Below are 50,769 nucleotides of genomic sequence, written 5' to 3'. Positions count from 1 at the left end.
GGATTATATTATGACTTTGCTTTTTGGGTTATTAAGGGTAAATTTAATGTGATTTATAAAAGAGAAAAGCCCTAAAATAGGGCTTATTTTTACATTTTGTCTTTTGTGACGATTAGAAGCATTTTGAATTTGTCTTTCACTTTTAGGCCGTGTGGGATCTTGCCTGGAAGCACGATACTATCGCCTTTTACTAGATGAAAACTCTCATCAGCTATCTTTAAATCAAGCTCGCCATCAAGCGCGATAAGTAGCGCATCGCCTGGTGCTGCGTGGGTTGAGAGCTCTTGGTCTTTGTCAAAACTAAGCAGCGACATCGAGCCATTTTCGTTTTTGACAAGCGTTTTGCTAACTATCTTGCCACTCTCGTAACTAACGGCATCTGCGAGGCTAAAAACACTCGCTTTGTCTAAATGATCTATCATAACATTCTCCTTAAAATCTATTAGTAAATATTTTGTTTTCTTTGTAAATTTGAGCTTTCGCCAAGTTTTTGCCTCGATAAGGCAGGCTTCGTCGCGTCCAAGCCTCATTTGCTTTTCGCCATACTCAAGCTGCGCTTCGCCGTCAATGACGAAGGCAAGGCTGTCTATAAAAAGCATCTCGTGATCAAGCTCCTCGCCCTCGTCAAACGCGTATATATCGATGCTTGCGTTTTTGTTTTGAAAGAGCCTTTTGCTAACGACGCTTTTTTCAACTATCTTTGTGTCTTTATCGAGATTATAAATTTGACTCATTTTTTATCCTTTTTTTGTGAAGGATTATAATGCAAGTTTTGATAACAGTTCTTAACATATGTTAAGGAATTTGACTATTTTAGTCCTTTTTTTAGCTTTCTTATCAAAAATCTAGCAGGATGAAGCTCATGAAATAGTGATCTTTCTATGCAAAGTGGGCGAGCAAGCACAAGATCTATTATCAAATTTGCTCCAAGTACCGCCGTGCCAAGGCCACGTGATCCGTGAGCAAAATTTACAAAGAGATTTTTTTCGTAGCTTGCTTTTGGATTGTTATCTTTATTTTTGCTCCAAAATAGCCCCTTGTAGTTTTGCTTATAAAACGCCTCATCGTGCAAGGCGCCAATTATCGGAAACCTATCTCCGCTATAACTTCTATATCCCACACGTGAGCCGATGATGGTTGCTTCTCTGGTGTCAAAAAACTCGCTCACGTCGCTTAAATTTTTAGCATTATCCTCAGCTTTAGGCGTATCGCAAATTTCATTTCTAGCGTAGGTTGCGCCGATGACTTGCACGCCTTTTACGGCTGGGCAGATGTAGCCTTTTGCGCTTAGTGGTAGCTCATTTTTTAGCACTGGTTTTAGGTGCGTGACTTGACCTCTGACGCTACTTATTTGCATGTCGTAGCCTTTAAAAATTTCACTACTCTTGCTGCCTGTGCAAAAGATCAAGATATCAGCCTCAAAGCTTTTTTTATTTTTAAATTTAACGCTTATTTTGCCATTTTTCAGGTGCGCCCTGCTCTCGTACTCGTGGTTAAATAAAATTTCAAATTTGCTTGAGAGAAATTTGCAAATTTCTCTTGGCCTAGCGTATGCTGCCTCTTTTATAAATATCCCAGGATATGGCTTTAAACTCTCATCAAATTTAAAAATATCCTCCGCATTTTTATCTTGCCATGAGGCATATCGCTTGACAAGCTCATCATCAAACGCATAGTCGATGCAGCCATTAAATTTGATGAGGCTTTTTGGCAAATTTGCCTTGTAAAATTTCACTGCTTGCAAAAAGGCATTTATATGCATGCGGCCTAAATTTACCCCAGGCTTCGTAACTAGCGGCATCAAGGCGCCGCAGTGGTTGCCTGAGCCATTTGTCGCAACCTCGCTCTTTGCCTCGGCGATCACCACTTTAAAGCCACTTTTGGCTAGCTCGCTGGCTGTTGCAAGCCCAGCCACTCCTGCTCCTATCACAAGCGCAGTTTTGCCATTTACACTGCCAACAGGCTCGCATCTAGCAAACCAAGCGTCCTTTAAATTTTCATCCTTTTTCTCTAGCACGGCGCTACTCATCTGGCGTTTTCTAGCGTAGCCCTCTTTTAGGCTCAGCAAAAAGCCAGCATTTTTTAGCCCATCTTTTACTATTTTTGCGCACGAGTAGGTTCTAGCTATCGTGCCAACCCTGCTTAGCCTTGCTATCTGCTTAAAGAGCTCCTCGCTCCAGATCGAGCCATTTTTGCTTGGGGCAAAGCCGTCTAAAAACCAGATATCAGCGCTAAAATCAAGCTCAGACAAAATTTGCTCTGCCTCGCCGTAGCAAAGATCAAGGATGACATTTGGGGTGAAATTTATGCGGTGTATGCCTGAGATTAACGGCGGATAGAGTGAAACTAGCTTTTTAGCATAAGTTTTAAAAATGCCTAAATTTTCATAAATTTTTAAAAGATCTTCTTTTTTAATAGGACTTTTTTCGATGCTAACAAAGTGAAGCTTTTTGAGGCTAGCTTTAAATTTCTTACAAAGTGTAAAGAAATTTAGCCCAGCGCCAAAGCCGGTCTCAGCGACTATAAAGCTATCTTTGCTCTGCCAAATTTCATCAAGTGCGCTCGCAAAGACAAATTCGCTCTCAAGCCAGGGTTTTTCGGTATTAAAATAGATATCGCCAAACTCTTCGTTAAATGGAATTTGCCCTTTAAAGCTTAAATTTGCATTTTTCATCTATTTTTTGCAAAATATCCATCTATGCCGTTTGCGATGCCGTTTGCAAGGGCTTTTTGATAGGCCTCGTTAAATAGTTTTTCGCCCTCGACTGGATGTGTGATGTAGCCGATTTCTACAAGAACCGCTGGCATAAGAGCGCCCACGAGTACCCAAAATGGCGCCTCTCTCACGCTGCCGTCGCTGGCTGCATAAACCTTTCTAGCGCTTGCTAAAATGTCCTTTTGGATGTCGATACCAAGCTTGTTTGAAGCGATGATCTTCTCGCGGTTTAGCACGTTTAGAAACGTTTGCTGCGAAAAGTAGTTCATCTCTTCGATGTCTGATTTATTTTCAAGCGCGGCTGCGTTTTTGCTGCGCTCGCTTCTTGCAGGCGATAAGAAAAATGTCTCGATGCCGTGCATGCTCTTTGCTTTGGCAGCGTTTGGAGCGGCGTTTGCGTGGATGGAGACGAAAAGATCAGCCATCTTGTCGTTTGCAAATTTAGTTCTTGATCTTAAATTTATAAAAACGTCAGTTGATCTAGTGAAATATACCTTGTAGCCGCGAGCTTTTAGTATCTCGCCAAGCTTTTTGGCTACACCCAAAACGGCTGTTTTTTCTTGCAGTTTGCCATCTACCGCGCCTGGGTCTGTGCCACCATGACCTGGGTCGATGACGATCGTTTTGTTGCGTGAAAATTTACCCGCCGCAACTGGAGGCAAAGGCTCTTCTACTGGCTCGCTTTGTGCTGGCTCAGACTTTAAATTTGGCTCTACCTCGCTTTGTGCTGGCTTTTCATTTTTATTTTTAAGCTTATGAAGTGGCGCTCTTACATTTTCATTTGAGATGAAATTTTGAGCGCTTATTATTAGCAAGTCCCCAGTTGCATTTGCCTTTATCGTCTTTTGCACCTTGTCAGAAAAGATGATCCTAACGGTGTTTTTATCATACTGCGAGATGTGGATGTAGTCTGAGATGAAATTTTTATAAGTTAGTGGGTTGCCATTTAGCCTGCCGTCAATGTCCATGATATTTTTGTAGGCATTTTGCTGTTTGGCAAACGATGTTTTTAGCCTTGCGGTATCTAGCTTTGTGTTAAATTTAAGCACCAAGGTGTCATTTACTTTTGTGGCACTTAGTAGCGTTAAAGCTGGCGAAACCGCTGGCGCGCTAGCACCTTTTACGCCATTTATCGCATTTAGATCTCTTATATATGCGCTTGAGTCAAAGCCAAGCGCCTTTGAGCTTGTTATTAGCCTAGTAAGTGCTTGTTTTTTGGTGTTTTTATCGTTTTTAATGATCGCATCTACGTAGATATTTTTTATATCGTTGTGAAGCTTTATCTTAACACTTCTATTTAGGCCCATAAAATTTCTATCAAATTTGGCAAATGTCTCCGAATTTGTCGCCGCAAAAAGAAAACTAAATGCTAGAAAAAGAGAGATTAAAACCCGTTTCATTCACCATGTACCAGCTTATGCATTAGCTCTTTTACGCTTATTAGCTCTTTTAGTTTGTAGCCATTTGCTCCAGTGAAAAATAGCCCGCTCTCTTTTTTGCCGCTATATGCGTCAAATAGCCTATCCGCGATGCAATACCCAACTTGCTTTGCCTCTTTGCCTCTTTGGCAAGGGCTCACGCAGTTGCTTATGCACTGGATCTTTGGACCCATTCTTTTATCGACTAAATTTATCAAATTTGTTCTTATTCCGCGAGCTGGATAGCCAACTGGGCTCTTTATAAGCTCGATGTCTTTCTCTTCAGCCGCTAGCAAAACCTCTTTAAAGCCGATGTCTGCATCGCACTCGTGAGTACCGATGAAGCGTGTGCCCATCTGAACGCCGTCTGCGCCTAGCGATATCGCCTTTTCGATGTCGTTTTTATCCCAAATTCCACCAGCTGCGATGAGCGGAAAGTCACCCCACTCTTTGATCTCGGCTTTTACCTGCGGAATGAGGTTAAATAGTGAAAACTCAGGATCAAGGCACTGCTCGTATGTAAAGCCTTGATGTCCGCCACTTAGCGGTCCTTCAAGCACGACAGCATCCGGCAAGCGCTCATATCTTTGTAGCCAGCGCTTACAGATGATCTTTAGTGCTTTTGCGCTCGAGACGATCGGCACAAGTGCTATCTCTTTAAAATTTTGTGTAAATTCGGGTAAATTTGTAGGCAGACCTGCACCTGAGACGATGATGTTTATACCAGCCTCGCAAGCGTCTTTAACCACCCTTGCGTAGTCGTTTGCAGCATACATTATATTTACGCCAAGTGGCAAGTCGCCACAAATTTTACGTGCATTTTCTATGACAGCTCGAAGGCCTCTTGTAGAGTAGAAATTTTCACTTCCAAAAGGCTTTGCATTTAGCTCTTTATCTATAAATTTGCGGTTTTCATAGTAGCCTGTGCCAACTGAGCTAATTATGCCAAGACCGCCTTCTAAGCTCACATTGCCAGCTAGTTTGTCCCAGCTTATGCCAAGCCCCATACCGCCTTGAAATATCGGGTATTTTATCTCGTATTTACCTATTTTTAACGGCTTTAACTCCATTTATTCAACCTTTATCTTCGCAAATTTACGCTTTCCAACCTGCAAGATATACTCGCCTGCTCCTAATTTTAACTGCTCATCACTAATTTTTTCTTGATTGATGCTAACTGCGTTTGCTTTTATATCTCGCCTTGCTTGAGAATTTGACTCACTTAGCCCACACTGAGATAAGGCTTCAACTATCCAAATCGGTGCCTTTAAGCTAAATTCTTTCATATCAGTTGGGAGCTGATTTTGAGAGTGCACGCTGTTAAATTCAGCCATAGCAGCCTTTGCCGCCTCCTCGCCGTGATACCTCGCTGTTATCTCATAAGCAAGATCCTCTTTTGCCTTTTTTGGATGATATTTGCCACTATTTACATCATTCATCAGCTCTTCTATCTCGCCAAGATTTTTTGTGCTTAGTAGCTCATACCAGCGCCACATAAGCTCATCACTTATGCTAAGCGTTTTTGCAAACATATCATTTGCATTTTCAGTTACGCCGATGTAGTTGCCAAGGCTCTTGCTCATCTTATTTACGCCATCAAGCCCCTCAAGAAGTGGCATCATGATGACGGCTTGCTCTTTGCCGATATTATATGTTCGCTGCAAGGTTCTGCCCATTAGAAGGTTAAATTTCTGATCCGTACCGCCCATTTCGATGTCACACTTCATAGCAACGCTATCATATCCTTGAAGAAGCGGATACATAAACTCAGAGATTGATATAGGATTGCCTGCTTTTATCCTCTTTTCAAAGTCATCTCGCTCTAGCATTCTAGCCACTGAAAATGTGCTAGTTAGCTCAATTATCCCAGCAGCGCCAAGCTCATTTGACCATTTTGAGTTAAACATTATCACAGTTTTTTTAGGATCTAAAATTTTAAAAACTTGTTCTTCATAGGTTTTGGCATTTTTTAAAACGGTCTCTTGATCTAGTTTTTTTCTAGTGGCTGACTTGCCTGTTGGATCGCCTATTTGAGCGGTAAAATCTCCTATCAAAAACTGCACTATCGCACCGTGCTTTTGAAGCAAAGCCATCTTGTTTAAAACGACTGTGTGACCTAGGTGAAGGTCTGGAGCTGTTGGGTCAAAGCCTGCTTTTACGTAGAAATTTTCGCCTTTTTCATAATAATTTTTAACCAAATTTTCAACTCTCTCAGCATCGATCATCTCGGCAACGCCGCGGTTTATCTCTTGTAAAATATCGTCTATATCTTGAACCATTTTTCTCTCCTAATTATGATATGGGTCGCTTTGCGAAACAAAATCAATAATCTTATATCTATCTTTGATCTTCTCTTTGATCTCGTTTGCATCGATGTTTTCTGCTATTTCGACGCTTATTTCAAACGTATCTCCGCTAAGATCATTTGCTTCGTTTAGCGAGATTGTAGCTAAATTTATATCAAGTCTAGCAAGATATGTTAAAAATTCAGCCAACGCACCTTTTCTGTTTTCTAAATTTAATAAAATTTTATACCTATGTGGGGCATTTCTCGTCCATTTGACAAAGATGATCTCATCGCCTTTATCCATTAGCTTGCCAGCGCGCTCACAAAGCTTGTGATGCACTGTCACAGTGTGACCATTTTTAAAGCCCACTATGCTATCGCCCCTTTTTGGATTGCAACAATAATCAAACTCAACATTTGAAATTTTGTGATTTGAGTAGATCACTATGTTTTCAAATTTCTGCTTTTTGATCTGGTATTTGTCGCCCAAAGAGATCATAAAAGGGCGCTCTTTTCTGATGTATTTTTTAAGCATATTTGCCACTTCTTGCAGATACTCACTATCAGTTGCCGCGCGAAATACCTTTTTGCCTAAATTTTCGCTCTCTACCCACTCTAAAATTCTATCTTTTGAGACGTTAAATACTGATTTTAAGATATCTATCGCCATTTTGTAGTTTATATCTCTTATCTTTTGCTTACAAAATGACCTTATCGTCGCCTTTGCCTTGCCTGTTCGCACGCTATTTATCCACGAACAGCGAAATTTAGCCTCTTCGCCAGTTACTATCCTAACGATGTCGCCATTTTTTAGCTCCGTTAGAAGCGGCATCCTAACGCGGTTTATATAAGCTTCTTTTGCGTAAAGTCCGATCTCCGAGTGAATCTCATAAGCATAATCAAGCGCCGTAGCACCACGTGGCAGAGTAAAGACCTCGCCCTTTGGAGAATAAACTGCGATATCTTCGATATAAAGGCTATCTTTTGCGTATTCATATAGCTCTTCAACGTTGCTCTCGTTCTCGCTATTTTGCATGCTGATGTCATTTAGCCAGTCAAGCTTTGGATTTAAGAGGCTGCCCTCGCCATTTTTATATTTCCAGTGAGCAGCGACACCGTATTCAGCGGTTTTGTGCATATCATAAGTGCGAACTTGCGCCTCAAATATGCTTTTGTTATCAAAAATGGTTGTGTGTATCGTTTGATAGCCATTTTGCTTTGGAAGCGCGATATAGTCTTTAAATCTTGAAATAAGGGGGTTAAAATTTATATGCAAATTTCCAAGTGCAAGGTAGCAATCAAGCGGCTTTTGCACGATGATCCTAATGGCAAGCAAGTCAAGCACCTCTTCGATAGAAATGCCCTTTCTTTGCATCTTTAGATAGATCGAGTAGTAGTGTTTTATACGTTTTTGTATCTCAAAAGTGCCCTCGATAAAGCCATTTTCAAGCAAAATTTGACTTACCTTTTCGTGAAAAGCATTTAGTTTTAGGCTAAGTTGCTGCTTGTTTTTGTTTAGGTAGCTATCGATCTTTGCGTATTCTTCTGGCATCGCATACTTAAAGCTTAAATCTTCAAGTATGTTTTTGATCGATGAAATTCCCAGTCTATGAGCGATCGGAGCATAGACCATAAGTGTCTCTTCGGCTATGCGTTTTTGCTTTTCAGGCCTTAGCGCTTCAAGGGTTAGCATGTTGTGAAGTCTGTCACAAAGCTTTACGACAAGGACTCTGACATCTTCTATGGAGATTAAGAGCATCTTTCTAAAAGTTAGCGCCGAGCTTGCAAGTTTTTCATTGCTATCTGAGCTTGCGAGCTTATTTTCTCTAATGGCAACTATCTTTGTAAGCCCCTCAACCAGCTTTGCAACCTCATCGCCAAATTCAGCCTGAAGCTCACCTAGCGTTACGTCGGTATCTTCGACCACGTCATGAAGAAGTGCAGCTATGACCATGCTCTCATCGCCGCCCATATTTGCTACGATAGAGGCTACTAAGATGGGGTGGATGGCGTATGGTTCGCCACTTTTGCGGTATTGTCCAGCGTGAGATGTGACGCAGCTATCTACGGCTTTGTCTAAAATTTCACTTCTCTCACAAAGAGAAAAGAGCAGTTTTATCGCTTCTGAAACGTTTTTGCAAGCTAAAATTTGCTCTATCAACTGCTCTAAAAAAAGACTATTTTCCTTCAACTATTGCCTCTAAGCCTATTTTGCCCTCAGCCACTTCAAGTAGTGCGATGTCGGCAAATTTCATCTTTGAAGTATCAGCATCAACTAAAGCTATGGCGCCATTTGCTAGCGCTTCTGCACGCTTTGCAACGATAAGTGAAAGCTTATATCTATCATCTCCTACTTGTTTTAGCGCTCTTGCTGTGATTTGTTCTGTTCTCATTTTTATCCTTTTTGAAATTTATTTTACAACTGAGTATAGGGCTGCTTCTTCTTCATTTATTATTTTTAATAAATTTCCAGCCTTAAACATATTACAAACTAAGATCGGCAGTGCGTTATCTTTTGCTAAAGCTATGGCAGTGTCGTCCATAACCTTGATATCATCGCTCATCGCCTTTTCGTAGTTTAGTGATTTTAGAAGTTTTGCATCTTTGAATTTTTTAGGATCTTTGTCATAAACGCCATCAACTTTTGTCGCTTTTATGATCATATCTGAGCCGATCTCGATAGCTCTTAGCGTGGCTGCGGTGTCTGTTGTGAAGAATGGATTGCCCGTGCCTGCTGCAAAGATAACAACTCTGCCCTTTTCTAAATGGCGCTGCGCACGTCCCACGATAAATGTCTCACAGATCGCTTCCATCTTGATCGCGCTTTGCACTCTTACTTCAAGCCCGCTTCGCTCTAAAGCTTCACGCATCGCGATCGAGTTGATGACAGTTGCTAGCATGCCCATGTGATCGCCACTTGTTCGCTTGATGATACCATCTTTTGCAGCGCTCACACCGCGCACTATGTTGCCACCGCCAATTACGATGCCAACTTCTATCCCATTGTCGATGAGCTCTTTTATCTCGCTTGCTATAAATTTAAGCACAGCTGTGTCTATACCAAAACCATTTTCTCCAGCCAAGGCCTCGCCTGAAAATTTGACCAATACGCGTTTTCTCTTACTCATTGTCATGCTCCTTGAAATTCACGCATTTTAGCCAAAAAGGCTTTAAATTTAGCTAATAACGCTTACAAAGTGACTATTTTGAGATCATTTCAAGCGGGTCGATATGGTAGTTTCTTTGCGTTACCTCAAAGGTTAGATCGTTTCTAACTCGGCCTATGACATAGCCTTTTTGCACGACTGAGCCTACTTTTACAGTTGGCGCGATCTGGCTTAGGTGGGCGTAGATCGTGTGGATGCCGTTTTCGTTTTCGATGATGACGACATTTTCAAGCATCGGAGTTGCTTTTGCAAAGACGACCTTGCCGTTTAAAACGCTTTTAACCTTCGCATCTGGCGTGCTTGAGCGAAGTATGACTGACTCGTTGAAAATTTTGATGTTATATATTGGATCGACGTAATTGCCAAATTTTTGCTTTACAGAGTAGCTATCAAGCGGAGCGATCGTCCTTGCACCTGAGTATCTCTTAACAGAGCTTGTCTGATAGCCTCCGCCCATTGGCTGGCTCTTTTCGCCCTTTTTGCCACCTTTGCTAGCTGCTCTTTCTTGCTTTTCTCTGGCAGCTCTAGCTGCTTCATCCTCTTGCTTTTGCATGATGGCAAGCTGCTCAAGCGTCTTTCTTAGCTCGTCTTGTTGGGCTTGAAGCTTGGCTAGCTTTTTGCTGTAAATTTCTTTATCACGTTTTAGCCCGTTTATTGTATTTTTCTGAGTGCTCTCTAGGCTTTGTAGATCATTTTGCTTGCGTCTATAGTTTTTTATGCTTGAGTTTATCTCATTTATCTTGCTTGATTTATTTTTTATCTTTTCTATCGTATCTTCGTAGTTCTGGCTAAGCCTTTTAAAGTCCTCTTTAGCTATGGCATTTAGCTTGGTTAAAATTTGCGACGAGATGATGCTCTCTTCGCTTTGTTTGCCCTCACTTGCTGACATCATGAGATCAAATGAAAGGTCTTCTGCGATGATCCTTATCATATTTTGCTCTAGCTCTTTTTGGGTGCGCTCTAGCTCTTTGTTTTGCTTTGTTAGATCATCAAGCTCAAGAAGCGCTTTTGAAGCATTTGTCTCAAGAACTGAAATTTGACCTTTTAAATTTGTGATATCGCCGCTTATGCCGCGAAGTTTTTTCTCGCCATTTACGATATCGCCAGCCAAGTCATCAAGCTTTTTACTAAGCTGCTCGCTCATCGCCTGCGTCGATCTTAGCGAGTTTTTGGAGTCTTTTATCTTCTCTTTAGTATTTGATGCAAAAGCTAGACTAAATGCTAGCAAAAGTGTAAAAATTCCTTTTTTCATATCGTGCTTTTTCTAGCCTTGCTCATCACTAAACTAACGGCAAAAATGCTTAAAACCACAGCCACGCCAAATAAGATAAAAATATCTCTTGAAAGATCAAGGCTAGGCAAGACTACATCGATGCTTGCGGCATTTTCTCTAAAAATTTCAATGCTAGGCAAGAAAAAGAAAAACGCGCCAACAACAATGGTCGCAACTATGCTATCAACCATGGCTGATTTATAGAGCATGGCTGATTTTAACCAAAATGGCGCGCCAAAAAGCGTCATGATCTCGATGCGCTCTCTGTGCTCAAATAGCCAAATTTTAGTCTGTTTAAGCATAAGCATAAGCCCAACGACGCAAAGTATCGCCATAAATGCATAAGATATGCTTTTGGCTAAATTTAGCATCTTAAAGACCTTGTCATGGGTCTTTGAAAATGTCTCAACCTTGCTTATACCATCAAATTTCAAAAGCTTTTGCTTTATCTCCTCCATATACTCTGGCGATGGAAATTCGCTTAGTCTTAGCGAGTAAAATTTAGGTAAAGCGTTTTGAAGGATGGATAAATTTTTAGCCGAGATGTCGTTTGATAGGCGGTCGATGATCTTTTGTGGGCTTAGTGGCTCGACACTTGCCAGCGTGCTAACCACTGGCTTTAGCACAGGCTCGCTTAGCTCTTTGTTTGAGACCACCACGATGTTGTAGTCATTTCCCATAAGCCTCTCATACTCTCTTACGATCTTGTCCGCTGTAAGGCTAAACTGCACTGAAAATAAAAGCGCGATTAATGGCAGGATAAATCCAAGGTGGTTTTTAAGCGATCTCATGCACGCCTCCATTTTCTATGACGAAGTGGCGGTATGGGATGCGAAGCGTTGAGGGGATGTGATGCGTCACCACGACGACGCTTGTGCCTAGAAATTCTCTGGCTGATTTTAGAAGTGACCAGATGACGTCGCTTGAGTATTCGTCTAAATTTCCTGTTGGCTCGTCGCATAAGAGCAAATTTGGATTGTGCGCGAGTGCTCTTGCCATGGCAACTCTTTGCTGTTCGCCGCCACTTAGCTCGCGAGGGTATTTATCGGCTTTGTGAAGCATATTTACATGTTTTAAAAGTTTAGCCACCTGCTTTTTGCTCACATTTTGATTGACGCCTTTGATGATGAGTGGCAGCATGACGTTTTTTTCGACATTCCACTCATTTATCAAGCGGTAGTTTTGAAATATAATGCCAACTCGCTGCCTAAGCTCGCAAAGTCTTTTGTCATCGATATCGTCCATTTGCGTCATGCAGACATTTAGCTCGCCAGCTAGAGGCGAAATTTCTCCGTAAAATGACTTTAAAAGCGTGCTCTTTCCGCTTCCACTCTTGCCTGTGATAAAGACAAAGTCATTTGCGTAGATGTCTAAATTTACGCTATTGATCACAACCTCGTTGCGCTCATAAGCTAGGCTTAAATTTCTTGCGCTAATTATCTCTTGCATCAGCCAAATACTCCTTCAAAAGCTCGTGTGCTGCTAAATTTTCACGTATTAAGATCGGTTTTTTTATAAAATATTCGCTTTTCTCATCGCTTATTTTGATGAAACACTGCTCTGGTTTGTTAAACGCTCCAAAGGCGACTTTTAGCAAAATTTCACCCTCATTTATGGTGTAAATTTCTTCAAAATGTAAAAAATAATCCTCTTTTTTTATGATGAAATTTTTGAAATTTTTAATGATATTTTTTACGCTTGTTTTTTCTTTAAAGCTAAAATCCCCAGCCAAAACGCTCTCGCCACTTTCAACCTCACAAGTATAAATAACATCGTAAATGTCCTTATCTTGGCGTCTCCAGCGGTCTTCATACTTGCTTGTTACTTCTAAATTTCTATTTTTAAAAGCTTCTATCTTTGAGTTTGCGGGCTCTAAAAATTTACTCAAACTAAAGTCGCAATACTCCTTGCTATCAGTCCTTAGCTCAAATTTACCGCCAAGCTTTAGTATCCTCTCGCACTCAAGCGCAAACGCCGATGAGACCACGCGTCTATGCTCAGCCTTGTCCCAAGGTACTGGAAAGTGTAAAAATACTCTATCAACCAAATTTGATCCAACTAGCGAGAGCAAAAGCCTTGCGTCGGTATTTATTAGACGCACGTTTTCTAGGGCATTTGCCTTAGCTAGCTTTGCTACTTGCTCAATGCTTGGCTTATAGACCTCTATACCGATAACTAGGGCATTTGGGTTGTTTTTAGCCTGATAGAGCAAGTGTCTGCCAGAGCCAAAGCCGATCTCGATAAAAATCTCTTTAAATTTATCTTTTAGCTCGCAAAATGCTGGCGCAAACTCCTCAAGACTTAAAATTTCACTCACTTTTTTGGTCAAATTTGTCTTTTTTACAGCAAATGCTTGGCTGATGATGCCGTTACAACTTTGCACTTTAAAAAGCTCAAGTGCTTCTTGCAAAAGACCTACTTTAGCAGGCTTTGTAAGCTTTTCTCCTTTTACGACAACGCCGTTTTTGCCGCCTTTTACGACTAGAAAAAAGCTCTCTTCTTCATTTTTTGTATAGATGAGCCTCTCGTTTCGGCCATTTGCTTGCCAAAGAAATTTGATCTTGTCGTTACCAAATGGAAACGAGAGCTCTTTTAAGGACGAAGCGATGAAATTTGGCATTATTTTATGCTAACTTCTGCTTTTGATGACTTATCAGAGGCGATGCCGTACTCATCAACTGCTACGACGCTGTAAGAGTAGCTAGCTCCTTTTTGGACGCTGTCATCTCTAAGCCCAGTATCACTTATACCGCTAAAGACTTTCTCGCTAGCACCGCTTCGATAAACTGTGTATGAGCTAGCTCTATCAACTGCGTTCCAGCTTACATTTACGCCGCTACCATCGTAGCTAGCGCTTATGCTTGGAGTTTTTGGCGCGCCAAGTGTGCTACCAACGATCGGCTCTTCTTGCTTCAAGCTCTCAAGACCGTCTTTATCGACCGCTGTCACTCTATAGTACCTTGTCGCAGCATTTGTGTTTATGAGGTCTTCGTAGGTGTTGCTAGTCGTTTTTGCTAGATATGTGTAAGGCAAAATTTTACTTGTCGTTCTATAAACCTTAAAATAAGCAAAATCCTCAGCCGGCGCGTAATCCCACGTTAAGATGATCTTTTTTGGTGCATTTTTGGTCGCTTGGACATTCGTTACTGATTTAGGGTAACTCCTTTGTTGTGGCGCTTATGTTTTGACTTGGTTTTGAGATGACGCCAGAAGAAGTTTTAACTAAGATCCTATACTCATAAGACCTGCCAGGTTTTACCTCAGTGTCGATATACTCGGCATTTAGTCTGCCATTTACCTCTGCGATCTGGCTAAATTTATTAGCTCCTGCATCGCTTCTTTGGATGATATAGCTTGCTACTGTGCTATCAGGATGTGGTCTCCAGATCACTTTTACGCGGCCTGGAAGTCCTGTGATAGCTTGCGCAAATGGCACAGAGTCAAGTAGTGGCTTAGTTGTCGCAGTTGCGATTGCACCTGGTTGAGAGATGGCGTTGCTTGAGTAGGTTCTCATTTGGTATGAATAAGTCGTCTCTGGGGCTAGGTCGCGATCCACGTAGTGCGTAGCAAAGCGGTCTTTTATGTTTGCAACTAGTTGCATTTTTGAGTTTGCATCGTTTGGATTTGAGCGGTAAAGGTAGTAGCCAACGACGCTCTCATCGGTCACTGGGTTCCACTCGAAGCCAACCTCTGTCATGTCTGAAATAGTTTTTAAGCTTGTAATAGTTGGTAGTGACGTGCTTTGCTGAGTCGGTACGCTAGAGCCGCATCCCGCTAAGAAAGCTACTAAAAATGGTGTCAATATGCGTAGGGCAAATTTTTTCATCAAAAATCTCCTTGGGAATTTTTTTGTAAATTATTTGGTTAAAGTCATCATACGTTTTTGCGGTAAATTCTACCCTTTTGCCAGTTCGCGGATGGATAAAATAGAGCATATAAGCGTGAAGCATAACCCTGCTTATTTTATCGCCTTGGCTCTTAAATCCGTATAAATCATCGCCTAAAATGTGGCGATTTATGCTAGCAAGATGCACTCTTATCTGGTGCGTCCTGCCTGTAAAAAGCTTTGCCGCTATCAAATTTACTCCGCCTTCGCTTAGCAAATTTACGAAGGCACTTTTTGCAAATTTAGCGTCCGCGACGATCGCTTTTTTTAGGCGGTTGTTTGGATTTCTGCCGATTGGCTTGTCGATGATGACGTCCTCTTTTAGCGGTAGGTCGGTGAGCGCTAGATAAATTCGTCCCATGCTCTTATCGCTTAGCTGCTCGCTTAGTTTTGCGTGAGCGAAGTTGTTTTTAGCAACGACGATAGCGCCGCTAGTACCCTTATCTAGGCGGTGGACGATGCCAGCTCTTACGTCGCCGTTTAAATTTGAAAGCATAAAGCCCTTTTTGTTTAGCCACTCAACAAGTGTCGCCTCTTTGACGCTTGGGGCTTGGTGAACGACGATTTGCGGGGGCTTGTTTAGCACTATGAGATCGTCGTCCTCGTAGATGATCGGGATGTCAAAATTTACTTCGTACTCGTTTTGCACCTCTTTTTTTGGGGCAAAATTTACGCAAATTTCATCGTTTTCGCTCAGTAAAAAGCTAGGTTTTGAGACTGGTTTTAAATTTACGCTTACAAGGGAGTCTTTTATCAAATTTAAAGCTTGATTACGTGAAATTTGAAGCTCATGTGCTACTGCAACGTCGAGTCTTGAGCTATTTAAAACATTAAATTTAACCAAAATCAAAGCCTTGTTTGTGATATAATCTAGCCCAAAAATTAAGGTTTGCTTCTTGATAAAACTAGATCGGCGTATTTTAACACATTTTGATTTTATTCAGCCGTTTTTGATCATCCCAATCATAGCCATCTCATACATCCTAGTCTCCGAAGCAAACGACATTTTGGCAAACAAACAGCTTGTGTATTTTGGCATCGGATTTGTCTCATTTTGCATCGCATTTTTACTACCTATTAGACGCATCGACTGGATCATCCCGATGTTTTACTGGGTCTGCATCGTGCTGCTTTTAAGCGTTGATATCTTTGGCGTTAGCAAGCTTGGAGCTAGGCGCTGGCTGGAGATCCCATTCGTTCACTTCACGCTTCAGCCCTCAGAGCTCATGAAGCCAGCCTTTTTGCTGATGCTGGCCTATCTAGTTAAGCAGCGCCCGCCAGAGGTAGATGGATACGGACTAAAAGACTTTTTAAGGCTTAGTTTTTACATACTTTTGCCATTTGCGCTCATCATGAAAGAGCCTGATCTTGGCACCGCGCTCATACTTTTGATAGTTGGCTACACCATCCTTTTTGTCATCGGTGTAAATAAGAAAATTTGGATCTGCATCATCCTTGCCATAGGATTTTCGGCGCCGGTTTTATATGAAAATTTGCATGATTATCAAAAAAAGAGGATCCACGACTTCATCGCAGAAGAGCCAAGCTACCACGTCAAGCAAAGTATCATCGCCATAGGTAGTGGCGGACTAAAGGGCAAGCCAAAGGACGAGGCGACGCAAACGCACTTTAAATTTTTGCCAATCGCCACAAGCGACTTCATCTTTGCCTATAATATCGAGCGTTTTGGCTTTTACGGAGCTCTGCTTTTGCTAGGGCTTTATGGAGCGCTTATAACGCACTTACTTAGCCTAAACTACGGGCTTAAGAATGATTATTTCACGCAGGTGACCGCCACTGGCATAGCCGCACTCATCTTTGTCTACGTGGGGGTAAATGTCTCGATGACGATCGGCTTTGCGCCGGTTGTGGGCGTGCCACTGCCGTTTTTTAGCTACGGTGGAAGCAGCTTTGTCACCTTTATGGTACTTTTTGGGATACTGCAAAATCTGCTAACATTTAGGTTTGATCAGACCTACCGCTCGGTGAAATTTAAATTTTAAAATTTGCGACCACGAACTAAAAATATTTAATTTTTTTACAAAAATATTCAAACGAATTTTAAAATTAGAGCTGGCATATCACGGCTCTAAATTTAGTGGTGAGCTTTGCGAGACCTAAATTTAGTAGTCTGCTAAGGCAAGTGAGTAAGATTTTAAAATTTGTAAAATTGCTTCATCTGATATTGCAAATATCAAACAAATTTTAAAATTTCATGAACGAGTAATTTCGGCTCTAAAATTTGAGTTAAGCTGTAAGCGAAGCCAAATTTTAGTAGTCAATTCTTGCGAGTGAGTGGAATTTTAAAATTTGCAAAGACAGCTTGACTAAATTTGTAAATTTCTTTTTATTCAAAAAAGGGAGACAAGGGGGACTTGAATTACAGTCTGCTTGCAGTTGCGAGCTTGCGAAGCAAAAGAGCTCCCTTCCCCCTTAACAATCCCCTGTCTGCCCGCAGCTACGAGACAAAGTCGAAGTAAAGCCACCGACAACGTTAGAGGTGGCATGCGTCAGTGCTAAAGCACTGCATACATTTAGTTCTAAAAAATTTTATAACAAATTTTAAAATTTGCAAAAGCCGAAATTTACAAAATCAATCCTATTTCTCCCCCTTAAATAAAGAAGCAAAATACTCATCGATATTAACGCCATCTTTTTTCATATCTTTTAGCCTTGCCCTTACGTCGGCGTCTTGCCAAAGAAGTGGTGGTAGCGCAAACATCACCTTATCAAGGCTAAAATTTCTCACATCATCGCGCCAGCCATCCCAGCGGTAAAGCTCGTAAAATTTAGATATATCACCACTTAGCACCCAGTATAAAAACTGCGAGTAGCCAAGCTGTGTATCTTCCCATTTGCCGCTGTCTGGTGCGTAGTAAAAGACGTTGCCAGCTTTACCACCAAAGGCGCCGCCATTTACCGAGAAAAATCCGCCCAAAACATCGTCTGCCACGAGCAAATAGCCAGGCATCTGTCCTGCTTCGCTAAAGCTTTTGCCAAGGTTAAAGCTGTAAATTCCCCGCTTCATCTGCTCGCATCCTGAGCCAAGCAGGCGCAACCAACCGTCATCTATCACTATGCCGCCGCATCCATAAACAAGCGCTCCCATCGGCGAGCGAGTGGTGACTTGAAGCCCTAAAAGCTCACTTTGCGCCATGCTCTCATCACGAGGCAAAATTTCAAAGTCGTTTTTAGCCTCTTTTAGCCACTCTTCGATCAGCGCCCAGCCTGGCTCATTTGTGTCTATAAGCTCATCTAAAGCTCTCATTTTCTGTCCTTTTTATCAAATTTGGTGAAATTTAAAAGAAGAATTTGGCGAGTCGCCCCGCCAAATTTATATCAGTATGTTATTTTGCGTCCCAAGCTAGGATAGTGTTGCCCTCGGCATCGGTAGCCACGTCGCCCATGCCCATGATGTTGTAGCCGCAGTCTACGTAATGAACCTCGCCTGTTACGCCGCTAGCTAGGTCGCTAAGCAGGTACATAGCGCTGTTGCCGACATCTTCAGTGGTGACGTTGCGTTTTAGCGGGCTATTTACTTCATTGTAGCGCAAGATCATTCTAAAATCGCCTATTCCGCTTGCAGCAAGCGTTTTAATTGGGCCTGCGCTGATCGCATTTACGCGGATGTTTTTAGCGCCAAGGTCGTGTGCTAGGTAGCGAACTGAGCTTTCAAGTGCTGCTTTGGCAACGCCCATGACGTTGTAGTGTGGCACAAATTTTGGTCCGCCAAGGTATGTAAGAGTTAGCACCGAGCCGCCCTCTTTTAGCACCGGTAGGACCGCGCGAGTAAGGCTTAGTAGCGAATAAACGCTAGTGCCCATCGCTATGTCAAATGCCTCTTTTGTGGTATTTACAAACTCGCCCTCAAGCGCCTCTTTTGGCGCATACGCCACAGCGTGCACGACAAAATCGATCTCGCCAAGGTCTTTTTTGATTTGGCTAGCAAGCCCATCTAAATGTGCTTGGTTATTTACATCAAGCTCATAGACAAATTTGCTACCAAACTCCTCAGCGATCGGCTCTACGCGCTTTTTAAGAGCGTCGTTTAGGTATGTAAATGCCATCTGCGCACCTTGGTCGTGACAAGCTTTTGCGATGCCGTAAGCTATTGACTTAGCGTTGGCAACGCCTACGATTAGACCTTTTTTACCTTTTAGTATCATCATTTCTCCTTTTATTTTGTTTGACTTTTAAGCGATATTTAAATTTTAAACACAAACCAACAAGCGGATATATCGCTAGGTAAATTTAAATGTTTCGCAGTAAATTTCATCCCAAGACTAGGCAAATAGCCTGTCGCAGGGTGAAATTTGCAAGATCGTTTAAATTTATCAGCGAGATGCCGCGCCAATAAGCCCTAGAAAATTATTCGCATCCCAGCTGGCTGTGCCTACCAAAACCCCATCGCAGCTTTTGATACCTGCGATATCAGCGATATTTGCTGCATTGACGCTTCCGCCGTAAAGTAGCGGCACATTTGCCTTTGTCTTTAAAAAACTTAGCACCTCATCTATCTGCTCTATGCTGGCGCTCCTGCCAGTTCCTATCGCCCAGATCGGCTCATAGGCGATGACTAAATTTTTATAATCTAGGTCTATATTTTCAAGCTGGCGGCTTAGAAATTCTTTGGTCGCTCCGCTTTCATTTGTGCTTAAATTTTCGCCGATACAGTAGATGACGTTCCAGCCATTTTTTGCAGCAAAGTCAAATTTTGCTCGCAAAAAATCCTCGCTCTCTTTTAAAATTTCACGCCTCTCAGAGTGACCGATCAGCACGTCTTTGATATCAAATTCATCAAGCATAGCCTTGCCGATCTCGCCTGTAAATGCCCCACTCTCGCACGGGTAAAAATTCTGCGCTCCAAGCCTAAAAATATGCCTTTTCTCATCAAAGGCACTAGCTGGGGCAAAGACACTCACGTCGTCGTTTGCGCTTAAATTTTCGTCTAAAATTTTCGCGTACTCTCTAAAGCTCTCTCTTGTGTGGTTGCACTTTAAATTCGCTAGAAATTTCAAGACCTACTCCTCTTTTCTAAGCGGCTTTATGCCAGGTAGCTCTTTGCCTTCAATGAGCTCCAAGCTAGCACCGCCGCCAGTTGAGATAAATGTCATCTCATCGGCGTCGCCTGCGCGCTCGACCACGTCAGCCGTATCGCCACCGCCAACAACAGTAGTTGCGTGAGTGTCGATGATAGCGTGGCTCATTTTGATGCTACCTTTGCTAAATTTATCCATCTCAAAAACGCCCATAGGTCCGTTCCACCAGATGGTTTGCGCATCGGCGATAACCTCTTTAAATAGCCTAATCGACGCTGGCCCGATGTCAAGCCCCATCCAGCCATTTGGGATCTCTTGGGCAGGGACGTATTTTACGGCACTTTCAGCTGAAAATGTCTGAGCAGCGACGACATCTACTGGTAGGTAAATTTTCACTCCTAGCTCTTTGCCTTTTTGTAAAATTTGCCTTGCATCTTCGATGAGCTCTTCTTCAAGGAGCGAATTTCCAATGTTTTCGCCAAGTGATTTTAAAAATGTAAATGCCATACCGCCGCCAATTATGAGCTTATCTACGCGTGGCAGAAGGTTATGCAATGCTTGAAGCTTGCCACTTACCTTTGAGCCACCCACGACTGCGACAAATGGACGTGATGGATGTTTTATCAAATTTTGAGCGAAATTTATCTCTTTTTGTAGTAAAAATCCCGCTGCTTTGTGCTTTTCATCATAAAATTTAGTGATCGCCTCAACCGATGCGTGAGCCCTGTGGCAAACGCCAAATGCGTCGTTTATGTAAAATTCGCCAAATTCTGAAAGCTCTTTTGCTAAATTTTCATCATTTTTTGTCTCGCCCTTTTCAAAGCGCAAATTTTCTATCATCAAAATTTCACCAGCTTTTAGAGCCTCAGCCTTTGTCTTAGCGTCATTTCCGATCACATCTTCAGCAAATATCACCTCTCTATCAAGCAGTCTTGATAGCCTTTTTGCTACGCCGCGAAGTGAAAATTTCTCTTCATAGCCGTTTTTTGGACGACCCAAGTGACTAGCCAAAACCACGCTGCAGCCGTTATCTAGGCAGTAGCGGATAGTTGGTATCGCTGAGCGGATCCTACGGTCATCAGTGATGTTTAAAAACTCATCCATAGGCACGTTAAAATCGCACCTTATAAAGACTTTTGCACCATTAAGCTCAAGGTCGTTGATCGATAAAATATCACTCATTTTTCACCCTTTAAATTTACTTTGTAGCCACGATCTTAGCAAGATCGACAAGCCTTGTTGAGTAGCCCCACTCGTTGTCGTACCACGCAAAGACCTTCACCATATCATCAGCGATAACCTGCGTAGTGTCGCTCGCTACGATGCTGCTAAAGGTGCTTGTGCAAAAGTCGCTGCTAACTCTGTAGTCATCATCAACAAATAAAATTCCCTTTAAATTTGACTCCGCAGCCGCTCTAAACGCCTCGTTTATCTCCTCTTTGCTAGCTGGTCTTTTTAAAACCGCCGTTAGATCGACCATTGAAACGTTTGCCACTGGCACGCGCACTGCTTGGCCGTGTAGCTTGCCGCTTAGCTCCGGAAGCACTTTAGCGATCGCTTTTGCAGCTCCGGTGGTCGTAGGTCCGATATTTAGCGCTGCAGCGCGTGAGCGGCGAAAATCTTTTGCCTTTACATCAACTAGGCTCTGACCATTTGTATATGCGTGGATCGTAGTCATTAGCCCCTTTACGATGCCAAATTTATCGTTTAGCACCTTTGCTACTGGAGCTAGTCCGTTTGTGGTGCAGCTTGCGTTTGAGACGATCGCCTCGCCTGCGTATTTATCGTCATTTACGCCAACTACAAATGTCGCCGTGTCGTCTTTTGCTGGAGCGCTCATGACGACTTTTTTGACGCCGCGAGCAAGATATGGCTCACATTTTTCAGTGGTTAAAAACTTACCAGTGCACTCTAAAACCACGTCTACGCCGTAGTCTGCGTAGCTAAGCTCGTTTAGATCTCTTGTAGAAAAAACTCTTATCTTTTTGCCATTTACTTCTATAAAATCGTCGCTTATCACCTTAACGTCTTGCTTAAATTCGCCATGAACACTGTCGTATTTGAGCAAATACCTCGTCATATCCCTTGTTGCGGTGTCGTTAATAGCGACAAGCTCAACATCATCACGCTCTAAAATAATACGAGCAGCACACCTACCGATACGCCCAAAGCCGTTTATTGCTACTTTAACTGACATCTTAGCTCCTTTTGATATAATTACGCCTAATTCTACAAAAAAGAATTTTAAAACAAATATAAACAAGGCACTTTAATAGATGAAGTTAGCACTTTTTGGCGGGAGCTTTGATCCGGTTCATTTAGGACACGATAGCATTGTGAAAATGGCACTAAGCGGCCTTGATATCGACAAGCTCATCATCATGCCAACTTTTATAAGTCCCTTTAAGAGCGAATTTTCAGCTCCACCAGAGCTTCGCCTAAAGTGGATAAGAGAAATTTGGGGCGGCCTAGAGAAGGTCGAGATCTCAGACTATGAGATAAATTTAGCTCGCCCGGTGCCTACCATAGAGACGGTTAAGTATTTGTATGAGAAATTCAAAATAGAGAAATTTTATCTCATAATAGGCGCGGACCACCTAGCCACGCTTGATAAGTGGCACGGCTACGAGGAGCTAAAAAATTTAGTGCAGTTTGTGATCGCCAAGCGCAATCACATAGAAATTCCACAAAATTTACAAAAAATGGACGTGCATGTGGATGTTAGCTCGTCGCAGATCAGGCACCAAAAGGGGCTTGATGAGCTACCTAGCGAGATAAAAGATGAGATTATAAATTTTTACCAAGGATTAAAGATGCAGGAAAGATCGATGCAAGAGCGCACCGAAAGTATAGTTAAGGTTTTAGACGCAAAAAAGGCTGAAGAGATACAAGTGTTTGATATGAGCGGGGATGATTATTTCGTAAAGGCCGTAGTTATCGCTACTACGCTTGGCGAGAGGCACGCTTACTCGCTGGCTGAGGATCTAAAAGAGGAGCTTAAGCCTCTTGGGGAGAAATTTATAGGCACTGAGAGCTCGCCTGATTGGATCGTGATGGACCTTGGCGACATTTTGATACATCTTTTAAGCCCAGCCTACAGGGCAAAATACAACATCGAAGAGTTTTTGCAAAAGCTAAAAACTAGCAAAGAGTCTTAACAAAGACGAGCGATGAGCAAATAAGCCATAAAAATATAAAAAATGCTAGCAAAAATGGCTTTTTGCCCGTCGCTTTAAATATACTCCTATCTATCCCAAAACCCAAAGCACACATCGCCACGCAAAGGCAGATGCTAGCTGCTAACTTTAAAATTTGGACCAAATTTTCAGGGAAAAATGGCAAAGACCTAACGCAGATCGCCACTAAGAAAAATAGTGCAAACCATGGTATGCTCTTTAGCTTCGAGCCACCACTATTTTGGCTTAAATTTAAGAAATTTAACAAAAACAAAAATGGTACTAGCATGATGACGCGAAGCATTTTTATGATGAGGGCGGTGCTGCTTGTTGCGCTGTCAAACGCTGCTGAGGCTGCGACGACGTGGGCAACTTCGTGAAGCGAGCCACCGATAAAAAAGCCAGTTTGCTGCGGCGTAAGAGCTAGAAATTTAGCGATAAATGGGTAGATAAACATGCCAATAGTCCCAAATAGCACCACCGTGCAAATGGCGATAGCAAGCTTGTTTGCGTCCGCTTTTATCTCATTTTGAGTAGCCATAACAGCAGCTGCGCCACATATGCTTGCCCCTGAGCCAATGAGCACGGCACTATCCTTGCTAACCCCCAAAGCCTTAGCGGTAAAAAGCGCAAAAGCAAAGGTCGCAAATACCATAAAAGCTGAGTATATCACGCCTAGAGTGCCAACACTTGCGATCTGGTTAAGGCTTATGTTAAATCCAAAAAGTATGATGCCAAGCCTTAAAATTTGCTTCCCAGCGATCGCCACGACGCCACTACTTTTTAAAATTTGAGTTTGTTTTGTAAAAAGATTTGCAAAAATGGCGCCTAAAATGATGGAGATGATGAGCGGGCTAGTGTGAAATTTAGCCAAGACCGTGTTTGAGAGCGCAAAAGAGATGGCACAGATCAGCGCCAAAACAAGCACAGCGAGAAATTTATGAGACATATTTTAACCTTAACTCTTTTTTTAAAAATGCAATTAGCACGTTTGGGTATAATTAGACGAATTTTATAATGCAAATTTAAAATAAAGATAAAGGGATAGGCCTATGATCATCCTTGGCGAAAAATATACTTTCACCAAACTCGAGCTAGAGAAGCTTAGGAAGAAATTTGGCCAAGTGAATTTTTTATCCCCTGAAAATAGCGACGCAAAGGCTTTGCGAAGTGCGCTAGAAAATCTCATAAAATCAGGCAATCAGAGGCTAATAGTGCTAAATACCCAAAAGCCCGTTGATAGCAAACTGGTGAGATTTCTCACGCTTTTGCAGTTTAAGACGAAGTATAAAAATATCAAATTTCTAAATGTGGAGAGCTTTTTAGAAATTTACTTGCAAAAGTGCTACATCCCAGAAAATGGCGAAAATTTAAACTTTTTAAACGATATCAAGCCTTACAATGCCCTTGAATACGCCTTAAAACGCGTGATCGACTATGTAAGCTGCTCACTGCTTCTTGTGATGCTTTTTGTGCTTAAATTTTACGTAAAGAAAAAGATAGACGAGCAGTCCCCTGGTAGCCTTTACTTCTTGCAAAACAGGGTTGGGCTAGATACTAAAATATTTAAGTGCTATAAATTTAGAACGATGCATGAAAACTCAGAACACAACCCATACACGCAAAAAAACGACACAAGAGTATTTAAATTTGGCGAATTTATGCGCAAGACTAGAATGGATGAAATACCTCAATGCATCAATGTATTTCGCGGCGATATGCACCTAATTGGACCACGTACAGAATGGGATATATTAGTTCATGACTACGAAAAAAAGATCCCTTACTACAATGAACGCCACATCGTCCGCCCAGGCATCACTGGCTGGGCGCAGGTAAATTACCCTTACGGCGCAAACACACACGACGCCAAACAAAAGCTAATGTATGATCTTTACTACATAAAGCACTGGTCACTTTGGCTGGAGATAAAGATCATAGCAAAAACTATTGCGATTATATTTGAAAAAAGGGGCATTTAGTCAAACCCGCATATCCCTTTTTGACTAAATTTGTTTGGCAGCTACAAAGTCTACATCCTATCTTTAGCTGTGATTCCCATTATATTAAATGCTGTTTTTATCGAGATAGCAACGACTGCAAAGACTTTTAGCAAGCTATCTTCATTTTCATTTCCAACCACGCGGTTTTCATTATAAAATTTATGAAAGCTAGCAGCCAGCGACTTTAGATAGTCTGGTATTTTTTGAAGCTGCCTTGAAGCAAAAGCATCTTCTAAAATTTCAGGCAAGACAAGCGCTTCAAAAAGTAAATTTTTGGCATTTTCATCTAGGCATTCAAAGTCTGCATTTATCACGTCACTGACGCTTTTTCCAGCTTTTGCAAAGATCTGATTTATCCTAGCGTGAGCGTAATTTATATAAAAAATAGGGTTTGAGCTATCCTCTTTTTTAAGCTCATCCACGTCAAATTCCAAACTACTCGTATTTGCTTTACTTATAAAGATAAATCTAAGTGCCTCAGCACCGATCTCGCTTGCGATATCGCTCATCAGCACCGCATTGCCAGCGCGCTTGCTCATTTTGTATGGCTTACCCTCTTTTAGCAGGCTAACCATCTGCATAAGTATCACTTCAAGCCTATTTTCGTCGTACCCAAGGAAATTTATCGCAGCCTTTAGCCTTGCGATATATCCGTGGTGGTCTGCACCCCAAATGTTTATATAGTGGTCAAAATTTTTCTCAAATTTAGCGTTATGATAGATGATGTCTCCAGCTAAATACGTCGGTCTACCGTCATTTCTAACCACAACCCTATCGTTATCGTCGCCAAGTGTGGTAGAAGCGATATATATAGCGCCCTCTTTTTCATACATTTGATTTGAGCGTTTTAGCTTTTCTATAGTTGGCTCCAGGCGGTCATAAAGGGCTTTTTCGCTAGCCCAGCTCTCTATAAAAATGCCAACATCAGCTAAGTCTTTTTTGATGATCTCAAGCACGATATCCTTGCCAAACTCGGCAAGCTCAAGGTTTCTGCTCTCGTCATAAAAAATTTCCTTGCCAAATTTCTCATTTGCAAGCTTAGCGATATCTAAAATATAATCCCCGCGGTAATATTTCTCTGGATAGACGACACTTTCGTTAAAAAGCTGCTCTTTAGCCGCAAGTGATATCGATGTGCCAAGCAGATCTATTTGATTGCCCGCATCGTTTATGTAGTATTCTGTTGAGATATCGTAGCCAAGCCTTTTGCCAAGCCTAGCCAAAGTATCGCCATAAACTGCGCCTCTAACGTGTCCGATGTGAAGCGGCCCAGTCGGATTTGCGCTGATGTATTCTATTAAATAGCTGTCTTTTTTCGCATCTTCTTTTGCAAAATTTTCACTATCTAGCAAAATTTGCTTTGAAATTTCATCTAAAAATTCACTCTTAAGCTTGAAATTTAAGTAGCCATTTACCGCGCTAGCTTCAACTATCTTGCTATCACTAAATTTATCAGCAAACTCACTAGCTATCATAGCTGGAGACTTTCTTAGCTCTTTTGCGAGACTAAAAAGCGGCGTCGCATAGTGGGCTAAATTTTTATCCTTTGGCTTTTCAAGCACAAATTCACGCTCTAAAACCTTTGAAATTTCAGCTTTTACTTTATCTTTCAACTCTAAAACCTACGCGTTTTTAGTTGTTTCTTCTATCTTTTGACTAGCTGCACTCTCTTCTTTATGCTCGACTTTTTCGCTCTTTTCAGGGGTTGTGTCCTCCATCTCAGCTTTAAAAGTCTTTATGCCCTTACCTAGTCCTTTTGCAAGCTCTGGGATCTTCTTTGCTCCAAAAAGTAATACAATGATCGCTAAAACGATCAACCAGTGGCCAATACTAAAAGAACCCATCTTTTCTCCTTATCAAATTTTCTCAAAATATTATCATAAATTCCTGAATTTCTAACAATCTATCCACTCATCGATGACATTTCTTAAGTTTATCTTAGTACTTTTTAACCTCATCGCTCGAAGGATTGATTTTAGCCCTTTATAGCTCTTTTCTATATCATCATTTACTAAAAAATAATCATACTCTAAAATATGCTCCATCTCACCAACTGCGTTCATTAAGCGGTTTTCTATCGTCTCGTCGCTATCTGTTCCGCGGTTTTTCAAGCGCCTTTTTAGCTCTTTTTTATTCGCAGTTGTGATAAAAACTGAAGTGATGTAGCTTTTAAATTTCTCAAGTGCGATGTGAAAGCCCTGCACATCGATGTCAAATATCACTATCTTACCAGCTTCAAGCGCTGCTAAAACTGGCTTTAAGCTCGTACCATAGTAGTTTTTATGCACCTGCGCCCACTCTAAAAACTCGCCTTTTTCTATGCCGCTTTTAAATTCATCTTCTTTTATAAAATAATAATCCACCCCATCAACTTCGCCTTCTCTTTTGGCTCTTGTTGTGCTTGAAATAGAAAAATATAGGTCTTTCTCCTCCTTTAAAAGACGGCCTAAAAGCGTGCTTTTACCGCTTCCGCTAGGTCCCGAAACTACTAAAATTTGTCCTTGCAACTACTTTTCCTCGAAACTTATATTTATCTTGATGTTCATATCTTTTAGCACATCTCTTAGTGAGCTTTCATTTAGCGACTCATGGACGTGTTTTGTGATCTTTTTAGTTAGCTCTTCTTTGTAGTCTTCTTTTGCATCATTTTTTGAGCTTGTTTTAGGCATATCTTTTAGCCCAAAAGCCGCTAACATCGTGTTTTCATCTATATCATCTATCGATGCCGCGTCAAAGTTTAACTCGCTTGGTGCTGCGTCTTTGCTCTCCTCTTGTGCGTTTTCTTCTTGAGCATTTTCTTCTTCGAAAGTTTCATCCGCAAGACCTAGATCTTCTTTTGCTTCTGGCTCGCTCACATCTTCTAGCTCTTCTACTGACATCTCATTAGAAGCATTTTCACTCTTGCTAGGATCTAAATTTTCTAGCTCCTCGCTTGAAATTTCATCCAAAGCTTCTTCTATATCTTCTTCTGCTTTTTCATCATCTACTTGAATTTGCTCTTCATCAGCCTCAGAGATCTCATCTAAATTCTCATCATCTTTAGGCTCATCTTCTAAATTTGCCTCATTTTCAAGGCTATCTTCATCATCAAATTTGGCTAGTTCGTCTATATTTGGCTCTCCTTGCTCTAAATTTTGAACATCTAGCTCAGTATCGTCTAAATTTTTATTTTCCTCATTAGACTCTTCACTATTTAGCTCTTTATCAAGTGAATCAATCTCACTAAGCTCAAATTTACTCTGATCTATCTCGTCAAGCTCGCTACCAGCGTTCTCTTCATCAACCAAGCCTGCAACGTCATTTTGGCTAATAATATCATCTAAATTTTTATTTAGCTCTTCATCTGCTTCAGACTCTTCTGGCATATTTTCTATCTCATCGACAAGCGCACTAAGCTCTGCTAGATCACCATCTTTACCCTCTTCGCTCTCATACGCATCACTTATCGCTTCGCTAGTCTCTTCATCCACGCTCTCATCAGCAAGATCTTCACTAGCAAGCTCTTGTAGGTCTTCAAGCTCTTCTAAAGACTCCACATCGCTAGTTTCATTTTCCTCTTGCAAGTCACTCTCGTTAATCTCCTCGCTTGGGCTATCTATGCCACTTTCTAAAAGCTCTTTGTCAAGATCTGCAAAATTTTCTAAATTTGTATCGATATCAGGCAGTTTAAACCCAGACATCTCGTCAAAATTTATAGCCTCGTCGCTAAAGTCGCCAAAGTCGCTTTCGTCCTGCTCACTCTCGCTCTGCTGGGCAACTGGCTCATCTTTTGGGATATTTTGCTCAAAAACACTTATAAATTCAGTCGGTAAAAATGGTTTTTCAAGCATCAAAGTAGCAAATTCTGGTTTGCTCTCGCCACGACTTGCTAGATACATTACCTTTTTATCTGTAGCTAGCTCGCTACTATCCACGTCACTGTCGATTATGATAAAGTCAAACTGAGCATCGTCAAATCCATTTAGATCCTCAAATTCGCTATATTCGGTGCCGATTTTATTCAGACTTAAAGTTATCAGACGTGAAACTGCTGGATTTTTATTTATTAGAGCAACTTTCATCATCCCTCCTTGTAATAGTAAAAGCCTATTCTATGATAAATTTCATTGCTATTTTCTTAAAAAAACAGAGCTGGCAGATCATTTATCACTTTTAAAAGTAGGTCGCTCATGATCTTCATAATGCCTGCTAAAATGGCTATCAAAACGGAAAATCCAATCGTCACTTTGATAGGATAGCCGATGACTAGTAGGTTAAACTGCGGCATCGTCTTCATGAGCATGCCAAAAATGGAGTCTGAGAGCAAAGAAAGCGCGATGATAGGAAATGACATGATAAAGCCAAACATAAACAAATTTGTAAATAAATTTATCGCATAGCTCATGATGCCAGGGCGTGGATAAAAGTCGCCAAGTGGCACCACAGCAAGTGAGCTAGCGTAAAACTGAAGGAGCAAATGATGTCCATCAAATGCCAAAAATGTTAGCAGTGCTATGAAATTTATAAGGTTTGCTATGACTGGAGAGTTTGTACCAGTTTGTGGGTCAAGCACCGATGCCATCGAAAAGCCCATGACCATCGAGATTTGCTCGCCTGCCATTTGAAGCGTGGCAAATATGATGGTTAGCATAAGTCCTGCACTAAGACCCAGCATCACCTCGCCAAGTATCTCACCGACTAGGAAATTTATAGAGTTTTCATGAGCTTTTGAGAGAGGAAAAAGCACGACACAAAGAACAAAAACTAAAAGCGTTTTTACGCTAAGAGGAATTTGATTGTGCGAATAAAATGGAAAAAAAACGATGAGACCGCTTAGGCGTGCAAATAAAAGCATAAAAACTATGGTCTTATCAGCTCCAAAAAATTCTACTAGTTCCATTTTGCTCTTTTTAAATTTTTGCTAATTTTACAAAATTTTACTTTGTTTTTAAATTTATGTGGTCGTTTTTAGAAATTTGAAGCTAAATTTTAAGAAATTTGCACAAGCTCTTTATTTTCAAGCTTGTATGAGTTGTCGCATTTCGCGGCTAGGTCGTTGTCGTGAGTGACTAGAACAAGGGCAGCGTTATTTTCATTTATGTACTCAAATAAAACTTGCATCACTTCATTTGCCGTTTGCTTATCAAGGTTGCCCGTTGGCTCGTCTGCAAAGATGATCTTTGGCTTTTTGGTAAGCACTCTAGCGATGCTGACACGCTGCTGTTGGCCACCACTTAGTTCGCCAACTTTTTGATTTATTACACTTGAAATTTTAAGCGCTTCAAGATCATTTTTTTCTATATTTTCGCCAGATAAGATGCTTGCAAGCTCGATATTTTCATAAGCGCTAAAGCCTTTAAAAAGATAGTGCGACTGAAAAATAATGCCAAAATGAAGCCTTCTAATGGCCAAAAGCTCGTTTTGAGAAAGCTCATAGATCGATCTATCTTGATAGATGACCTCGCCAAAATTTGGTTTTAAAAGTGTTGAAAGTATGTGTAAAAGCGTTGATTTGCCACAACCGCTAACACCAGTTATCGCGATGCTTTGTTTTTGATTGAGAGTTAAATTTATATTGTTAAAGAGCGTATAATCATACGCAAAGCCTAGATTAGACGCTCTTAAAATTTCCATTAGCCTATTTGAGCAGCAACTTCTGCAGCAAAGTCATCTACTTTTTTCTCTAAGCCTTCGCCAAGCTCGAAACGAACGTATTTTACGATTTCGATCTTGCCGCCAAGCTCTTTGCTCTTCTCTTCGATAACTTGTTCGATAGTCTTTTTATCGTCCATTACATAAAACTGGCCTAAAAGTGTAAGGCGTTGGTCAAGCACTGTGTTATCAGCGTAAAATCTCTCGATCTTGCCAGGGATGATCTTGTCCCAAATTTTCTCGGGTTTGCCCTCAGCTTTTAGCTCTTCTTCGATCGCTTTTGTAGCTTTTGCAAGCTCTGCGTCGCCTATCTGGCAGCGGCTAGCATACTCAGGGATATGGTGAAGTGGCTTACCTAGGCGTTTTAGCTCTTCATTGTCTTTTTCAAGTTCGGCGCGAAGTGCGATAAATTCTTTCTCAACAAACTCTTTATCAAGGTCTTTGTAGCTTATAACGCTTGGCTTCATAGCAGCTGCGTGCATACATAAATTTCTTATAAATTCAGCTGCTTTGTTTGCAACTTCAGCACTTTCGCAAGCCGCACCAATAAGCACGCCAACACGACCATTTGAGTGAACATAGCCATTTACCACGCCCTTATCATCAGCGCTAATAGTCTCAAAGCGGCGAACTACAAGGTTTTCGCCGATAGTTGCGATCTGAGTTTTGAAATATTCTTCAAATTTAACACCATTTAAAGTGCTTGTATTTAGCTCTTCAACTGTTTTTATGCCACTTGTTTGGATGTGAGCTGTTGTGTCTTTTGCAAGCGCTTGAAACTGTGGGTTTCTAGCGACAAAGTCGGTCTCAGAGTTGATCTCACTGATAGTTGCTTTTTTGCATTTTGAGCAAACTTCAACACTTACTAAGCCCTCACTTGCAAGGCGGTCAGCCTTTTTAGCAGCTTGACCTAGGCCCTTTTCGCGAAGGATATCAACAGCTTTTTCCATGTCGCCATTTGCTTCGCCAAGTGCCTTTTTGCAGTCCATCATGCCAGCTCCGGTTGATTCGCGGAGCTCTTTTACCATTTGTGCAGTTATTTCCATTACTCTTCGTCCTCGCCAAAGTCTTCTTCGCTCATAGCCTCAGCTACAACTGCATCTTTCTCATCTTGGCTTACTTCTTCGCCAGCAGCTTGCTCGCCACCATCTTGCTCTAGAAGTGATTTGCCCTCGTTGATCGCCTCAGCCATCTCTTGGCAGAAAAGCTGAACAGAGCGGATCGCGTCGTCGTTTCCTGGGATAGGATAATCAACAACGTCAGGATCGCAGTTTGTATCTATTGGTGCTACAACTGGGATTTTTAGGCGGTTTGCCTCTTGAACAGCGATCTTTTCTTTAACTGTATCAACAACAAATATCATATCAGGTAGGCTTTTCATATTGCGGATACCACCTAGAGTTGCGATAAGCTTCTCTTTTTTGCGGCGAAGCATCAAAGCCTCTTTTTTAGTTAGTAAATTTATCGAACCATCTTCTTCCATAGCCTCGATAACTTCTAGTTTGCGGATAGACTGGCGGATAGTACCGAAGTTTGTCATCATACCACCTAACCAGCGGTGATTTACATAAGGCATTCCACATTTTTCAGCGTACTCTTTTATAGCGTCGATAGCTTGTTTTTTAGTACCGACAAATAGCACTGACTTACCTTCAGCAGCTGCGTCACGAACGATGTTGTAAGTGTAGCGGAAGTAGCGGATAGTCTTTTGTAGATCTATGATATAGATACCTTTTCTCTCGCCAAAGATAAATTTTTTCATCTTTGGGTTCCAGCGGCGTGTTTGGTGACCAAAATGTACGCCACACTCTAATAAATCTCTCATAGTTACCATGAGTTTCTCCTTGTTTTAGGCATTTTGCCTTGAATTTAGTTTTATCCTCCACGACCATTAATGCTTTCGCACAACCAAATTTAGGATTGTCGTGTGTGAAATAAAGCTTGGATTATATTGAAACTTGGCTTTATTGAAGCTAAATTTAAAGATTTCTTTAGCTACAAATAAAGCTCAAATTTTCATAAATTTACTCGAAAAAGCCTTTTTTAACGACCTTTTCATCTTTAACACAAAACTCGCCTTTTGCGATCACGTCGTATAAATTTAGCTCCTCATCAAAGACACAAAGATCAGCGTCATTGCCAACTTTCACTTCGCCTTTTTGGCTTAAATTTAGATATTTTGCCACGTTTTTACTCATCAAAGCCAAGGTATCTTCTACGTTTAAAATTTTATTTCTTACCAAAGCTTGCAATACCTCTAAATTTGACGCACATGATGCGCAGCCATATCCGACAAGCTCGCCATTTTCGTTAAATTTAGGCACGCTGCCGTTGCCGTCTGAGCTCATCGTTAGGCGCTCTAAATTTAGCCCATTTTCAAGGCCGTAAGCTACCACCTCATGAAGCGGGGCAAATTTACTTCCGCCGCTTGTGATATCGATGTTTCCGCCCATTTTTTGAAATTTCAAAGCCTCGTTAAACAGGTCTTTCGTCCTAGCGCAGTGTGTCGGCGAGAAGTAATGAACTGGGAATTCATAGTCTTTTATCACCTTGAAGACGTTGTCAAATTTCTCACTCAGTCCGCCCATATGCATGTGGAGCACGCCGCCTTTTTTAGAGACCATGCCGCCTATGCGAATTTTGCTTAATATCTTTATAAGCTCCTCTTTTGAGACGTAGCTGCCGCGGTTGTCGGTCAGTGCGATCTTGACGCCGATCACCTTGTCGATTAGTATGAGGTCCTTTGCGATGTCGCCGGTAAATGTCACACAGGGGCTTGCGTATGAGCCGGTGTGTATAAAGGTCGAGATGCCCTCAAACTCGAGCGCTTTTGCCTTTGAGTAGAGATTTTCCAAGCTTCTAGTAACCCCGTCAGTCCCCAAAACGCCAACAAGCGTCGTCGTGCCGTATTTTACGATCTGGCTAAGCGTGATCTCAGGCGTTCTTGAGTGATATCCAGCCTCGCCGCCGCCACCCGTGATGTGCACGTGCTGATCAATGAGGCCTGGAGCCAAAACCTTGCCCTTTAGGTCGTAAACGCTAAGCCCTTCTACGCTAAAGCTTAGCCCCTCGCCAATGGCTAAAATTTTACCGCCACCTACCAAAACATCGCACTTGCCAAGAAATTTTGGCGTGTATAGATTAGCATTTTTAAGTAAAAGCATCTTTTCTCCTTTATTTGCTAAGTTGAACTTTTTCTTCTATCTCCATCAGTTTTATAAAAATTTGCTCGATATTTTCCCTATCCACGGCGCTTAGCTCCATCTTTTTTGAGCTAAGTAGCATCTGCACAAACTCTTCATTCATAAGCTGCTCAAAGCCCAAATTTCTAGCGTTTTGAGCTATTTTTGCCGCTAGTGGATTTTTAAAGCTCTCGTATCCCATTTTTATCCTTAAATTTCACTGCAAATCCGCAAAATCTGCCACACGCGCCGTCTCTTCGGTATGAAAAATATCTCTCGTCGCAGTGCGTGCAGACCTCGCTAAAGTTTAAATTTCTAACCCCAAGTGCGCCAAATTCATCTCTCAAGGCTGCGTTCATATCAAAATTTCTACCTATCTTATATGCGTTAAATTCCCCAAGATCAAGCTCGCCCACCTCGTAGCAGCTGCCCTTTATATTTGCTCCGACAAAGACGCTCATCTCGCCCGCTCTTGAGCCAAATTTCTCTCCCATAAGCTTAACTGCTTTTGTGCAAATTTTTAGCATCACGCCAGCTCTGCCTGCATGAGCCACGCAGATAGCGCCCCGCCTCTCATCTATCATCACAACTGGCGAGCAGTCAGCCACCAAGACGCAGATGCCCACATCACTTAAATTTGTGATCACAGCGTCGCACTCTGGCAGCTCGTCCTCCTCGTTTTCAAGGACAAAAACCTTGTCCGAGTGGATCTGCTTCATAAATTTAAGCTGCCTAACGCCTAAATTTTTAGCCAAAATTTCTCTATTTTTGATGACATCTCTTGGCTCATCACCCACGTGATCGCCCAAATTTAGCGAGCTAAATTTACCTTCACTCACACCGCCAAGCCTGTTTGTAAAGCCAGCCGTGATGCCATTTTTATCAAAAACGATATCTAAATTTTCACGCATCTTCGCTCACTTAGTAGAGGCTTGAAATTCTCTCGACCTCGTCCCAGCTAAGGCCGCTATTTTGCTTAGCCTCAAGCATACTAGCCACATAGCGAGCCAGCAAGTCGCTCTCGATATTTACTCGCCTGCCAACCTTGAAAGTGCCAAAAAGGCTATCTCTAAATGTGATCGGTATGATGGTTAGTCTTATGCCCTTTGGCAAAATTTCATTTATCGTAAGGCTCACGCCCTCAACGCCCACCGAGCCTTTATTTGCCATCAGAGCCATCGCCTCACGTGGCAAGTCTATGTAGAAATCAACGCCATTTTCATGCTTTTTTATAGCCGAGATCACGCCGATAAAGTCGATGTGCCCTTGCATTAAATGCCCATCTACGCGCTCTCCAAGCTTCATCGCTGGCTCGATATGCACCAAGCCACTTAAATTTTCAACCGCGACATTTGCCCTGCTCTCTGCGCTTAGCTCCACGCTAAAGCCATCATTATATAGTTTTATGACGCTCAAGCAAGCGCCATTTACTGCGATACTGTCGCCTAAATTTGGACGAAATTTTGCCTTTAGCCGTAAAACATTTTGCGAGTAGCTAATGACCTCGGCAAGCTCCCTGATTAAGCCATTAAACATATTTTGCCTTTAAATTTTTTAAGGATTTTACTAAATTTTGCCTAAATTTGGCGCATGGATAGCTCTGCTAGTTTTGTGAAATTTAAACCACACCAAAATAAATTTATGACGCCACGCCAGAGCGTAAAATTTCGCTATGAACTTTAGGTGGCATGCCAAACATCCTTGCGTATTCGCGGCTAAACTGCGACACGCTCTCATATCCCACGTCAAATGCAGCCTGCGCAACGCCGATATTTTTATTTACGAGCAGGTTTTTAGCCTCTTCAAGGCGGATCTTTTTTTTAAAGGCTACTGGGCTTAGCGAGGTTACGATTTTGAAGTTATGATATAGCGAAGACTCGCTCATATCGCACTCTCTAGCGACATCTTTCATGCTTAGCTTTTGCGAAAACTCGTTTTTTATCTTTGCTACGGCTTTTGAAATTTTATTTGAAACGCTACCTTGCATCGCAAATTTACTTAAAAAATAGCCGCTTTTGTCGTTTGTTGCGAGCATGTAAAGTATCTCTTTTTAGCAAGGTCTGAGAGAAATTTGACCTTATCTTTTGGCTTTTCTAGTAACCAAACAAACCTCAAAACAGGCTCTAAAATCTCATCCGTTAGCTCGCCAAAAAATATGCCTTTTTCACTTTTTTGTAGGCTCTGCTCTTTTACATCCACGCCTTTTAGCACTTCATAGACCTCATCTAGGCTAAATTTAATGCAAAGCGAGATGTAGGGCTTCTCTTTTGAGGCGTCTGTTAGGCTTACATTTAAGGGCACATGAGTAGAGGCTAGCGCGTAGGTTCGCTCGTCATATCCATACATCTCATCGCCAAAGCCGATTGCCTTTGCTCCTTGCAGTATTATGCACAAAGACGGCTCATAAACCGTGCTGATAAAATCATGCGTTTTATCACTGATATAAAAGTCAAGCGAGCCAATGTTGCTTTGCGTAGATCCCACTATGCCGTATCTATCTAATAAAAACTCTTTTGTCTGCTCTTTTAGTAAATTTACATCAGCCATTTTCGCTCTCCGCCAAGTCAAATTTTGCAAGATTATACAGCTTTTTAGAAATTTTGCAGGATTAGGCATGAAATTTAGAGGATCGTTCTAACGTAAAATTTACAATACAGATATAATGCATCACAATAAAACAATATTTGAGACAAGCAAAAACCAAAGCTCGCCAAAATATCAAAAATTTATGTCGGCGCTTGTAGCGTCAAGTTTTATTTTAGGAGGCAATTTAGTGGCTAGCACAAACGTAGCAAAATCACCGCTAGAGGCGGTATCGATGGTAAGCGAGTGGGACAAAGTTTTCGCTAAAAGCGATAAGGTAGATCACAAGAAAGTTAAATTTAAAAATCGTTATGGTGTTGAGATAGTAGGCGATCTTTATACGCCTAAAAATTTGCATGGCAAAGCAGCTGTGATCGCAGTTAGCGGACCTTTTGGCGCAGTCAAAGAGCAATCAAGCGGCCTTTACGCCCAAACTTTAGCCGAGCGCGGCTTTATCACGCTTGCTTTTGATCCAAGCTACACCGGAGAGAGCGGCGGCGAGCCAAGAAATTTAGCAAGTCCAGAGATAAACACTGATGATTTTAGTGCGGCGGTGGATTTTCTAGGCACCCAGAGCAATATAGACCGAGATAAAATCGGCATTTTAGGCGTATGCGGCTGGGGCGGTTTTGCTCTAAACGCAGCTCTTGCCGATCCTCGCATAAAGGCGGTTGCAACCAGCACGATGTATGATATGACGCGAGTGATGGCAAAAGGCTACAACGATAGCGTGGGCGCCGATGAGAGATATGAAACTAAAAAGAAGATAGCCGAGCAACGCTGGCTCGATCTCCAAAATGGCAAACCAGCATATACTGGTGCGATAAACGTTGATCCAAAAAAGATAGACGCAAGCACGCCACAGTTTGTCGCTCAGTATGCAGACTATTACCGCACGCCACGCGGCTATCACAAACGCTCTGTAAATTCAAACAGCGGAGATAGCGGCTGGACCAATACAAATCCTATCTCGTTTATAAATATGCCAATCCTTGCCTACGCAAGCGAGATGAGAACTCCGACTCTTATCGTAGCCGGCGAGAAAGCGCACTCAAGATACTTTAGCGAGGACGCCTTTAAATCTCTTGGCAATAAAAACAAAGAGCTAGTTATCGTCCCTGGCGCTGTGCATACAGATCTATACGACAATAAAAACAACAAGATCCCATACGATAAATTTGAGGAATTTTTCAAAGCAAATTTGAAATAAACCGCTACCCCTGCACCTTGTGGGGGTAAATTTAGAAAGGAAAACAATGGAAAATTTTACATTTTATAACCCAGTAAGAATAGAATTTGGCAAAGGCAAAGAGGCTCATATCGGCGAGTATATGAGAGAATTTGGTGCTAAAAAAGCCCTTGTACTATACGGTAGCGAACGCGTAAAAAAGAGCGGACTGCTTGGCGTAGCAACAGATAATCTAAAGGCAAATGGCATCGAATTTACTGAGCTTGGCGGTGTGAAATCAAACCCGGTGCTAAGCAAAGTAAATGAAGCGATCAAAATAGCCCGTGAATTTGGCGCTGATAGCGTGCTAGCTGTTGGCGGTGGCTCTGTGCTAGACTCTGCAAAGGCAGTCGCTGCCGGAGCTAAATACGATTGCGACGTGTGGGACTTTTTCGTAGGTAAAAATCCGGCCGAGTCGCTCATGGTATTTGACATCATCACACTAGCGGCAGCTGGCTCTGAGATGAATCAAAACGGCGTCGTGACTAACGAAGCTGCTAAACTAAAGCTTCATCTGGGCGCGCCGTGCCTTTTCCCAAAAGTATCTGTCGTAAACCCGCAGCTACAAGCCACCGTCAGCCGCGACTATCTAGTTTATAGCGCAAGCGACGTTATCGCGCACAGCATCTAGGGCTATTTCACGGCTACAAACTATCCGCTAATCGCCAGAATGCAGGTAGAAGCAAACATCAAAACTATCATCCGAACGACTGAAATTTTACTCGCAAACCCTGATGACTACGACGCTAGAGCTGAGTTTGCCTGGGCTGCGACGATGGCGCTAAATGGCATAACTATGGTCGGCACTTCAGGCGTCGAGTATCCAAACCACATGATCGAGCATGCGATGAGTGCAGTAACAGACTGTGCGCACGGAGCTGGACTAAGTGTGGTTATGCCTGCGTGGATGAAGTGGTATAAGGATAGAAATTTAGGCGTATTTGAGCGTTTTGCGAGAGAAATTTTTGGGCTTAAAACGGCAGATGAGGGCATAGAGGCGCTAAAAGCGTGGTTTGACAAAATAGGCACTCCAACAAATCTATCGCAGCTAAAGATAGATAGCGAGGCGCTTATAAATGAGATCGCGGGTGTTGCCTATGAAAACGCAAAGGCGTGGGCGATGCAAGAGCTCTATCCAAAGAAAAATATCGTCCAAATCCTTGAACTTGCAAAATAAATTTAAAGTGAGTCAAAATGAGAAAAATTTTAGCCATCTTTATGCTTTTTGCGGGGTTAAATTTGGCAGCAGGAGAGAAAATGCAAAATTTAAAGATAATCCTAAAGAGCTCTAACGGCGAAGCAACGGCTATCCTAGACGATACGGCAGCAGCAAGAAGCTTTGCCGCACAGCTGCCGCTAACGCTAAATTTAGAGGACTACGGCGGACACGAAAAGATCGCTAAGCTGCCAAAACCGCTTGATACAAGGGGCGCTCCGAGCGGCAGCGACGGCAAAAAAGCGAGATCTCCTACTTTGCTCCGTGGAACAACTTTGTCATCTACTACGGCTACCAGCCATATTATGAAGGCATCGTACGCTTGGGGGTGATCGAGGGCGACATGAGTTCGGTCGTAAAAGACGGGCAGACCAAGATCGAGCTAGTAAAATAATATAAATTTTAGGCAGTTTTTGCATTTTGGCTTTGAATTTGTCATTAAATTTACAGTCATATAGTAAAGGTCTTAAAAATTTAAGCACGGTGGCGTGCTAAATCGCAAAAAATAAACAAGGGAGAAAAGATGCAAGAAACACAAATTTTGGTTAAAAAAGAAGATCTCGCCGTCTATGACAAGGTGAGCAGTAAAATTTTTGCAGGCGGTCTGCCAAAAGTCACGCTGCTTTTTGGTGCGACACCTTATGCAAACGCAGGAGCAGCGCTAGTGCATTTTCCGCGCGGAGTTCGCACGGCGCGGCATACACATCACGCAGGGCAAAATTTACACTGGCGCAGCGGACAGTAAAAAATAACGTGGATAAAGCATTTAAATGAAGAAAAATGCGAAATTGATCAAAAATTTATCTTTGATTTTGGTATATTTTATTTGCCAATGACGATAAAAAGATCTTATGCAGCAAAATGAAGCACTTTGTGCAACAGGACTAGCTTTTTAGTGGTTGCACCAAAAAATTGCTAGTATAGCTAAAAGATAGCAAAAATTCACTCAAAGAGCGAGATGATTAGCGAGCAGAAATTTAAAGAACATAAAGGGCGCTGGAAATTTTAGCGATGAGCCGCTAGTTTGGTAGCAAAAGTCACTTGCAAGGTAAATTTGGCTAGCGGTAAATTATAAAAAATTTAAATTTGATCTAGCTAGTATAAATTTCATCTACCATTTGCCTTTAAATTTACATATTCTAAGCGCTAAATTTATATGGCTCGCCAAAAACAGCAATAATAATTTTACTACCAGACGCATATCAAAAGCTTTTGGCTAAATTTCGCCCCTAGCTCGTCTGCAAAACTAGCCACGTCTTGCTAAAGTCGCGCGCCGCTAGGTCGTCCCTCTTTATCCACAGATAAACTCTGCCCTCTCCGTCCCAGTCCATGTCGCTATCCCAGTCGCTATCTATCTGCAAAAGCAGCTGCCACTGGGCGGCATTTTTCTCAAACTCAGCGATATTTGGGTGGTGATAAGCGCTACCATCGCCGCAGTCAAGGCCATTTGCCACGAGTTCACACTCTAGCTCCATGCCATCTTGGATGTTGTCAGAGTGGCCAAGGAGCTTGTTTTCTTTGGCCTGCCAGCTTGGCTCGATAATCTCGTGATATGCCTCCCACTGCTCCTCGCTAAATTTGCCAAATGGCACGAGCGAGCTTTGTAAACTTGGCAAATTTAGCTCGTTTTTAAAGCTAAGAGAGCGTGCGCCAAATGTGAAATTTCCGCCCTCCATGTTTTGGCGAGCAAGCTGGTCTTGAGCTGCCTCACTAAAGATCACAGCAAAGCCCTTTTTATCAGCAGGGTCGTAACCCCAAACACGCAAATTTATATCATAAAAAAGATAGAGCATGCCACTTTTTGGTAGTAACCCGTCGGTGTCAAATTTGCTGACTTCAGTAAAATTTATCTGCGCCACAAAGCTAAGCGCGCCGTTTTCATTTGAGGGCCAAGACACGCTAGCTGGCAGATCTGGCTGCCCGCCAAATTTAGACGCTCCAACAGCGATATCACCGTCATCTCTAGCCTGCGCATCTATCTTTATAGCATTTTTGGCCATTGGCTTTAAGAACTCAAAAAGCCCATCCAAGCCGCGCTCTTTGCAGCCTTTTGCAATTTCATTTAGATCCATATTTTTCCTTTCTAGCAAGCATCAATGTAGATGTGATACTTTTTGCAGTGTAAGCAGCGAAACAAATACCCAGCAAAGTTGCCGCCCGCCACGAGCATCTCGCGCGCCATTTTCACGTCATACTTATCCCTTTTTGTGTAGTCATCAAAAACCTCGTCTGCGATGCCGAGCTCCTCAAGCTCCTTTGTGCCCACATCGCCTAAAAATGCGCAATAATCATCACAGCACACCACCCAGTGTTCGCCCTGCCAGCTCTCATAGCCAGGTGTTCTTCTAAAAAGCTCATCATCTTTTTTGGCGTCATCCGTGGCAAGCTTGTCGGCGTCTTGCACAAATGTAGCGTCAAATTTCTTAGCAGCTGCGCCATTTGCAATGCAAGCTGGGCAAAGATAGGTGACGTCTTGCTCGCTATAGACGCCATTGTTGTAATAAATTTCTGTGTTTTTGCCGCAACACTCGCAGACTACACTCATATCATCTTTAAATGCGCCAGTTTTTAATGGCTCTGGGTGATAGCGAAATTTTGGCAAGGTGGCAGCCTTTGCCTTTTGGGCTAAAATTTGCTCTTTGCTCTTTGGCCTTGGCACTGCCCATTTGTCGCCCTCATCCAAAAACTGCGCAAGGTAACCAAGCGTTTTTAGCTGCTTTTTGTCGTTTTTATCGTGTATCTTTAAAAGTAGCTCGTAAGCACTCTTTTGCATAGACAAAAGTTGATAAATATCGACTAAAACGCTCTTTGCCTGCATATCCTCGCTTGTCTCAAGCTCTTCTTTGAACTGATACAAAGCCTCCACGCTCGCCACATTGCCGTTATTTTTGTAGTAATCTTTTGAGAGGTTTATATATTTTTCTTGAAATTTATCCACAAATAGCCTTTATGAAATTTGCTAAGAATTTTAGCTTTAAAGACTTAAAAGTCGCATAGATGAGTTATTAAAATTTAAAAGAGTGGGATAAAAATATAAAATTGTTTAATTTTTAAAATTTAGAAAAGGACACATTAAGTTTTGATACAAAGGAGAGTCACAAGCGAATTTACTTAAACTTTCAACTTACTTGCGACTATAAATTTTACTCTTCGTAAGCCCCGATAGAGAGGATTTTGTCTATTCTTTTTGCAACAAGCTCGTTTATATCAAGCTTCTCAAGCTCGGCTAGTTCTGAGATGAAGTAGTTTGCAAGTGCTTTAGCGGCACCGTCTTTATCTCTATGAGCTCCATTTATCGGCTCGTTTATCACATCATCTATAAGCGATAAATTTTTTAAGTCATCAGCCGTTATCTTCATAGATTTTGTAGCTTGCTCTTGTTTGGCTGGGTCGTTCCAAAGTATCGCTGCACAACCCTCTGGTGAGATGACTGAAAAGACAGAGTTTTTCATCATAGCAAGTCTATCAGCCACGCCTATTGCTAAAGCACCGCCACTTCCGCCTTCGCCGATAACGACAGCTATTATTGGAGTTTTTAAATTTGCAAATTCAAATAAATTTCTAGCTATGGCCTCACTTTGACCTCGCTCTTCAGCGCCAACACCAGGATATGCGCCCGGAGTGTCTATCAAAAATAAGATAGGTAGGTTAAATTTTTCAGCCAATTTTGCTACGCGTAAAGCCTTTCGGTAACCCTCCGGATGAGGCATACCAAAATTTCTTTTTAGTTTATTTTTAGTGCCACGACCTTTTTGCTCGCCTATAACGACAGTCTTTTTGCCTCCGATATAGCCGATGTAGCAGACTATTGCTGGGTCATCGCGAAATGCCCTATCGCCATGGATCTCATAGCCATCAACTAAAAATGAATTTATATAATCAATAGCGTATGGTCTATCTGGGTGACGAGCAAGTTGCAAACGTTGATATTCGTTTAAATTTTTATATACTTTTGATATCTCTTTAGATAGGTTCTTATTTAAAATTTCAACAGCATGTTCATCGCCTCTGATCTTAGCATTTGCTATATCTTCATCAATCTGCTTTATGCTCTTTTCAAAATCTAAATAATTTGACATCTTAATCCAACTTTTTAAATATCACGACGCCGTTTGTTCCGCCAAAGCCAAATGAGTTGCTCATAACAGCTTTTATATCAGCTTTTCTAGCTTTATTTGGAACGTAGTCTAGATCACAGTCTGGATCTGGCGTTTCGTAGTTTATCGTTGGAGGGATGATGCCATCTCTCATTGCCATTATAGATATGACGGCTTCGATCGCACCAGCACCGCCCAAGCAGTGTCCAGTCTGACCTTTGGTTGAACTAACTGGTGGGCACTTATCACCAAAAACAGCCTTTAATGCAGCTGTCTCATTTTTATCATTTACTGGTGTTGAAGTACCATGCGCATTGACATAGTCTATCTTTACGCCTTTTGCCATATCAAGTGCTTGCTTCATCGCGCTTAATGGACCTTCAAGTGTTGGTGACGTGATATGGTGTGCATCTCCGCTCTCACCAAAGCCAACTACTTCAGCGTAAATTTTAGCACCTCTTGCAACAGCTGACTCATACTCTTCAAGCACAAGCGCGCCAGCGCCCTCGCCCATTACAAAGCCATCGCGGTTTGCATCAAATGGTCTTGATGCCTTACTTGGCTCATCATTTCTAGTTGATAGCGCTTTCATCGCTGCAAAACCACCTATGCCAACGCCACAGATAGTTGATTCGGCGCCGATAACTAGCATATTTGTTGCTTGACCGATCATTATGCATTTTGCGGCTTGTGATATCGCATGAGTGCTTGCTGCACAAGCTGTTACGCTTGATAAATTTGGACCTTTTAGTCCGTGGTTTATTGAAACTATGCCACCTAGCATATTTACAAGTGCAGATGGGATGAAAAATGGCGAAATTCTCTTTACGCCTTTTTCAAAATATGTGATTGAGTTTTTCTCAATATTTGGCAAACCACCTATACCAGCCGCTGAACTAACGCCAAATTTATGAGCGTCAAACTCTTTAAAATTTGCATCAGCCATAGCCTCGTTAGATGCTTTTATGCCAAGCTGTATGAAACGATCTACTTTTTTCACCTCTTTGCCGTCTAAAATGCTATTTGGATCAAAATCAGTTATCTCGGCAGCAATTTTAACAGGGAATTCGCTTACATCAAAGCTCGTGATCTCTTTCACACCTGTTTTACCCTCGCAAATAGCCTTAAAAGAGCTCTCTTTATCAAGACCAAGTGCGTTTATCATGCCAATACCAGTTACAACGACTCGTTTCAATACATCTCCTTAAATCAAACTATGCAAATTTAAATTATTTGCCTAGTTTTTCTATATAATTTACAACGTCTTGAATGCTTACTAATTTCTCTGCTTCGCTATCAGGAATTTCTACTTCAAATTTCTCTTCTAAAGCCATAACTAGCTCTACAACGTCAAGTGAATCAGCGCCTAAATCTTCGATGATTTTAGACTCTAGTTTTACCGCTTGTGGATCTACGCTTAGTTGCTCTACAACTACGTCTCTTACGTCTTCAAATACTGCCATTTAAGGTCTCCTTATAAAAAATGTCTGTTATCTTATAATATTTACGCTTTTATTTATTTTAAATTTCAAAACTTGTTCAAATTTCATTACATATAAAGTCCGCCGTTTATTTTTAGCGTCTCACCAGTCACGTAGCTAGCGTGATCACTTAGTAAAAATGCCACAGCCTCGGCCACCTCACTAGCGCTGCCAAAGCGTTTTAGCGGGATATTATCGCTATAAGTTTTTTTCACCTCATCACTTAGCCCATGTGTCATATCAGTCTCGATAAAGCCCGGAGTTACGCTGTTAAAGCGGATATTTCTACTTGCGCCCTCTTTTGCAAAGCTCTTACTCATGGCGATTAGTCCGCCCTTGCTGGCTGAATAATTCACCTGCCCAGCATTTCCCATCTCGCCAACGATAGATGCGACGTTTACGACCGCTCCAAAACGCTTTTTACTCATCACTTTTAAAGCCTCTCTACATCCTATAAAAGCTGAAGTTAAATTTGCATTTATCACATCTGTAAATTCGCTAGTTTTCATGCGAAGCGCTAGCTTGTCATTTGTGATACCAGCGTTATTTACAAGGTAGCTTAGTTCACCGTCGCTATCGACTATCAAATTTATACCTTTTATAAACTCATCTTCGTCTGTCGCGTCAAATTTTATCACCGCAGCCTTGCCGCCATTTTGCTCGATCTCAGCCTGCAAAGCGTCTGCTATCTCAGGCTTTGAGCGGTAGTTTATCCACACTTTTAAGCCCATACTTGCAAGCGTCTTTGCAATCTGTGCGCCGATACCTCTGCTTGCACCTGTTATTAGCACGTTTTTTCCGCTAAATTTCATAGATTCTCCTTATAAATTTTGCTTATATTATCAAATTTAAAATAACGCCTCGTCCATCTCAGCTGGGATCTCAAGCCCCATGAGCTTTAAAACGCTAGGCGCGATGTTATTTAGACCGCCATTTTTTAGCTCCTTAACCCCATCAGCCATCACAAAACAAAAGACGTCATAGGTAGTGTGATTTGTCAGTAGCTCGCCACTGCTATCACGCATCTCTTCGCAGTTTCCATGATCGCTCGTGATGATCATCGCGTAGTTTTTCTCTTTTGCCTTGGCGTAAATTTCTCCAAGAGCCCTATCCACCGCTTCGACTGCTTTTATAGCGGCCTCGTAGTTACCAGTGTGTCCCACCATATCGCCATTTGCGAAATTTACCACGATGAAGTCTTGCTCATCATCCATGCCCTTTAGCACGGCTTTGCAAACCTCAGCAGCGCTCATCTCTGGCTTTTCGTCGTATGTTTTTACTTTTGGACTAGGGATGAGCACCCTAGTTTCGTTGCTAGCTGGCTCTTCAACGCCACCATTAAAGAAAAAAGTTACGTGGGCGTATTTTTCAGTCTCTGCCGTGTGAAGCTGCCTTAGTCCAGCCGCTGCTATGACCTCGCTTAGGGTGTTTTTTATCTTTTCATTTTTAAATAGCACTTCAAATTTAAAATTTGCGTCGTATTCGGTCATGGTGATTAGATTCTTGATAGCAAAAGGTCGCTCAAACTCGCTAAATTTCTCTTCACCCAAAGCCTCGCAAATCTCTCTTGCTCTATCATTTCTAAAATTTATAAAGATCACGCCGTCATCTTTGCCCATGCCCTTAAAACCATTAAAACTTGCTGGCTTTACAAACTCGTCAGTCACGCCCTCGTCGTAGCTTTTTTGCAGATACTCGCTTGGTGCTAGATCACTTAAATTTGCCCCATTTACTAGGCTATCATAGGCCTCTTTTACGCGCTCCCAGCGTTTATCTCTATCCATCGCATAAAATCTCCCGCAAACGGTCGCTACCTTAAATTTAGCCTCCAAGCTTTTTATGAAATTTAGACCGCTATTTGGGCTAACGTCACGTCCGTCGGTGATAGCGTGGGCAAAAACTTCGCAGCCACTTTTGCTAGCAAGCTCGCACATGCCATCAAAATGCTCCATGTGAGAGTGCACGCCACCGTCGCTATAAAGCCCTATGACGTGAATTTTTTTGCACTTTTTAAAAAGAGCTTTTAGCGCTTCATTTTCTGCTAGCGAGCCGTCAGCAAAAGCACGTGAAATTTTGACCAAATTTTGATATAAAACTCGACCGCTTCCTATGCACATGTGCCCTACTTCGCTATTTCCCATCTGCCCTTCAGGTAGTCCCACAGCGTTTCCAGAGGTTTTTATGAGCGAGTTTGGAATTTCTTTAAAAAATTTATCGTAGTTTGGCTTTTTGGCCGCCTCAAATGCATTAAATTTGCCATTTTTATTTGATCCAATGCCATCAGTTATTATAAGTATAGTTTTTTGAGCCATTTTTAAATTTTATCCTTAAATTTAGATAATTTTTAAGGCCATTATACTAAAATTGCTTTTTTTTAAAATAAAGGCCCCTATGTTTTACTATATCTATGAAATTTTAAATTTTAATATCTTTCAGTATATCACCGTTCGCGCTGGCATCGCTTTTTTCATAGCATTTATCTTGACAGCTTATCTGATGCCTAAATTTATCGCTTGGGCAAAGGCAAAAAACGCCGCCCAGCCTATCTATGAACTTGCCCCGCAAACTCACCAAAAAAAGGCCAAAACGCCAACCATGGGCGGACTTGTCTTTGTCTTTACGGCTGTGATCGCCACGATCATCTGTGCTAGGCTTGATAACGCCTTTGTGTTAGCATCGCTCTTTTGCCTAGTTTGCTTTACTTTGCTTGGCTACAAGGATGACTACAGCAAAATTTTAGGTGCGAAAAACCACGCCGGCCTAAGCCCAAGGGCAAAGCTCTTTTTTCAGTTTTCAATCGCTTTTTTGCTCGCAGCATTTCTCTACTTTAGCAAAGAGCTAAACACCGAGTTTTACCTGCCATTTTACAAGCAGCCGATCTTTGACATGAAAATTTTTGCCATTTTCTTTTGGACACTAGTCATCGTCGCAGCCTCAAATGCGGTAAATTTAACAGACGGACTTGACGGACTTGCCGCCGTACCATCGATATTTTCGCTTCTAACTCTTGGCGTTTTTGCCTACATTTGCGGCCACGCTGTCTTTAGCTCATACCTACTTTTACCAAAGATAGCAGGCGTTGGCGAGAGCGTCGTTGTAGCCTCTGCGCTAATTGGCTCACTCATGGGCTTTTTGTGGTTTAACTGCCATCCGGCCGAGGTCTTTATGGGCGATAGCGGCAGCCTTAGCGTTGGCGCATATATCGGCTTTATGGGCGTTGCGACCAAAAATGAAATTTTACTCATCATCATCGGCCTCATCTTTGTCGTTGAAACGCTAAGCGTCATCTTGCAGGTGGGCAGCTTTAAAATTTTTAAACGCAGAATTTTCTTAATGGCACCTATACATCACCATTTTGAGATCAAAGGCTGGGCTGAAAACAAGATCATCGTGCGCTTTTGGATCATCGCGCTTTTAGCAAATTTGATCGCACTGACCGCGCTAAAGATCAGGTAGATCATGCGAGCGCAGATAGAGCCTGACTTTGAGAGTGCTAGAAAAAAGTATGATGAAATTTTGGAGCAAATTTTAGCCTACACCGACTATTGCGACGAATTTGGCGATGAGGACGGCGAAGAGTACCGCAAGGTAGAGCAGCGTCTAGCCAAGATAAGCGGCAAGGATATGAGTAAATTTAGCCTGCATGAGTGGTGGGAGGCTGAGGGCGCTGAAAATCTCGCCTTTGATATCGCCTTGCCAGAGCCAAAAGTGGTGGCTGATATAACAAAAGACGAGCTTAGCGAGATCGTGGAGCGCATGTTGGCGCCTGTGGCTGAATTTGATGATGACTTTTTAGAGGCATTTTACGCAAGAGTGACATTTGCCTGCAAAGGTGCATATTTTGCAGAGTTTTTAAAGCTAAATTTTGCCAAAACATTTAGCTTTGAGCTCTTTGAGCGCCGCGAGATAGAGGGCGTGATGCGTGAGCTAAGTGCTAACGAGATAGTAGAAATTTTATGGGGCAAAAGAGGATAAAAGCATGAGAAAATCACTATTTGGCTATGGTGGCACGACAAAGGCTATCGCTAAAAACTTCGTAAATGACGGACTTTGGGACATCTATGATGATAAATTTAGTGAAGCTTCAAAGGATGAGTTTGGCAATGCTCTTTTGCCAGTTAGCGAATTTGACCCAGCAAAGAGCGGCCTAGAGATACCAAGCCCTGGCATCCCGCCTCACCACGAGCTTATCAAAAAAGCTAAAAATTTAATCAGCGAATATGACTATTTTTATGAAATTTACAAGGCGCATTTGCCATTTAATGTCTGGATAAGCGGCACAAACGGCAAGACGACGACCACAAAGATGATGCAGCACCTGCTAGAGAGCAAAGGCTCAGTCATGGGCGGAAACGTCGGCATCGCGCTAGCAAATTTAGACCCGCACGCTAAAATTTGGATACTTGAGACTAGCTCATTTACCCTGCACTACACAAACCGCGCAACACCTGGTATCTACGTGCTTTTGCCGATCACTCCAGATCATCTAAGCTGGCATGGCAACATGAGCGAGTACGAAAAGGCAAAGCTTAAGCCGCTTGCTAGCATGAGTGAAACGAGCGTAGCTATCGTGCCTGAAATTTACGCTAAAACGCCTACAAAAGCCAAAGTGATCGCCTATAAAGATGAGAGCGACTTGGCTAAATTTTGCGGTGTAAATTTGGGCGATATAGCCTTTAAAACGCCGTTTTTACTTGATGCACTGCTGGCACTTGCGGTGGAGAAAATTTTATTTGACCGCTGTGATGTGGAGCTTTTAAACACCTTTGTTATTGAAGCAAACAAGCTTGAAGAATTTACTGATAACAAGGGTCGAACCTGGGTAAATGACACAAAAGCGACCAACATAGATGCGAGCATTCAAGCCGTAAAACGCTACAAAGATCACTTTATGCACCTAATCTTAGGTGGCGATGACAAGGGCGTTAGCATGGATGAGCTATTTGAAATTTTAAAGGCTCTTAAAGTCAAAATTTACGCCATCGGCTCAAATAGTGACAAACTTATGAATTTAGCTGCTAAATTTAACGTGCCTGCCCTAAAATGCGACTTTTTGCAAAATGCTGTAAATGAGATAAGCAAAGAGCTAAAAAAAGGAGAGATAGCGCTTCTAAGCCCAGCAGCTGCGAGCCTTGATCAGTTTAAGAGCTATGCCGAGCGAGGAGATAAATTTAAAGAGTTTATAAGGGCTCTTTGATTTTAAGCTATTTTTAGATCTTGGCGCTTTGTCTAAATTTTGTCACTAAATTTAAAGAAAAAAGCAAAAATTTTCTCTATAAGAGTTTTTTATTGAATACTTTTTAAGTTTATGCTAATATTTGGCGAAAAAATTAAGGAAGAATTTTATGCCAATTACCCCTAGAAATGATGCAAATTTTAAAGAAAACTTAATAGATATCATCAAACTATCATATAGTGCCGACATCAATAAGCCTTTCATCTCTGACGACAAGCTACTTATGGGATATAGCTTTGACCTAAAGGACGATTTAGACGCGATATGTACTCAAATTTATGGTACCAACAAAGCAAAAGTGATTGAGGCTATTAGAAAAACCATAACCAACACTACAACAAAAACCGTGGCTTCAAAGATAGATATAGAGAAGCTTTTTAACGATATAAATAATGCTGCAAGGGCCGCTTACGGCGCAGAGTTGCCTGAGTTTAAATTTAGCCAAGATGAGCAGCTAAATGCCATTTTAGAGTCAAAGCTAAAGTTACTAGTGGCTGATATAAAAGAGAAGTTAAGAGGCTCGTCGCTTGCAAATTTAGAAGAGGTCAAGCTCACTTCATCTGGGACGTCACAGATCTCAAAAGAGCATGTGGCGCTTTTAGCCCTGCTTCACATAAGTAGCAAGAAAAATATCGACCCAGCTTTAGCAAAATACATCAAGAGTAAAAGTCGCTTTAAAGCGTGGTTTTGGCTAGCTCACGAGAGCTTTAGCGGTGATAATCCACACAACCTTAAACTTTTAAGACAAAAGATCTCAGCTCAGTTTGGCCTTTACGAGTCAGACGAAAACAATAGAGCTCTAAGCGACTCATCTAGCACGGCTAGCATGGAGCGCGTCAGCTTTGGCGAGTGTATAGACATCTTTACCCACCTAAATATCTCTAAAGCTATGTATGTAACAAAAGACAAAAACGGCAAAGAGCATAAAGAGGACGTCACTCACTTAGAATTTATGCAAAAAGACGAAGAGAGATCAAACAGTACTGCTTCAAAGTGTGATGGGCTATTTAAGCCATTTGCTGGTAAGCTAAATTCTCTTTTGAGCTCTGAGACATCAAAGAAATTTGAGACCGAAAATATCTACTGCGTAAATTTAACATCCTCTTCTACATCTAACGCTTCAAGGATAAATAAGCTCTTAAAAAGAAGA

At 41.9% G+C, this 50,769-nt stretch carries 51 protein-coding genes and 2 pseudogenes; 11 read left to right on the top strand and 42 right to left on the bottom strand.

The genetic code is table 11. The annotated features are described in order from the left end of the window. Nucleotides 1-89: 89 nt before the first annotated feature. From CYP84_RS07820 to CYP84_RS07750, 15 genes are all read right to left on the bottom strand, one after another. Nucleotides 90-734 carry a cupin domain-containing protein gene (locus CYP84_RS07820; RefSeq protein WP_021087871.1) on the bottom strand — a complete coding sequence of 215 codons (645 nt, stop codon included), beginning with the start codon at nucleotides 732-734 and terminating at the stop codon, nucleotides 90-92. 74 nt (nucleotides 735-808) lie between these two features. After that, nucleotides 809-2,674: a bifunctional tRNA (5-methylaminomethyl-2-thiouridine)(34)-methyltransferase MnmD/FAD-dependent 5-carboxymethylaminomethyl-2-thiouridine(34) oxidoreductase MnmC gene (gene mnmC, locus CYP84_RS07815; RefSeq protein ID WP_103637175.1), complete on the bottom strand. Its 1,866-nt coding sequence runs from the start codon at nucleotides 2,672-2,674 to the stop codon at nucleotides 809-811. Further along, nucleotides 2,671-4,116 carry an N-acetylmuramoyl-L-alanine amidase family protein gene (locus tag CYP84_RS07810; protein WP_103637174.1) on the bottom strand — a complete coding sequence of 482 codons (1,446 nt, stop codon included), beginning with the start codon at nucleotides 4,114-4,116 and terminating at the stop codon, nucleotides 2,671-2,673. The genes mnmC and CYP84_RS07810 overlap by 4 nt, the downstream gene beginning before the upstream one ends. Continuing rightward, on the bottom strand, nucleotides 4,113-5,204 hold the full coding sequence (locus CYP84_RS07805; protein ID WP_021092139.1) for a nitronate monooxygenase: 1,092 nt from the start codon (nucleotides 5,202-5,204) through the stop codon (nucleotides 4,113-4,115). Before CYP84_RS07805 ends, CYP84_RS07810 begins: the two co-directional genes overlap by 4 nt. Continuing rightward, nucleotides 5,205-6,413, bottom strand: a complete 1,209-nt coding sequence (gene tyrS / locus CYP84_RS07800) for a tyrosine--tRNA ligase (protein ID WP_103637173.1) — start codon at nucleotides 6,411-6,413, stop codon at nucleotides 5,205-5,207. Between the two features lie 9 nt (nucleotides 6,414-6,422). Then, on the bottom strand, nucleotides 6,423-8,612 hold the full coding sequence (locus CYP84_RS07795; RefSeq protein WP_021084183.1) for a RelA/SpoT family protein: 2,190 nt from the start codon (nucleotides 8,610-8,612) through the stop codon (nucleotides 6,423-6,425). Next, nucleotides 8,599-8,814 carry a DNA-directed RNA polymerase subunit omega gene (locus CYP84_RS07790; protein ID WP_004317259.1) on the bottom strand — a complete coding sequence of 72 codons (216 nt, stop codon included), beginning with the start codon at nucleotides 8,812-8,814 and terminating at the stop codon, nucleotides 8,599-8,601. Before CYP84_RS07790 ends, CYP84_RS07795 begins: the two co-directional genes overlap by 14 nt. A gap of 18 nt (nucleotides 8,815-8,832) precedes the next feature. Continuing rightward, nucleotides 8,833-9,549, bottom strand: coding sequence for a UMP kinase (gene pyrH, locus CYP84_RS07785; protein WP_103586870.1), 717 nt, complete (start codon nucleotides 9,547-9,549; stop codon nucleotides 8,833-8,835). 73 nt (nucleotides 9,550-9,622) lie between these two features. Beyond that, nucleotides 9,623-10,840, bottom strand: a complete 1,218-nt coding sequence (locus CYP84_RS07780) for a murein hydrolase activator EnvC family protein (protein WP_009294285.1) — start codon at nucleotides 10,838-10,840, stop codon at nucleotides 9,623-9,625. Continuing rightward, complete coding sequence (locus tag CYP84_RS07775) at nucleotides 10,837-11,652, bottom strand: cell division protein FtsX (RefSeq protein WP_004317184.1); 816 nt, start codon at nucleotides 11,650-11,652, stop codon at nucleotides 10,837-10,839. Before CYP84_RS07775 ends, CYP84_RS07780 begins: the two co-directional genes overlap by 4 nt. Beyond that, entirely contained in the window at nucleotides 11,639-12,310 is a 672-nt protein-coding gene (locus CYP84_RS07770; RefSeq protein WP_004317228.1) for a cell division ATP-binding protein FtsE, read from the bottom strand. The genes CYP84_RS07775 and CYP84_RS07770 overlap by 14 nt, the downstream gene beginning before the upstream one ends. Further along, nucleotides 12,294-13,481, bottom strand: coding sequence for a tRNA (guanosine(46)-N7)-methyltransferase TrmB (gene trmB, locus CYP84_RS07765; protein ID WP_103637172.1), 1,188 nt, complete (start codon nucleotides 13,479-13,481; stop codon nucleotides 12,294-12,296). Before trmB ends, CYP84_RS07770 begins: the two co-directional genes overlap by 17 nt. Continuing rightward, nucleotides 13,481-13,894, bottom strand: coding sequence for a hypothetical protein (locus CYP84_RS07760; RefSeq protein ID WP_087581575.1), 414 nt, complete (start codon nucleotides 13,892-13,894; stop codon nucleotides 13,481-13,483). The genes trmB and CYP84_RS07760 overlap by 1 nt, the downstream gene beginning before the upstream one ends. A gap of 118 nt (nucleotides 13,895-14,012) precedes the next feature. Then, nucleotides 14,013-14,687 (bottom strand): fibronectin type III domain-containing protein, encoded by a 675-nt coding sequence (locus CYP84_RS07755; RefSeq protein ID WP_180543904.1) that lies wholly within the window; start codon nucleotides 14,685-14,687, stop codon nucleotides 14,013-14,015. Continuing rightward, complete coding sequence (locus CYP84_RS07750) at nucleotides 14,620-15,591, bottom strand: RluA family pseudouridine synthase (RefSeq protein WP_103637171.1); 972 nt, start codon at nucleotides 15,589-15,591, stop codon at nucleotides 14,620-14,622. Before CYP84_RS07750 ends, CYP84_RS07755 begins: the two co-directional genes overlap by 68 nt. A 52-nt stretch (nucleotides 15,592-15,643) precedes the next feature. On the opposite strand from CYP84_RS07750, the gene CYP84_RS07745 reads away from it, so the two are divergent. Continuing rightward, on the top strand, nucleotides 15,644-16,750 hold the full coding sequence (locus CYP84_RS07745) for an FtsW/RodA/SpoVE family cell cycle protein (RefSeq protein ID WP_021088649.1): 1,107 nt from the start codon (nucleotides 15,644-15,646) through the stop codon (nucleotides 16,748-16,750). Between the two features lie 596 nt (nucleotides 16,751-17,346). Here the strand turns inward: CYP84_RS07745 and CYP84_RS07740 are convergent. The 5 genes from CYP84_RS07740 to gap form a co-directional block, all read right to left on the bottom strand. Then, nucleotides 17,347-18,015 (bottom strand): DUF2625 family protein, encoded by a 669-nt coding sequence (locus tag CYP84_RS07740; RefSeq protein ID WP_103637170.1) that lies wholly within the window; start codon nucleotides 18,013-18,015, stop codon nucleotides 17,347-17,349. A 79-nt stretch (nucleotides 18,016-18,094) separates the two neighbouring features. Continuing rightward, nucleotides 18,095-18,913: an enoyl-ACP reductase FabI gene (gene fabI, locus CYP84_RS07735; protein ID WP_021088025.1), complete on the bottom strand. Its 819-nt coding sequence runs from the start codon at nucleotides 18,911-18,913 to the stop codon at nucleotides 18,095-18,097. 168 nt (nucleotides 18,914-19,081) lie between these two features. Further along, the gene (locus CYP84_RS07730; protein WP_103637169.1) at nucleotides 19,082-19,765 is read right to left on the bottom strand and encodes a triose-phosphate isomerase; all 684 of its coding nucleotides are present in this window, start codon (nucleotides 19,763-19,765) and stop codon (nucleotides 19,082-19,084) included. Nucleotides 19,766-19,768: 3 nt separating this feature from the next. Continuing rightward, nucleotides 19,769-20,968, bottom strand: a complete 1,200-nt coding sequence (locus tag CYP84_RS07725) for a phosphoglycerate kinase (protein WP_103637168.1) — start codon at nucleotides 20,966-20,968, stop codon at nucleotides 19,769-19,771. A gap of 16 nt (nucleotides 20,969-20,984) precedes the next feature. Continuing rightward, complete coding sequence (gene gap / locus CYP84_RS07720; RefSeq protein WP_009294741.1) at nucleotides 20,985-21,983, bottom strand: type I glyceraldehyde-3-phosphate dehydrogenase; 999 nt, start codon at nucleotides 21,981-21,983, stop codon at nucleotides 20,985-20,987. Between the two features lie 79 nt (nucleotides 21,984-22,062). Here gap and nadD point away from each other — a divergent pair, with 79 nt between their 5' ends. Further along, nucleotides 22,063-22,944, top strand: a complete 882-nt coding sequence (gene nadD, locus CYP84_RS07715) for a nicotinate (nicotinamide) nucleotide adenylyltransferase (protein ID WP_103557731.1) — start codon at nucleotides 22,063-22,065, stop codon at nucleotides 22,942-22,944. Here the strand turns inward: nadD and CYP84_RS07710 are convergent. After that, a complete protein-coding gene (locus CYP84_RS07710; RefSeq protein WP_103637167.1) occupies nucleotides 22,928-23,911 on the bottom strand; it encodes a YeiH family protein in 984 nt (327 codons plus the stop codon). The two genes, nadD and CYP84_RS07710, sit on opposite strands and share 17 nt — an antisense overlap. A gap of 103 nt (nucleotides 23,912-24,014) precedes the next feature. Between CYP84_RS07710 and CYP84_RS07705 the strand changes: the two genes are divergently transcribed. Beyond that, nucleotides 24,015-24,944, top strand: coding sequence for a sugar transferase (locus CYP84_RS07705; RefSeq protein WP_103637166.1), 930 nt, complete (start codon nucleotides 24,015-24,017; stop codon nucleotides 24,942-24,944). A gap of 50 nt (nucleotides 24,945-24,994) precedes the next feature. On the opposite strand, the gene argS is transcribed toward CYP84_RS07705, so the two are convergent. The 14 genes from argS to CYP84_RS11070 form a co-directional block, all read right to left on the bottom strand. Continuing rightward, nucleotides 24,995-26,578, bottom strand: a complete 1,584-nt coding sequence (gene argS / locus CYP84_RS07700; RefSeq protein WP_103637165.1) for an arginine--tRNA ligase — start codon at nucleotides 26,576-26,578, stop codon at nucleotides 24,995-24,997. A gap of 9 nt (nucleotides 26,579-26,587) precedes the next feature. Next, nucleotides 26,588-26,809, bottom strand: coding sequence for a twin-arginine translocase TatA/TatE family subunit (gene tatA, locus CYP84_RS07695; protein ID WP_021087958.1), 222 nt, complete (start codon nucleotides 26,807-26,809; stop codon nucleotides 26,588-26,590). A 51-nt stretch (nucleotides 26,810-26,860) separates the two neighbouring features. Then, a complete protein-coding gene (gmk, locus tag CYP84_RS07690) occupies nucleotides 26,861-27,472 on the bottom strand; it encodes a guanylate kinase (protein ID WP_103590464.1) in 612 nt (203 codons plus the stop codon). Next, complete coding sequence (locus CYP84_RS07685; protein WP_103637164.1) at nucleotides 27,473-29,026, bottom strand: Highly acidic protein; 1,554 nt, start codon at nucleotides 29,024-29,026, stop codon at nucleotides 27,473-27,475. 56 nt (nucleotides 29,027-29,082) lie between these two features. Beyond that, nucleotides 29,083-29,844 (bottom strand): flagellar biosynthetic protein FliR, encoded by a 762-nt coding sequence (gene fliR, locus CYP84_RS07680; RefSeq protein WP_012140268.1) that lies wholly within the window; start codon nucleotides 29,842-29,844, stop codon nucleotides 29,083-29,085. A gap of 89 nt (nucleotides 29,845-29,933) precedes the next feature. After that, nucleotides 29,934-30,578, bottom strand: coding sequence for an ABC transporter ATP-binding protein (locus CYP84_RS07675; RefSeq protein ID WP_103637163.1), 645 nt, complete (start codon nucleotides 30,576-30,578; stop codon nucleotides 29,934-29,936). Further along, nucleotides 30,578-31,642, bottom strand: coding sequence for a translation elongation factor Ts (tsf, locus tag CYP84_RS07670; protein WP_103637162.1), 1,065 nt, complete (start codon nucleotides 31,640-31,642; stop codon nucleotides 30,578-30,580). The genes CYP84_RS07675 and tsf overlap by 1 nt, the downstream gene beginning before the upstream one ends. After that, a complete protein-coding gene (rpsB, locus tag CYP84_RS07665; protein WP_085658056.1) occupies nucleotides 31,642-32,430 on the bottom strand; it encodes a 30S ribosomal protein S2 in 789 nt (262 codons plus the stop codon). The genes tsf and rpsB overlap by 1 nt, the downstream gene beginning before the upstream one ends. Before the next feature lie 190 nt (nucleotides 32,431-32,620). Then, nucleotides 32,621-33,760: a beta-aspartyl-peptidase gene (gene iadA / locus CYP84_RS07660; RefSeq protein WP_103637161.1), complete on the bottom strand. Its 1,140-nt coding sequence runs from the start codon at nucleotides 33,758-33,760 to the stop codon at nucleotides 32,621-32,623. Nucleotides 33,761-33,770: 10 nt separating this feature from the next. After that, nucleotides 33,771-33,980 (bottom strand): hypothetical protein, encoded by a 210-nt coding sequence (locus tag CYP84_RS07655; protein WP_002941393.1) that lies wholly within the window; start codon nucleotides 33,978-33,980, stop codon nucleotides 33,771-33,773. After that, nucleotides 33,961-34,689 (bottom strand): polyphenol oxidase family protein, encoded by a 729-nt coding sequence (locus tag CYP84_RS07650; protein WP_103637160.1) that lies wholly within the window; start codon nucleotides 34,687-34,689, stop codon nucleotides 33,961-33,963. The genes CYP84_RS07655 and CYP84_RS07650 overlap by 20 nt, the downstream gene beginning before the upstream one ends. Nucleotides 34,690-34,699: 10 nt before the next feature. Continuing rightward, nucleotides 34,700-35,314 carry a riboflavin synthase gene (locus tag CYP84_RS07645; protein ID WP_103637159.1) on the bottom strand — a complete coding sequence of 205 codons (615 nt, stop codon included), beginning with the start codon at nucleotides 35,312-35,314 and terminating at the stop codon, nucleotides 34,700-34,702. 103 nt (nucleotides 35,315-35,417) lie between these two features. Continuing rightward, complete coding sequence (locus tag CYP84_RS11075; protein ID WP_258031119.1) at nucleotides 35,418-35,813, bottom strand: helix-turn-helix domain-containing protein; 396 nt, start codon at nucleotides 35,811-35,813, stop codon at nucleotides 35,418-35,420. Continuing rightward, complete coding sequence (locus tag CYP84_RS11070; protein WP_258031120.1) at nucleotides 35,777-36,325, bottom strand: AraC family transcriptional regulator; 549 nt, start codon at nucleotides 36,323-36,325, stop codon at nucleotides 35,777-35,779. Before CYP84_RS11070 ends, CYP84_RS11075 begins: the two co-directional genes overlap by 37 nt. A 271-nt stretch (nucleotides 36,326-36,596) precedes the next feature. Here CYP84_RS11070 and CYP84_RS07635 point away from each other — a divergent pair, with 271 nt between their 5' ends. The 4 genes and pseudogenes from CYP84_RS07635 (at nucleotide 36,597) to CYP84_RS07620 (ending at nucleotide 39,550) form a co-directional block, all read left to right on the top strand. Beyond that, nucleotides 36,597-37,571, top strand: coding sequence for an alpha/beta hydrolase (locus CYP84_RS07635; protein WP_258033916.1), 975 nt, complete (start codon nucleotides 36,597-36,599; stop codon nucleotides 37,569-37,571). Nucleotides 37,572-37,617: 46 nt separating this feature from the next. Next, nucleotides 37,618-38,766: pseudogene (locus CYP84_RS07630) on the top strand (iron-containing alcohol dehydrogenase). 17 nt (nucleotides 38,767-38,783) lie between these two features. Further along, a pseudogene (locus CYP84_RS07625) lies at nucleotides 38,784-39,199 on the top strand (cyclophilin-like fold protein). A gap of 129 nt (nucleotides 39,200-39,328) precedes the next feature. Next, the gene (locus CYP84_RS07620; RefSeq protein ID WP_258033914.1) at nucleotides 39,329-39,550 is read left to right on the top strand and encodes a hypothetical protein; all 222 of its coding nucleotides are present in this window, start codon (nucleotides 39,329-39,331) and stop codon (nucleotides 39,548-39,550) included. 484 nt (nucleotides 39,551-40,034) lie between these two features. Here CYP84_RS07620 and CYP84_RS07615 read toward each other — a convergent pair whose 3' ends face one another. The 7 genes from CYP84_RS07615 to gpmI form a co-directional block, all read right to left on the bottom strand. Further along, a complete protein-coding gene (locus CYP84_RS07615; RefSeq protein ID WP_103637158.1) occupies nucleotides 40,035-40,877 on the bottom strand; it encodes a YwqG family protein in 843 nt (280 codons plus the stop codon). Between the two features lie 11 nt (nucleotides 40,878-40,888). Then, nucleotides 40,889-41,743 carry a CbrC family protein gene (locus tag CYP84_RS07610; RefSeq protein WP_103637157.1) on the bottom strand — a complete coding sequence of 285 codons (855 nt, stop codon included), beginning with the start codon at nucleotides 41,741-41,743 and terminating at the stop codon, nucleotides 40,889-40,891. Nucleotides 41,744-41,948: 205 nt separating this feature from the next. Then, nucleotides 41,949-42,884 carry an acetyl-CoA carboxylase carboxyl transferase subunit alpha gene (gene accA, locus CYP84_RS07605; RefSeq protein WP_087582860.1) on the bottom strand — a complete coding sequence of 312 codons (936 nt, stop codon included), beginning with the start codon at nucleotides 42,882-42,884 and terminating at the stop codon, nucleotides 41,949-41,951. Between the two features lies 1 nt (nucleotide 42,885). Then, the gene (locus CYP84_RS07600) at nucleotides 42,886-44,097 is read right to left on the bottom strand and encodes a beta-ketoacyl-ACP synthase II (protein ID WP_021085320.1); all 1,212 of its coding nucleotides are present in this window, start codon (nucleotides 44,095-44,097) and stop codon (nucleotides 42,886-42,888) included. Between the two features lie 34 nt (nucleotides 44,098-44,131). Further along, nucleotides 44,132-44,365, bottom strand: a complete 234-nt coding sequence (gene acpP / locus CYP84_RS07595) for an acyl carrier protein (RefSeq protein ID WP_002941395.1) — start codon at nucleotides 44,363-44,365, stop codon at nucleotides 44,132-44,134. A gap of 86 nt (nucleotides 44,366-44,451) precedes the next feature. Beyond that, entirely contained in the window at nucleotides 44,452-45,195 is a 744-nt protein-coding gene (gene fabG, locus CYP84_RS07590; RefSeq protein ID WP_103637156.1) for a 3-oxoacyl-ACP reductase FabG, read from the bottom strand. Nucleotides 45,196-45,231: 36 nt separating this feature from the next. After that, nucleotides 45,232-46,695 (bottom strand): 2,3-bisphosphoglycerate-independent phosphoglycerate mutase, encoded by a 1,464-nt coding sequence (gene gpmI / locus CYP84_RS07585; protein WP_103637155.1) that lies wholly within the window; start codon nucleotides 46,693-46,695, stop codon nucleotides 45,232-45,234. A gap of 79 nt (nucleotides 46,696-46,774) precedes the next feature. On the opposite strand from gpmI, the gene mraY reads away from it, so the two are divergent. The 4 genes from mraY to CYP84_RS07565 all read left to right on the top strand — a co-directional run. Further along, a complete protein-coding gene (gene mraY / locus CYP84_RS07580; protein ID WP_103637154.1) occupies nucleotides 46,775-47,839 on the top strand; it encodes a phospho-N-acetylmuramoyl-pentapeptide-transferase in 1,065 nt (354 codons plus the stop codon). A 3-nt stretch (nucleotides 47,840-47,842) separates the two neighbouring features. Further along, a complete protein-coding gene (locus tag CYP84_RS07575) occupies nucleotides 47,843-48,358 on the top strand; it encodes a hypothetical protein (protein WP_103637153.1) in 516 nt (171 codons plus the stop codon). Nucleotides 48,359-48,362: 4 nt separating this feature from the next. Continuing rightward, nucleotides 48,363-49,580 carry a UDP-N-acetylmuramoyl-L-alanine--D-glutamate ligase gene (gene murD, locus CYP84_RS07570; protein ID WP_103637152.1) on the top strand — a complete coding sequence of 406 codons (1,218 nt, stop codon included), beginning with the start codon at nucleotides 48,363-48,365 and terminating at the stop codon, nucleotides 49,578-49,580. A gap of 148 nt (nucleotides 49,581-49,728) precedes the next feature. Next, a partial coding sequence (locus CYP84_RS07565; RefSeq protein ID WP_141089204.1) for a hypothetical protein occupies nucleotides 49,729-50,769 on the top strand: 1,041 nt, incomplete at its 3' end.

The sequence above is a fragment of the Campylobacter concisus genome, assembly GCF_002912425.1.
Taxonomy (GTDB): Bacteria; Campylobacterota; Campylobacteria; order Campylobacterales; family Campylobacteraceae; genus Campylobacter_A; species Campylobacter_A concisus_AH.
The sequence above is the reverse complement of the archived record's forward strand: the minus strand, read 5'-3'. Positions and strand labels throughout refer to the sequence as shown.

Bases quoted from the DNA above. Each gene is read 5' to 3' on its own strand.
- CYP84_RS07820 (WP_021087871.1), bottom strand. From the start codon at position 734: ATGAGTCAAATTTATAATCTCGATAAAGACACAAAGATAGTTGAAAAA.
- mnmC (WP_103637175.1), bottom strand. From the start codon at position 2,674: ATGAAAAATGCAAATTTAAGCTTTAAAGGGCAAATTCCATTTAACGAA.
- CYP84_RS07810 (WP_103637174.1), bottom strand. From the start codon at position 4,116: ATGAAACGGGTTTTAATCTCTCTTTTTCTAGCATTTAGTTTTCTTTTT.
- CYP84_RS07805 (WP_021092139.1), bottom strand. From the start codon at position 5,204: ATGGAGTTAAAGCCGTTAAAAATAGGTAAATACGAGATAAAATACCCG.
- tyrS (WP_103637173.1), bottom strand. From the start codon at position 6,413: ATGGTTCAAGATATAGACGATATTTTACAAGAGATAAACCGCGGCGTT.
- CYP84_RS07790 (WP_004317259.1), bottom strand. From the start codon at position 8,814: ATGAGAACAGAACAAATCACAGCAAGAGCGCTAAAACAAGTAGGAGAT.
- pyrH (WP_103586870.1), bottom strand. From the start codon at position 9,549: ATGAGTAAGAGAAAACGCGTATTGGTCAAATTTTCAGGCGAGGCCTTG.
- CYP84_RS07780 (WP_009294285.1), bottom strand. From the start codon at position 10,840: ATGAAAAAAGGAATTTTTACACTTTTGCTAGCATTTAGTCTAGCTTTT.
- CYP84_RS07775 (WP_004317184.1), bottom strand. From the start codon at position 11,652: ATGAGATCGCTTAAAAACCACCTTGGATTTATCCTGCCATTAATCGCG.
- CYP84_RS07770 (WP_004317228.1), bottom strand. From the start codon at position 12,310: ATGCAAGAGATAATTAGCGCAAGAAATTTAAGCCTAGCTTATGAGCGC.
- trmB (WP_103637172.1), bottom strand. From the start codon at position 13,481: ATGCCAAATTTCATCGCTTCGTCCTTAAAAGAGCTCTCGTTTCCATTT.
- CYP84_RS07755 (WP_180543904.1), bottom strand. From the start codon at position 14,687: ATGAAAAAATTTGCCCTACGCATATTGACACCATTTTTAGTAGCTTTC.
- CYP84_RS07740 (WP_103637170.1), bottom strand. From the start codon at position 18,015: ATGAGAGCTTTAGATGAGCTTATAGACACAAATGAGCCAGGCTGGGCG.
- fabI (WP_021088025.1), bottom strand. From the start codon at position 18,913: ATGATACTAAAAGGTAAAAAAGGTCTAATCGTAGGCGTTGCCAACGCT.
- CYP84_RS07725 (WP_103637168.1), bottom strand. From the start codon at position 20,968: ATGAGTGATATTTTATCGATCAACGACCTTGAGCTTAATGGTGCAAAA.
- gap (WP_009294741.1), bottom strand. From the start codon at position 21,983: ATGTCAGTTAAAGTAGCAATAAACGGCTTTGGGCGTATCGGTAGGTGT.
- nadD (WP_103557731.1), top strand. From the start codon at position 22,063: ATGAAGTTAGCACTTTTTGGCGGGAGCTTTGATCCGGTTCATTTAGGA.
- CYP84_RS07710 (WP_103637167.1), bottom strand. From the start codon at position 23,911: ATGTCTCATAAATTTCTCGCTGTGCTTGTTTTGGCGCTGATCTGTGCC.
- CYP84_RS07705 (WP_103637166.1), top strand. From the start codon at position 24,015: ATGATCATCCTTGGCGAAAAATATACTTTCACCAAACTCGAGCTAGAG.
- tatA (WP_021087958.1), bottom strand. From the start codon at position 26,809: ATGGGTTCTTTTAGTATTGGCCACTGGTTGATCGTTTTAGCGATCATT.
- CYP84_RS07685 (WP_103637164.1), bottom strand. From the start codon at position 29,026: ATGAAAGTTGCTCTAATAAATAAAAATCCAGCAGTTTCACGTCTGATA.
- fliR (WP_012140268.1), bottom strand. From the start codon at position 29,844: ATGGAACTAGTAGAATTTTTTGGAGCTGATAAGACCATAGTTTTTATG.
- CYP84_RS07675 (WP_103637163.1), bottom strand. From the start codon at position 30,578: ATGGAAATTTTAAGAGCGTCTAATCTAGGCTTTGCGTATGATTATACG.
- tsf (WP_103637162.1), bottom strand. From the start codon at position 31,642: ATGGAAATAACTGCACAAATGGTAAAAGAGCTCCGCGAATCAACCGGA.
- rpsB (WP_085658056.1), bottom strand. From the start codon at position 32,430: ATGGTAACTATGAGAGATTTATTAGAGTGTGGCGTACATTTTGGTCAC.
- iadA (WP_103637161.1), bottom strand. From the start codon at position 33,760: ATGCTTTTACTTAAAAATGCTAATCTATACACGCCAAAATTTCTTGGC.
- CYP84_RS07655 (WP_002941393.1), bottom strand. From the start codon at position 33,980: ATGGGATACGAGAGCTTTAAAAATCCACTAGCGGCAAAAATAGCTCAA.
- CYP84_RS07650 (WP_103637160.1), bottom strand. From the start codon at position 34,689: ATGCGTGAAAATTTAGATATCGTTTTTGATAAAAATGGCATCACGGCT.
- CYP84_RS07645 (WP_103637159.1), bottom strand. From the start codon at position 35,314: ATGTTTAATGGCTTAATCAGGGAGCTTGCCGAGGTCATTAGCTACTCG.
- CYP84_RS11075 (WP_258031119.1), bottom strand. From the start codon at position 35,813: ATGCTCGCAACAAACGACAAAAGCGGCTATTTTTTAAGTAAATTTGCG.
- CYP84_RS11070 (WP_258031120.1), bottom strand. From the start codon at position 36,325: ATGGCTGATGTAAATTTACTAAAAGAGCAGACAAAAGAGTTTTTATTA.
- CYP84_RS07635 (WP_258033916.1), top strand. From the start codon at position 36,597: ATGGTAAGCGAGTGGGACAAAGTTTTCGCTAAAAGCGATAAGGTAGAT.
- CYP84_RS07620 (WP_258033914.1), top strand. From the start codon at position 39,329: ATGCAAGAAACACAAATTTTGGTTAAAAAAGAAGATCTCGCCGTCTAT.
- CYP84_RS07615 (WP_103637158.1), bottom strand. From the start codon at position 40,877: ATGGATCTAAATGAAATTGCAAAAGGCTGCAAAGAGCGCGGCTTGGAT.
- accA (WP_087582860.1), bottom strand. From the start codon at position 42,884: ATGTCAAATTATTTAGATTTTGAAAAGAGCATAAAGCAGATTGATGAA.
- acpP (WP_002941395.1), bottom strand. From the start codon at position 44,365: ATGGCAGTATTTGAAGACGTAAGAGACGTAGTTGTAGAGCAACTAAGC.
- fabG (WP_103637156.1), bottom strand. From the start codon at position 45,195: ATGAAATTTAGCGGAAAAAACGTGCTAATAACAGGTGCAAGCAGAGGT.
- gpmI (WP_103637155.1), bottom strand. From the start codon at position 46,695: ATGGCTCAAAAAACTATACTTATAATAACTGATGGCATTGGATCAAAT.
- mraY (WP_103637154.1), top strand. From the start codon at position 46,775: ATGTTTTACTATATCTATGAAATTTTAAATTTTAATATCTTTCAGTAT.
- CYP84_RS07575 (WP_103637153.1), top strand. From the start codon at position 47,843: ATGCGAGCGCAGATAGAGCCTGACTTTGAGAGTGCTAGAAAAAAGTAT.
- murD (WP_103637152.1), top strand. From the start codon at position 48,363: ATGAGAAAATCACTATTTGGCTATGGTGGCACGACAAAGGCTATCGCT.